The organism is Neobacillus driksii (assembly GCF_013409995.1).
GTDB classification, from domain to species: Bacteria; Bacillota; Bacilli; order Bacillales; family Cytobacillaceae; genus Neobacillus; species Neobacillus driksii.
Genome location: NZ_JACCBX010000001.1, coordinates 526,631 through 583,479, shown reverse-complemented (window position 1 = coordinate 583,479; position 56,849 = coordinate 526,631). Strand labels below are relative to the sequence as shown.

Here is a 56,849-nt window from a genome sequence, read left to right as displayed (position 1 = left end):
GCCATTTTTGGCGATAATTCAGCACTTTCTAGAATTATATATGGCTTAGTCGGAATAGCTGGACTTATTAACCTAGGACTACTGTTCAAGCCAAATGAGCAGCATGTAAGAGAACCACAAACAGATACAACACGATAATAAGAAAAGCGGAAGCGCCTTCGGAACAAGCACAGCTTGTTCCTGCGAAGATTAATCTAAGGAGCTTTCCTTAGTGCCCAGGGGCGACAGGCATAAGACGAGCCGGCGAGAAGGTTGGTCCTTACCTTCTCGGCGGATTGGCTTATGACCCCGAGCCCCTAGGCGCTGCAGCTAGACAATTCTCTAACAAAAAATCCTTGCATATTTATGCAAGGATTTTTTCATATCCATCCTCTAAACTCTGCGGCTTCTACCATTTTTCTTACACCAACCATATATGCCGCTGTACGCAGATTTACATGGTTGAGTTTTGAGATGTCATATATTTGGTGAAACGCACTAACCATTTTTTCACGTAACTTCATTGTGACTTCCTTGTCATCCCAATAATATCCCTGTTTGTTTTGAACCCATTCGAAATAAGAGACCGTGACTCCGCCAGCTCCTGCTAAGACATCAGGAACAAGCAGTACCCCTCGCTCAGATAGAATTCTGGTGGCCTCAATGGTTGTAGGACCATTGGCAGCCTCCACAATTATCTTTGCTCTAACATTTTGAGCATTCTTGGCAGTAATTTGATTTGAAGTTGCCGCAGGTACGAGAATATCACATTCCTGTTCAAGCAATTCTTCATTAGTGATTGTTCCATCAAAAAGGGAAGTAACGGTACCAAAACTGTCGCGGCGACTAAGTAAATAGTCAATATTTAAACCATCCGGATCATAAAGGGCGCCATATACATCTGAAATTCCAACGATTATGGCTTCCGATTTATGCATGAATTTTGCGATGTAACTCCCAGCATTCCCAAAGCCTTGAACAATGATACGAGCCCCCTTTAGGGGAAGTCCGCGTAATTTCGCAGCTTCTTCAATACAAATAGCTGCACCCAGTGCCCCCGCTTCTTCCCTCACTTCTGAACCCCCAAGGACAAGGGGCTTCCCTGTTATAAAACCAGGAGAGTCGAACTTCCTGAGACGACTATATTCATCCATCATCCAGGCCATAACTTGAGAATTGGTATACATATCCGGTGCCGGGATATCTTTGGTTGGTCCGACAATTTGACTAATGGAGCGGACATATCCGCGGCTTAAGCGCTCAAGTTCACCAAATGAAAGGGTCCGAGGATTACAAATAATACCGCCCTTTCCACCTCCAAATGGTAAATCAGCGATTCCACATTTCATGCTCATCCACATGGCTAAAGCCTTGATATCATTATCATTCACCTTTGGATGGAAGCGGACACCGCCAATCGTCGGCCCAAGGGAATCATTATGCTGTGCCCTGTATCCGCTAAAAATTTTAACTGAGCCATCATCCATCCGTACCGGAATCCGCACTTGAAGCATCCGTACAGGTTCTCTCAACAACTCAAATGCAGATACTGAAAGTCCTAGTCTTTGCAATGCATCTTGAATAACAGTCTGTGTTGATGTCAGTAGATTCAATGTTTCTTTACCATTGTCACCCACACTATTTGTTACGTCATTCTTCCCCATTTTGACACCTCAAATTTTTCAATTAACTAAGTACTTTTTTAATGCGTTCAATCGCCCAATCTAGTTCATCTTTACTTATAATCAGAGGAGGAGCGAAACGAATCACTGTATCATGTGTTTCCTTACATAACAGCCCTTCCTCCTTTAATTCTTCACAATATTTTCGTGCAGGCTCAGTTAACTCAACACCGATAAACAACCCTCGACCTCTTACGTCCTTTATTCGCGGATTCTTAATTTCTTTTAATTTACTTACAAAATATTGTCCTAACTCCAGTGATTTATCGGAGAGTTTCTCGTCAATCAGTACATCTAAAGCAGCGATTGATACTGCACATGCTAGTGGATTTCCTCCGAAGGTAGAACCATGTGACCCTGGATTAAATACACCTAAAATATCTTGATTTGCGACTACACAGGAAATTGGGAATACGCCGCCGCCTAGAGCCTTACCAAGAATATACATATCCGGCTCGATTCCCTCCCACTCACAGGCAAACATTTTTCCCGTACGGGCCAACCCAGCCTGAATTTCATCGGCGATAAATAGAACATTGTTTTGCTTACATAATTCAAAGGCATCTTTCATAAAGCCTTCAGGAGGAATTACAATACCAGCCTCATAGGCTCAATTAAAAAGGCTGCCGTATTAGCTGTAATCGCTGATTTTAAAGCGTCTAAATCTCCATAAGGGATTAGTTTTATACCTGAAAGCATTGGTCCAAAACCACGCTTATACTCTGCTTCAGATGACAAGGAAACGGCAGTCATCGTTCTGCCATGGAAGTTTCCTGTGCAGGCGATAATTTCTGCTTGGTCTCGAGCAACGCCTTTTACATCATAAGACCATCTGCGTGCGGCCTTAACCGCTGTTTCTACTGCCTCAGCACCTGTATTCATAGGAAGCGCCATTTCTTTTTTTGTCAATTTGCAAATCTTCTCATACCATGGACCTAATTGGTCATTATGAAAAGCGCGAGAAGTTAACGTTACTTTATCTGCTTGATCTTTTAATGCTTGAATAATTTTTGGGTGGCGATGACCTTGGTTTACTGCGGAATAAGCGCTTAACATATCCATATATTTATTTCCTTCAGGGTCTTCTACCCAAATTCCCTCAGCGCGTGAAATAACAATTGGAAGTGGATGATAGTTATTTGCCCCATATTTCTCGGTTTGTTCAATTAATTGCTCTGTTTTTATTTCTGCCGCCATTAAACCTTTTCCTCCGTTTCACCGGTGAATTATGTACGTACATACCTATTGTAGCCGAGCCTGCAAAAAGAATGAACCATTATGAAAAAATCTTTTCAAAAAAAGCCTAGTTCCCGCTGTAATAGCAAGGCACTAGGCTTTTTAATCATCGTATTATTTCTTAATTAAATCTTCACGCTGAGATTGGTCAATCCACTCTTGAAGCTTGTCTTTTAATGTGTTAAAACCTTGTTGGCCATCAACTTCTGGTACAATTGCAGCAGCTTGACGCTTACGAGGTTTCTTTGGTTTAGCAACAGCCTGTTGTACAGGCGCTTCTTCCGTTGCGCGGATAGATAAACCAATTTTGCCAGCATTTTCATCAATTGATAATACTTTTACCTTAACTTCATCTCCAACTTTCAAATGATCGTTAATATCTTTTACATAACCATGTGTAATTTCAGAAATATGCACAAGACCTTGTGTATTTTCATCTAATGCTATGAACGCTCCATAAGGTTGAATTCCTGTTACTTTACCTGTTAATACACTTCCAGTTTCGATCTTTTCTGTCATGAAAACACTCCTAAGAAATAATTATTTTTATCTTCTATATACGCAATAAGAAATTATAGCACATTGTAAACATTTAATCAAAAAAGGTTTTCCTCAAAGTCTGATGGAAACGTTAACAAAATGTTTGAATAGGATTTTTTCAGAAAAAAGAATTTTATGATAGAATAAAAATGGGATAATGTCTAAATAGGAGAGGTGATCATTTTGAACACAATTGGCAGTACGATCAAAAATTATCGTGAGCATTTGAAAATGACGAAAGAGGAATTAGCTCAAAAAATAAGAGTAGGAATTCAAACCATTGAAAAATATGAATCGGGCGAACAAATTCCTAGTACTCAAACCCTTCTTAAATTGTCTACTGTTCTTGATATTCCTGCTTCTGAATTATTATTAGACCAACTAGATCAACATATTTAAAATTTCAAAAACACTGTATAGAATACAAAAAAATAGGAAATCAATATTATATAAGCTTTCTAGTATTCCCCCCTTTTTTGAAGTGGACAACCACATTGGTTTGTCCTCTTTTTTTTGGAAAAAATGTATTTGTAAGTGTTAAATAGGATTCTACTGGAGAAATTATTATCACTGACATATTAGCAGAAGGTGGGTTGAACACATGGAAGAGAAGGTTTTTTATCGTAATCAGCTAGTCAATGATATAAATATTTATTATGAACTCTATCCAAACCCTGATTCCAAAAAGACACTTGTATTACTTCATGGATTTCTTTCTTCCACTTTTAGCTATCGACGATTAATCCCTTTTTTAAACAAAGAATTTCAAGTGGTTTCAATTGACCTTCCTCCCTTTGGAAAAAGTGAGAAGAGCAGCAATTTTGTTTATTCCTATCGTAATCTTGCACAAACCGTAATTCAGCTTATTTCGGCACTTGATTTAAAAGAGATTACGCTAATTGGTCATTCAATGGGAGGACAAATTGTCCTAAATATCCTGCATCAACAGCCCGATATAGCCGAAAAAGCAGTACTTCTTTGCAGTTCATCTTATTCCAAACGCTCTAAACTACCTTTGATTATTGGCAGTTATATTCCCTATTTTCATCTCTATGTTAAGTTTTTCCTAGCACGTTCAGGTATCATGCAAAATCTTCAAAATGTCGTTCATGATCATTCCTTAATTAGTGATGAAATGCTGTTTGGCTATTTACAGCCCTTTTTAAAGGATGAAATTTTCCTTGCCTTAACAAGAATGATTCGCGACCATGAAGGTGACCTCTCAACTGTATTGCTCAAGCAAATTGCCCATCCCTGTTTATTAATTTGGGGTGAGTATGATAAAGTTGTCCCGCTATCTGTGGGGAAGCGTTTGAAAAATGATTTAAAGGAATCTGAACTGGTTATTTTGAGGGAAACAGGTCATTTAGTTCCTGAAGAACGTCCTGAGGATGTTTTTCAGCATATTAAACAATTCTTAGCATGAAAAAAACGACAGCCTGTGCTGTCGTTTTATATCGTACAAGAGTCGTTATCCTTTATCTGCAGAAGTTGATTAGCAATTTTAATACACTGTTCAAGAGGTATGATTTCTTCAAAGGAAAATTCATATATACTTTGTATTCTTGCAGCTAATGCCTCTGGATTGTCTAACTCATGAATGGCTTGGATGGTGTCTGCTATCTCCGTGTCATAATCTCCATTCTTTAATTTGAAAGGATCCCATTCATTTAATACATCCACAAATTGCAGATTTGTTTTCATTTCACTTTCCATATCATTCTCTCCTGCTTTTTTCTGTTTGGCGGTGGTAAACTGGTCTGTTGATTTCCACTCCAGGTACTTCGCTTTCCGCGGGCGGTCCGGGGAGCCTCCTCGGCGCTTAAGCGCCTGCGGGGTCTCCCCAGCCCCGTCCTCCCGCAGGAGTCTTCGTGCCTTCCGTTCCAATCAACAGAGTGCCAAAATTACTCACACAGCCTTCTATTTTAGGACATACTCAGCAAGTACTGTTTGAAGTTCATAGATGTTCAGGTTTTTGTTAAATTGTTTTTGAAGTGGGAGTGCGTTACCTGAAATCCAGATTTTTAATTCTGCGTCCAAATCAAAGCTTCCTGCAGTCTCAATACTGAAATGGGTAATACTTTTATAGGGAATGGAATGATATTCCACCTTCTTACCTGTTAACCCCTGCTTATCCACTAAAATCAGCCTTTTATTCGTAAATATAAATAAGTCTCTAATTAATTTATAGGCTTTTTCAATTCTTTCTTCACTCGCAAGAATTCTAGCAAATTCCCTTTGTGCCTCTCCAGGGTTTACCTCAGATGCATTTCCCATCATCCCATCAAAAATTCCCATCAAACCCACACCTTTCCTAGCCTTTTACTTTATTATACTCATTTATTCTTGTAATAAAAAGATAGGTGTGACTTCAAGCCCCATAGGATATTATTTCACTTTATTGGATTAAATCAACTAAATGTTCAAGCATTTGTTCCCCGGAAATCAGTGCTTCTCCTCCCCCTTGTGCAAATGAATCACTGCCTCCACCCTTGCCATTAATGAATGGAAGTGCTTCACCTATAACCTTTTTCATACTTGCCTTATCTGTGGTTCCCCTTGCACATACAAGTTGCAATCTATTCTCATTATGAGAAACAAATAATACGATTTTATCTTCTTCTTTTGCTATGATGTTTCGGGCTAATTTTTGTAGCTCCTGAATACTTCTGTTTTGAAACACATGACTGACAATTTTACTCTCCACATTGTCTAATAAGTTTTTTGCTTCATAGTGAAGCATTGTTTCTTTTGCATGTTCTAACTCTTTTTCAGCAGTTTTTGCATGTTCTAACAGTCGAACAACCGCAGGTTGCATCTCTTTCTCAGGAGCATTCAGTAGTTTCGTTAACTCCATTAGCACTTTATGTTTTTGGCTAAGCTGCTTTAAAACACGATTTCCGCAAACAAATTGTACTCGTGTTTTTTTCTTTTGCCTCTCCCAGTCCAATATTTTTATTGCCTGCACTTCACCAGTGGCTTTCGGATGAGTTCCGCCGCAGCCGTTGTAATCGAAGTTCGGAATAATAACAAGTCGAATATCCTCTTTTACTTTGGTCTCTTTTCGAAGATTATAATTCACTAACTCCTCTTCCGTTACCCACTTTGTTTCAATCGGCCAATTTTCGATAATGATTTGATTGGAAAGTTCCTCTACTCTGAATGCTTCAGATTCCAAAAGTTTCTCTGTTTCCAAATCAATTGTCAGCGTTTCATTCCCTAAATGAAAGCCTACTGTCTTGTACCCAAAAAGTTGTTCAAATGCGGCGGAGAGAATATGCTGACCTGCATGCTGCTGCATATGATCGAATCGTCTCTCCCAATCGATAACACCGTGTACAGCTGCGTTTACATCCTCTAATTCCGTTTCGAGGTAGTGACGAACCTCTCCCTCAACTTCCTCTACATTTACGACTTTAATGTTTTCAATTGTTCCAACATCATGCGGTTGTCCCCCGCCTGTCGGATAAAATGCGGTTTGATCCAACACAATATAGTAATTTCCATGTTCATCTATACTTTGTGTTACAACTTTCGCTGAAAATGTTTTTATGTAAGGGTCTTGATAAAATAATTTATTTTCCATGATTGCATTCTCCTTGTCTTTATAATAAGAAAACCTGTCCTTCAATTATGAAGAAACAGGCTTAAAACGTCTAATTTTCGGACTTATTTATTTCGCTTACCGTTTGGCTTGTTCATTTTTGAATTTCTATATTGTTGAAAACTGCCCATTTGTGGATAACCTTGTTGATAGCCTCCCATTTGCGGATAACCTTGCTGGTAGCCTCCCATTTGTGGATAGCCTTGCTGGTAGCCTCCCATTTGCGGATAACCTTGCTGGTAGCCTCCCATTTGCGGATAACCTTGCTGGTAGCCTCCCATTTGCGGATAGCCTTGATGATGGCCTCCCATTTGCGGATAGCTTTGATGATGGCCTCCCATTTGCGGATAGCCTTGCTGGTGGCCTCCCATTTGCGGATAGCCTTGCTGGTGGCCTCCCATTTGCGGATAGCCTTGCTGGTAGCCTCCCATTTGCGGATAACCGGATTGTCCAAAAAAGCCGCCTAGATTTTGTCTTTTTACCATTTATAATCGCCCCCTTACAGTCTACATGCTAGTGTATGTCCGACTGTTTGATAAGCTTAGATAAATGGCCTATTATTGGAGTTATTTTTTTAAAAAAATTAGCTGTCTTATGAGTAACGAATACAATTATTGTTCCTTAGAGATTTCACCACATGCAATCCCATCCCCAGAATCTCCTTCTGGCTGGGTCATTCCATCATCCTTCTCTTTATGTATCACAATGGTAGTTCCATCTTTTCTAATTAACGTCGCCCTGCCCTCTTTTAGAGTTACATTCGGAGCCATTAATTCGGCTTTTACTGTTCCGTCATCCTCAACAATTAAATTAGGAAGGTCGCCTGCATGCGCGCCCTCTGGGTGCAAAAGACCATGCTTTTTATCATCAGGATTTAAATCCTTTCCAGCTGATTTAAAGTCTGGTTTTTTACATTCACCCTTATCATGAATGTGAACGGCGTGCTCACCAGAAGGAAGTCCCTTTAAATCAAAGGTCAATTTGACTCCACTGGACACTTCTTGGACGTTAACTTTCCCGACAGAATCTCCCTTATCATTTATCATTTTCACATCAAGTTTTGTGATATCCTTTTCTAAACAACCCGTGAGTAGAATAAGTGGGATGATGATCCAAACTCGTTTCATAAATATCCCCCCTAAGATAGACATTTTTGTCATAGTTTTAACTTCGAGTGGAAAATTTATGTAAAAAAAAAGAAACAGCGGCTTAACGTTCACTGTTTCCTTGACTATGCTGAGACATTAATTTTTCTTCGAGTTCTTTCGCTTTCAAAGCTTCCCGTTTAGAGACCTTGATAATAAACCGCATGGTTAATAGGGCTCCAATCATAAAAATCAAAAATGTAATTGCTGCTGGGCCGTATTCCGATTTATCTTCTGGAAAGTATAGAAATAACGATAATACAAATGACTGGATCATCTTTTTCTCCCTTTCTTTAAAGGAATGTCACTAAATATTTATTATAGCAACAAAAAGTGTATCCCGCCATTATTTGAAATTTAGAGATTTACTTCAAGACCTTAATAGATTTTATTATTACATCTTCTTCAGGTTTATCCTTAGCGTCCACCGGAGTCTCAGAAATTTTATCAACAATATCCATTCCCTCCACTACTTGTCCGAAGACTGTATGGCGATGGTCCAGCCAAGGTGTGCCTCCTCTTTCTTCATAAGCTTCAATAATTTCTTTTGGAAATCCCGCTTTTTCCATTTCCGTTTTCATTGACGGATCTACTGATTTTTTCGTTACAATAAAAAATTGGCTCCCATTTGTATTAGATCCTGAATTAGCCATAGATAATGCCCCGCGTATATTAAAAAGATTAGTTGAGAACTCATCCTCGAACGGCGCGCCGTAAATACTTTCTCCACCTGTTCCGTCTCCATTCGGGTCGCCGCCCTGAATCATGAAGTCATTGATGACCCGGTGAAAAATTAGGCCATCATAATACCCTTCCTCACCATGTGTGACAAAATTCTCTACCGCTTTTGGAGCATATTCAGGGAACAATTTAATTTTAACGCTACCCATTGTCGTTTCTATTTCAACCAATTTTTCATTCTCTGAAACCTCATTTGAAAGTTGAGGATAAACTGCATTTTCCACTTGTTTGTTCCCTTCCTTTTCCTCTGTTTTTGAAGCATTACTCTTAGGAGCTGCTTCCTCTGTCTCTTTGCTTGTCCCACATCCGGCCAAGATAAGCATACCAATCAGTAACACTAACCAAATTTGCATTTTCTTCATAACTATCATCCCTCCATTTTATTAATTTAACCGATATTTTTGTTTTTTGCACTTCGTTTTTTATATAATAGGATAAAGGCTAGAGAAGATTGAGGAGTGGTTTTTTTGTCAGAATTGCAGATTGGTGAAATTGTTACCGGAATTTATAAAACTGGAAAATATATTGGGGAAATAACCGAAGTTCGTCCGCAGCATTATTTAGTCAGAGTTTTAGCTGTTATCAAACATCCTATGCAAGGAGATTTACATAATCCAAAAGAAGTGGATGTATTGATTTTCCATGAAAGAAAGGCTCTGTCATATAGGGAGCAAGCTAACATTCCAAAGCAAATGGTCAAGATTTTCACAGAGGAAGTACCTGACTATCAAGAGTCATTAAAACAAGCTGTTGAAAAAATGAAAAACGAGTTAACTGAAAAGGCATCGGACTGGGCAGAAATGAGTCTAAAAAGTATCGCGTCTTTAGAAAAAGATTATTTCAAATAAATAACATAAGGCCAAATCAGATTGAATGATTTGGCCTTTTATGCGAATTCATTTAATAGTTTTGAAAAATCAATGCGGTCCCCAATTGTAGTTGGTTTTGGCTTTTCTAAATAACGTTTATCCTTTTCAACAAGACGGAATATATTGTAAGTAGTCAACGCGTCATCAAGCGCTCTATGGTGCTTTCCTGTTCCCTCTTTACCATACTCCTGTACAGCTTTCCATAATCCTGTTTGGTTTTGGTCTCCAAAGAACCGTTTATACTCCATGGATAAATCTAATTCCGTTGCTTTAAATGGAAATGCCACGCCTGCTTCTAAACAATTATGCCTTAGTACCTTCATATCCATATTTCCCCAAGTGACAATGGTAGTTTCATACTGATTATTGAATTCTCCTAATTTCCGGACGAGTTCATAAAATGACATTCCCTGGTCAACCTGCTGCTGTGAAATATGTAAGAATGATTTACAGCGTTCAGATAGAATTGGGAATTTTTGTGGTGTTACATAGGACGAGAATTGCTCTGTAATTTGATCATCAACAACTGCCACGAGTCCAACCTCAATAATCTCGGCGAAAAAGTCCTTCATCCGGACATTTCGTTCAGGCATTGTAAATTCAAAATCAATAAAGATAGTTTGTCTCTTTTCCTTCATTTTTTCACCACCTTTTTCAGGTTTCTTACTACCATTATATAAAGAAACCTGTACAAAGTATTGTACTAATTCTCTATATTTCTTACATTATATCACGAAATCAACATAAATTTTTTAAATATTTTATCAATTGAACCAAAAAAAAGATGGAAAAAATCCCATCTCCTTTACCATCACTTTTTCAATTTAATAACTGCGATTGTACATCTTGAAATACAAATGAGTCGATCCTTTTCATCTGTAATTTTAATATCCCAAACCATTGTTGTTTTTCCTTGGTGCAGAATCGTTCCTACCGCTGTGACGGTTCCTTCGGTAATAGGTCGAACATGGTTGGCGTTAATTTCTAAACCGGCTGCTCCTTCTGTTTCTTTATCAACCAATTCAAAAGCACCAATACTCGCGACGGTTTCGGCTAGTGCCACGGAGGCACCACCATGCAATAAACCAAATGGCTGGCGTGTTCTTTCATCCACTGGCATAGTGGCAATAACTTTTCCTGGCTCTAAATGTGTTATTTCAATGCCTAATGTTTCAATTAATGTGTTTTTGATCATTCCTCTCTCCCTTTCATGCATTTTTTCTTTAAAATTTATATATTCTCTTTAACACTGGAATTTCCCTTTTATGTAAGTACAAAGAAAAAACAGCCGCGAAAGCTGTTTTTTTAATCTTAATAATAAGGTGTTCCATATCCAGGGTAACCATATACTGGAGGACCATAACCAGGATAACCATAATATGGTTGAGGATATCCATAGAATGGACGAGGATAAATTAAGGCACTTCCTAACAATCCGCCAACTAACCCACCTAAAAATGGCAGCCCAAAACCAATAAATCTTTGATCGTGTTTAGGATATGGACTTCGATGATAATACATTCAGCCAAACCTCCCCTTCGCAATACTTGCCTACACTATTTCATATGCGAATAGAGAGTGGATGGGTTGGGCAAATGGTTATTTTTCGATTGGTTCAAATCGTTCTACGAATAGGGCGAGTGTACGAGTCATTACACCCGTCGCTCCTGCAGGACCAAGCTCGTGTTCCTTAGATGTCGTAGCAGTCCCAGCGATATCCAAATGAACCCAAGGAGTCCCCTCGGTAAATTCCCCTATAAAGGCACCTGCTACAATGGCATGACCCTCACTACCAGGAGAATTATTTAAATCTGCTACTTTACTGTTTCTAACTCGTTCTTTATCCTTCTCAAACAACGGTAATTGCCACATCGGCTCGCCAGCTTCCATTGAGGCTTCTAGTACTTGTTCATACAATGTTTCGTGATTCGTCATCGCACCCGTTGTATGTAATCCAAGTGCCGTAATAACACCACCTGTTAAGGTAGCCACATCAACCAAATATTCCGCACCGTGGTGCTTCGCATAGGTGACAGCATCTGCTAACACAAGACGGCCTTCAGCGTCAGTATTTAACACCTCGATTGTCTTCCCGCTCATCGAGGTGATGACATCATCCGGCTTGAAGGCATTACCTGAAATCATATTATCCGTTGAAGGAATAACAGCGACAACGTTTTGTTCCGGTTTTAATTCTCCAATGATTTCCATGGCACCTAGAACGGCTGCGGCGCCTCCCATATCCGATTTCATACCGACAATGCCAGCTTTCGTTTTAATAGAATAGCCGCCTGTATCAAAGGTGATTCCTTTCCCAACCAGACCAATAACGTCCTGCCATTGTTCTTTCCCTTGGTACTTGAGAACAATCATTTTAGGAGGCTCTGTAGATCCCTGGTTAACAGCAAGAAAAGCCCCCATACCCAATTTCTCAATTTCCTCTTTATCAAGAATTTCAACTTCAAAGTCATATTTAGCAGCTAGCTCTCGGGCATATTCCGCCATGTCCTTCGCTGTAAGCAGATTGCCTGGAATATTTACGAGTGTACGAGCAGAGTTGGTGCCTTTTCCAAAAGCAAGACCTACTGTTAGCGAAGCAGAGATTTCTTCCTTATCCGCACTTTTACTATAGACTGTGATATTTTCGATTCTCTTTTCTGGCTCATTCGATTTTTGCTTGTAACCATGGAATTGGTAGGTGGCAAGAGAAAACGCTTCACTTACAGCATGTGCTGCTTCTTGTTCGTTTACTGATCCCGCTGTAAAGGAATCCAAAAGAACCCCACATTCTTGGAGCTTGCTAGCTTTTAACGCTTTAAACGCCTTCCCTAAAGCCTCACTCAGCCTCTCAAAGTTGAAGTCCTTTTCTTTTCCAAGACCCACAAACCAAATTCTTTTTGCTCCGATTTTTCCGAAGCTATGTACTTTGCTAATATTTTTAAACTTTGCTGAAATATCACCTGCTCTGACAAGCTCTCTTAATTGACCTTCAAATTGTTCATCCAACTTCTCTAAGGTACCCGTAAACTTTTCGGGTTTATCAAAAATCCCAATAAGCAATCCTTCGTGACTCTCTGTGAGGTCAAATTCACTTTTAACACCAAACATGGTATTTCCCACCTCCGTATAAATTACCTGTTCATTATATCGGAAAAATGAATATATTTCGACTTTCTAAGTATTTTATTACATTACTTCAATAAAAATAGCAGGCTATATGCCTGCACTATTTTCTCTCTGAACCAATATACTGCTGACGGAATACCTGCATGGATTTGTCTTCATTTAAGGCTTGTAACTCCGTTTCAGTAAGTTTTCCATTTCCCTGCTCTATAATATATACTTCGATTTCCTTTTTACCCCACTTGTTATATACGTCCTCAACAGTTTCATAATAAAGATCGACTTTATTTCCTTTGATAGCTCCACCTTTGTCTGCTACAACCCCTAACCCATATCCCGGAATGAATAGAATCGTTCCAATCGGAAAAACCGATAGGTCTGCGGCTACAGTTGAATATAAATCTCGTTTTACTTTGACTCCTGAATAGGTGATTCCATACTCAGGATGGTTTTCATTTTTACCTGTGGACTCATAACCTGCTGTATATCCTGTTGCGATTACTGTTTTTTTCGGATATTTCGACCAATCAAAGGCATCCTCTAGTGCTTTCGGCGACTCTGAGGTTGTGGCGTTGGAAGCTGCATGGGCTTCGAGTTCTACCATTTGTTTAATGAAAAGTTTAAGATCAATACCTGTGATAGATTGAATAGTCACTAGAATTGCCATCAGGAAAAGAACGGCCATCGCAAAACGCTTTGTCCAATTTTTCAATTTATTCATTTAAAATTTTCACTCCTCCCAAAATATTCATTTCCCAACCTGCAAGGAAATATTCAAAAAGAAGTAAAAACCTATACATTAAAAAAGCTTTTTACCTAAGGTACTCCGAAATCGGAGTAACCCAGGCAAAAAGCTTAAAACATTTGATATCCATTTTTTCGTAACATTTTGATTGTAACACCAGCAGCAAGCGCACCGGCTAACCCGCTAAGTAATATCAGGACATCTGCTGTTGCCAATGACCCAAATTTTTGACCAAGTTCTTGAAACGCTATTTTACTATTTGTTATATATTCGATAAATTTTACTTTATCAACGATAAATATAGCAATAATTGGATAGATAATTGCCATAATCCAGGACATTCTTAAAAGCATATTCAGTATAAAACCAATTCCAAAAAACAACACAAAGAATAATAAAATCGATATAATTAAAACAACAATACTCATCTGCATGGAAATACCTCCTTTACACATCCATTTATTAGTTTACTTAATGTCCAAATAGGAGTCAATCCTTACATATCAGAATATCGTTACCTAATACGAGGAAAAATATACAAAAAAAATAGCTTCCCGAAGTATCTCGTGGAAGCAGCTCTATAAAATTATTCCTGTTTCTTGCCAGAGCCCTCGCAGCAGGTACACGTTTCAGAACCCCCAAGCAGCAATTGAAAATATCCCGTACCTGAACAATAATCACAATTTTTAGTATCTAAACCAGTCGATTGCATTCTAATCAGCCCCTTAAATTATTATTTAAATTTTCTGATAATATATCAAGAATCTAACAGAAAGGAAAGGACGAAATTCAATCAAATTCAGATGAGAAAACGGATACATCATAAGTTTTCTTTCATTTCCTCAGTGTGACTTAAATTATCTAAAAATTAGAAAAATAATTTATAGGCACTATAGTTAAACTGATCACCAGGGTTTAGCCCATCATATCCAGGCTTGGTAAATGTGAGACTTTGTTTGATAAGATAATGCAGCATAATCGAAGCCTCTTTTTCCTGAAGGAGATCTTCAGGTGCAATAAACCTTGCCTCATACAGTTCATTTTCCTGATGTTGGATTTTCCCTTCATCTAATGGTTCGAGTAAAAAGACGAGCATATTATCACTAATTTCTTCTGAAATGACCCCTGTTCTTAGCCCAATCAATCCTTTAACAACGCAATCTATACCAGTTTCTTCCTTTACCTCCCTAACTACTGCTTCATCTGCCGTTTCACCTTCGTCTACAAATCCTGCAGGCAGTGACCATTTTCCCTTTAGACCACCATAACGCTTTTTAACAACCAGCCAATGTCCCTGAGAAGATTTAACTAACCCGCCCACTGCTAACCAAACCTTTCCTCGCTTCGCTTTATTACTCATTGTAAAGCCTCCTCACCCTGCCTATTTATGTTTTATAGTATCAAAAAAAGGACAGATTTCTCTGTCCTTTTTTCAAATTCCTATTTAGAAAACATTAAATTTACCCTTTTTTAATACAAGCCCTGCGCCGCCAATCATGTATAGCGAACGATTATCGACCACTTTTTTCATAAAGGACGCCTTAGCACCAGTTACTTTTTTTCCAAACACAACTCCAATGGCATCGTCATGACCAAGTGAACAAACGGTTCCTTTATTATCAAACGTAAAGGTTTCAAGGTCCTGCTTTCCTCTTACCAATGCAGCTATGTTACGAGCAACGACTTCACCCTGCTGCATAGCAATTTGTGCTGTAGGAGGATATGGGCGATTGATTTCTTCATTGATTACAAGTGAGCTGTCCCCAATAATGAACACATCATCAAATCCTGGTACACGTAGGTCAGGCTGAACTTTCACACGACCTCTCATTGCTTCAAAACCTGATTTCTCAATGATTGAATTCCCACGTACACCAGCAGCCCATACTACGGTTTCTGCCTTAATTTCACGTGGTTCTTCCTCACCTTTTGCTACGATGATCCCATCTGGAGTACATTCTTTAATTGCGGTCCCGATTAAGAATTCTACCCCTTTACGCTCTAATTGTGATACAGCGTAGTTAACTAGTTCAGGATCAAACCCTGGCAAAACAGTTGGTGCTGCTTCTACACAGAGAATTTTTACTTTGTGAGAATCTACATCATATTCGTGACATAGCTCAGGTATACGATTTGTTAATTCACCTAAGAATTCAATACCTGTAAAGCCTGCTCCGCCAACAACGATAACCAAACGATTGTCATTCTTTTCTTCTTCCATGTTATAAGTGGCAAATTGATACTCAATATGCTCACGTAATTGACGTGATGAATTTACATTGGTAATTCCAAAAGCATATTCCTTTAATCCCTTAATTCCAAAGGTTTCAGGTTCTCCACCAAGAGCAATAACGAGATAGTCATACTCAACTTCACCTTTTTCTAAAATTACCTTTTTCTCTTCTTTCTTGATTTCTACAACTGTATCCTGTACAAAATCAACCTTACTTCTATCAATAACATCACGTATATCATAACGTACACGGTCATGATGCAGTGTTCCTGCAGAAGCCTCATGCAGCCAAGTCGTTTCATAATGGTAATCATTTTTATTAATTAACACGATATCTGCTTCATTCACACCAACAAGCTTTTGCAACCTTACAGTTGTCATTAGCCCGCCATAACCCGCACCAACAATAACAATTTTTGGCTTTTTCAAAGTGATCACTTCCACCTTTTTTATTTAGAGTATTATACTTGTTCTTATCTTCCTCAGCTTGCTACTTTTTTATTTTCTTTAGAGGAAAAAAGTTTGTGATATAATTCACGTACAACGACACAAAAGTTTCCCTTTTTTGTCACAAAAAATTAACATCTATCCTCAATCCATATTATGCTAAAGTCTTCACATTATCAAGTGATTTATATAATTATTTTTATAAAAATAGTTTTAAATTTCCCTTGATTAACTACTCTGAATATTCCCCAAAAGTTGTGAGGATTTTATGTTTTTGTGATATTATAAGGAATGGAGTCTGTTACTACATAAGTAAGGGGGATACAGCGTGCAAGAAAATCAAAAAGTTTATGATATTACCATTATCGGGGGCGGTCCTACCGGTCTTTTTACAGCCTTTTACGGCGGAATGAGACAAGCTTCTGTAAAAATTATTGAAAGCCTGCCACAATTAGGTGGTCAATTATCGGCACTATACCCTGAAAAATATATTTACGATGTTGCAGGGTTCCCAAAAGTCCGTGCACAAGAACTAATTAATAACCTAAAAGAGCAAATGGCTAAGTTTGAACCAGCTGTTGCCTTAGAGCAATCGGTCGAGAAATTGGAAAAACAAGAGGACGGTACTTTCAAATTAACAACCAATTCGGAAATTCACTATTCAAAAACAGTTATTATAACAGCAGGTAATGGTGCATTTCAACCACGCCGTTTAGAGCTTGAGAGCGCAGCACAATATGAGAAGAAAAATCTTCACTACTTTATTGATGATTTAAACAAGTTTGCAGGTCAAAAGGTTGTCGTTTTCGGCGGCGGCGATTCAGCTGTGGACTGGGCATTAATGTTAGAACCTATCGCAAAAGAAGTAACGATTGTTCACCGAAGAGATAAATTCAGAGCACACGAGCATAGTGTTGAGAACTTGCATAACTCTAAGGTAATCGTTAAAACTCCTTTTGTACCAGTGGAGTTAATCGGAGATGACAGTGGTATAAAACAAGTGGTTCTTACTGGGGTTAATGGTGATGGCAGAGAAGCAATTGATGTTGATGCTGTTATTTGTAACTATGGCTTCGTTTCCTCACTAGGTCCAATAAAAGAGTGGGGCTTGGCAATCGAGAAGAATTCCATTGTCGTAAATTCTAAAATGGAAACAAATGTACCAGGAATCTATGCTGCTGGAGATATTTGTACCTATGAAGGGAAAGTAAAATTGATTGCCTGTGGATTTGGTGAAGCGCCAACAGCTGTTAACAACGCGAAAGCATTTATCGATCCAAAAGCAAAAATCCAGCCTCTTCACAGTTCATCTATGTTTGGCAAATAAAAGCAAAAGGCGCCATTTACGGCGCCTTTTCTTATTTATTAACATTCTTCTGGTGTACCTGTTGCTGTTGCTGTTCTAAACGATGAACCACAGCCACAAGACGCGATTGCATTAGGATTTTCAATCGTAAATCCGCCGCCCATCATGGATTGCTTATAATCAATTTTTGTACCATTTAATATAGGGGCATCCTCTTTGGCCACCAGAATTTGAATTCCATGCTGAGCAAAATGAAGATCGTCTTCCTTCACTTCATGGTCAAACCCCATTCCGTATGATAAACCACTACAGCCGCCACCCTTTACACTAACGCGTAATAGCGCGCCTTCTTCTTCATTATGTTTCATCATTTCTTGTATATGAAGAGCCGCAGCTTCCGTTAAAATTACAACATCATTACTCATTCATTACTTCCTCCTTTATTTGAGGTCTTTCTTATAGTATATACACTGTTTCAACATGACTCAACTAATACGTTTCTAATGAGTATTATATGATTAGAATAAAAAAAGGAAGCAATTTACGCTTCCCTTAGTTGTGCTGCAATATATTAAAACATTGGATTTTCATCTAAGTAGTGGTAAATATTTTCCACAAGTTCTTCAGGGGTTTTGCCTGTTACAACCTCACCATTTACAAGTGCAAAAAGGGTGGAAGCACATTTTCCGCAATACCCAAGACATCCATATTCAATGATATCAAGATTCGGGTCTTTTTCTAACCTTTCCAGGGCTTTTTGAGCACCACTGGCGAGATTACTCATACAAAATTCAATAATTGGCATAAACATGGGTATCACCTCTCCATAACATATTATCCTACTATCTTTTTTGCGTTACGTCAAATACCATGTTTTATGTCGAAATGTCAATAAAATTGTCATATGTGTTGTTATTTTGTCATAATTCAGCTATACTTTTAATGGATTTAAAGACTATATTACTATCATTTTTAACTTAAAATATCGACATGATTACTGGTTTACAAAGGGGAAATAAAAATGAAAAACCTTGTAATTCTCGGTGGCGGTTACGGCGGAATGAAGATATTGAGTGAACTTCTTCCAAACCATTTACCTGAGAATGTAAGAATTACACTTGTTGACCGCGTACCATACCATTGCTTAAAAACTGAATATTATGCCTTGGCGGCAGGAACTGTTTCGGACAAGGAGCTGCGCGTTTCTTTTCCTGAGCATCCTCAATTAGAAATTAAATATGGTGAAGTTACAGGAATAGAAAAAGATAATAAAAAGGTCTTGCTAAAAGACTCCGAGCCGATTTCCTATGATGACCTAATTATTGGTCTGGGTTGTGAAGATAAGTATCACGGCGTCCCAGGCGCTGAACAATACACCTACAGCATTCAAAGCATTGAAAAATCCCGTCGTACGTACTCAGTTCTAAACAATTTAGGACCTGGGTCAGTAGTTGGCATCGTAGGAGCAGGTCTTAGTGGCGTAGAGCTTGCCAGTGAATTAAGCGAAAGCCGCGGCGACCTAAAGATTAAACTATTTGATCGTGGCAAACACATTCTTCCGGCATTTCCAGATCGTTTAAGTAAATATGTTGAAAATTGGTTTCAAAAAAATAATGTTGAAATCATCAACAACTCAAATATCACCAAAGTTGAAGAGAATTTACTCTATAATCATGATGAACCCATCCACTGCGATGTGATTGTTTGGACCGCTGGTATCCAGGCTAATAGGGTTGTTCGTGAATTAGGGGAAGAAATGGACCGTTCAGGAAGGCTCATCATTACGCCACGTCATCATTTACCGAATGATGAGCACGTTTTTGTGTTAGGTGATTGTGCTAGTCTTCCACATGCCCCTAGTGCTCAATTAGCAGAGGGACAGGCGGAACAAATCGTCGAAGTGTTGAAAAAGCGCTGGAATGGCGAGGAGCCGCCAGCTGAATTCCCAACGATTAAGTTAAAAGGTGTTCTTGGTTCACTTGGTAAGAAACATGGTTTCGGGATGATGGCCGACAGAGCGATAACCGGTCGAGTGGCACGCCTCCTAAAATCAGGTGTTCTTTGGCTCTACAAGTATCATAATGGATAATGAAAAAAGGCATTCCAGTTTACATGCTGGAATGCTTTTTATATGGATTTATAGCCACATCTTTCCAACTCAGTAAATATTGTTTTTAAGCGCGGGTTTCCTTCGCCCACAATTTTATTTTTAATCACAACCACTGGATAAAACAGATCTTCTTCAATAACTCTCTTTGCAAAAGCTTCTTTTTCGCTTTCTTGAGGCGGTTGATAAATATCAACATAAGTCATCTTGAATGGTTGATTAGGAAACTTTCTTGAAATTGCCGCCTCAAGCCATTCAAATGTTTCCTTTGAGGAGGGTAAATTTACACAGCTTGGACATAATTGTTCTGCACCATAAAGGATAATTTCAACTGTAAAATTAATCATTCCATCAATCCTGCCTTTTTCTTTTATTTTACATCATTTAAACTATTAAACATAAAAATATGGTTGTAAATGTGCTAATTCCCATTTCATGAGAATGGATTTTTCCCTTCAATGACATTATAATATAAGGTAGGAAGGAGACGATAAATATGGCAGAACAAGTACAAGAAATGTTTGAGCAGGTTCAGGAAGTATTAGATAAATTACGTCCATTTCTTCTTCGTGATGGAGGAGATTGTGAGTTAGTTGATGTTGAGGATGGTATTGTTAAACTTCGTTTACTAGGTGCATGCGGCAGCTGCCCAAGCTCAACAATTACCCTAAAAGCCGGAATCGAAAGAGCACTTTTAGAAGAAGTTCCTGGCGTTGTCGAAGTAGAACAAGTATTTTAATAAAGATAAGAAGCGATTGCTGCAATGAGCAATCGCTTTTTTTATTACTAGACTGTGGTAAAGAAGCAAATTTTGATTTGCACCTCTGTTGATTGGCGCGGAAGGCACGAAGACTCCTGCGGGAGGACGGGGCAGTGGAGACCCCACAGGCGCTTAAGCGCCGAGGAGGCTCCACGGACCGCCCGCGGAAAGCGTAGTGCCTGGAGCGCCAATCAACAGACTAATTTAACAAAGCGATTACCTAATCAGCAGCCAGTCTAGTTGAGGGATATTCAAAGGTTTTAATGGGGCACCTACAGTATGATAAAAATGACCCAAAAAGCGTTCGTACTCTGTGGATTGTTTTAACATCTTACTTAACCGTTCTTCTAAAAGCTTCTTTTCCTGCTCAGACCGAGTGATATAATAATTCTCAATACATTCAAAGTAATGAAGCGGAAACAATAAACGTGAAAATAATAACCTCCATGAAAAAGAGGATAAAGGGGCAATACTTTGATAATCAACGAAAAACTGTCTAACATCAATCTCGTAGGTTTGTGTGTTTCGGAAGTATCGTTCTCTCGTCCATTCTGCTAAATCACGGCTCCGATGATCAAATACCCAATCAAATGGGTCCTTAATGTAATAATTAGCTCCCCAAGAAGCATTTGAAAAACGTTCATGACACACCGTTCCGCTATCCGATTCTTTTGGCTCATCGTCTAGTTCTGTGTCCACTAAGTATTGAATCGCATTTTCAGTTAAACCAATATAGTATGGAAACGAATCGATAAACATCCTTTCAAAATCATCCTCAGGTGTTTGGAACATTAGTTCGCTCCAAACCTTTTCAATTTGATCAAGACGCTTTTCCCATAATTGCTTCCATTGTCCAATTCTGCTTGATCTATCAATTTTGAATGGGACCGTTTTACCTCGCTCATGGAATTTAGCTAACTTTCTTCCTAGTTTCACTTTTGCGTGTTGTTCTGTTTGGCGATTTGCCAGGACACAATATTGGTGATCTTCCCAGGATGTAATAAATCCACCCTCTTTGGATTGTAGAAATGCTGGCACATGGGAATCCCCCGTATTCCTTAAATGTTCAGCAATTTTCTCTAGTTCATTAATATCCTCAGCGTCCCTTCCATCAGCCTTTGCAACCAAATAAAGCCAGCCATTTCCTCTAAGCGCGTCGTAGGAGTCTAGTTTTACATATTCATCGACTTGTATTCCATATTTATTTTCAAGTAATTTTTGTAGCACTCTTCCACCTCTTCTCTTTTCCACTCTTATGTCATATATATGTAGTAGCCCAAAAAACTTGTTGTCTTCTTGCGTAAAAAAGTATAAGAAAAACGTTATAGGAGAAATCTGTAAGAAGGGTGATGGTTCATTCGTTCCTTTTCAAAAAAACGAGCATATTGTAAAAATTAAGAATAGTAAAAAATTCCAAAGAAAAGGTGATAAATGGATGGCAGAAGATAAAAAAATGGATTTAACAGAAGAAACTGCAAGAAGATGGATCAAAGAAAGAGGCGTAGAAATTCAGGATATCGCTGATTTAGTCTATTTTTTGCAGGAAAAATACCACGAAAACTTAAAAATGGAAGACTGTATTGCAAATGTTGAACGCGTCATATCAAAACGTGAGGTCCAAAATGCCATCATAACGGGAATTCAACTTGATATGTTAGCTGAGAAAAACATGCTCGAAGAACCTATCCAATCTATTATTAAAACAGATGAAAGTCTTTACGGTGTTGATGAGATTCTTGCACTATCCATCGTGAATGTGTACGGATCTATTGGCTTTACAAATTATGGTTATATAGATAAGCAAAAGCCTGGAATATTAGCCCGTTTAAATGATAAATCAACCGGAGAATGCCACACATTTTTGGATGACATTGTGGGAGCCATTGCCGCTGCAGCCTCTAGTCGTCTTGCTCACCGAGCAGCTCATGTAGAATAAAGCATATTTAGAAAAGGATGGAGAGCTCCATCCTTTTCTTACGGCTCCCATTGGTCTAATGAATCAATGGTATATGTAGGTTTTTTGTCATAGCCTGCAAGTAATTCCTTCGTTGTGACACCCGTGTGCACTAATAGTGTATCAAGCCCTGCATTCATCCCCGCTAGAATATCGGTATCATAATAATCACCCACCATAAGTGTTTCTTCTTTAGGTGTGCCCAATACCTTTAATGCCTGCTCCATTATAATCGATTCCGGCTTTCCAATAAACGTCGGCTTAGTTTGTGTTGAAACAGAAATTACAGAGGTTAATGATCCATTTCCAGGGACTAAGCCTCTTTCCGTTGGTATCGCTATGTCTCCGTTTGTAGAGATAAACGAAGCACCATTGCGGACAGCAAGACAGGCTACGGCTAACTTTTCATAGCTAATCTCGCGGTCAATACCAATGACAACATATTCTGCATCCTCAGCGGCAAATAAGAATTTCTTTTCCTCCATAGCGATTCGAAGACCTTCCTCACCTATAACAAAAACGGACGCATCCTGCTTTTGGCTATAGATATAATTCGCTGTCGCTTGACTGGTTGTAAAAACAAGGGCCTCTTCGGCAGGAATATCAAAATCTCTGAGCTTTTGAGCAACCTGAGCGGGAGTGCGGGATGAATTATTGGTAACGAATAAATATGGAATCCCCTTTGCCCTTAATTTTTTGACAAAGTCTCCTGCTGCTTCGATCTTTTCGGAACCTTTATACATTGTTCCGTCGAGATCAATTAAATAACCTTTATACTTTTTCATGCTAATCACCCCTACATGTATCATATCCGATAATTAAAAAGGACCGCAAACGCGGTCAGTGATATATTATATAAATGCCGATACAGGACCGAGTTCATTCTCAAGATAGTCTCGGACGTTTTTTGGAAATAAAGCCACATCTTCAATAAGGCTAGAGAACTGATTAAGAAGTTCTGTATGGTCAATCTCCGTGTAGAGCTGGACGAGTACCTTACGATATTGGACAAGCGTTTTTAAGCTTGTACCTGTTTCCTTGGTAACAACCTTTTCATCAATTAATATTTCAATGATATCTTCATAACTGCCAGGGTCTCTCATAATAAACCCATCAATTATTGCATTACCTGCATCTAACACTGATTCAATTATAAGATGTGTAATCCGTTCTAATGCAGCTTTTTCTATCGGTGTGGACCAGTCTACCTGGCTAGAAAATAGGCTGATTTGTTTTTCTAGAAACACCAATGTGGTCTCCAACTTTCCGCGGTCTACAAAATACATTTCATCCACTTCCTTATTTGTTATCACTCATGTTGCAATTTCATCAAAAAACATTGCTTGACCGGCTTAAAAAATTACCCTGTGCTAAGTTGCATTACACTCTTAACTTTTTTCATGTAACGGCAATCCATTGATTCCATCCCTCTCAGAAACACATCCGACAATAATAAGTATATTGTAACACAATTTGCCAAAAACCGTTTTTGTTTGAGTTAATTTTTAGCAATATTCTATTATCGCCAAATATTCCCCCATTTCCTGATTATTTGGTAATATAAAGAGGTTGAATAAACTAACTAAAGGAGAACTTTACATGGCAGAACGTTATTTTTTATATGATGATACAGAAGATACAAAGACACGATTTGTAAGCTTTGTTGGTGACAACCAGCGATTTGATTTGGCGATTGTTAAAACGGATCGTCATTATGGAAAGCATCTTGTACTTGATTTACAAGGGAGTCGCTTTGCAATTATTGGTGAGGATGACTTGAATGAGGAAGGCTATTTAGAATACGCTTTCCAGTTAAATGAAGAGGATGCCGAAGAATTACGTTCCTTTTTATTAGAACTACTATAATTTTTTATCACTCCTTACAACATAATAAAACAAAAGGAGTGATAGTATGGCGGAAAAAGAATCTAGAAGCTATTTTGACCTTTCGAATGTTGAGAAACAAAAGAACTTTCTGACCGCAGAGGAATTTCCCGATGGTCCTTTTGGATCTCCCATTCGTAATGATGAGCCTGTTCAAAATAAAAGCACCCCTTGGCAAGAAGGTCAGCGATATTATAGCAACTTTAATTACGAAAATAAAACCTTTCATCAGGATATCCCTCGTCAAATGGAAGGGGCACACCCGACACATGACGACCCCGATAAAGAGGAACAACCACCTTATACGCACTAAAGCCTCAGCACGTTAACCCGCACTGAGGCTTGGAGATACCACATTAAAGGCTTGCCGTTTTGGCCAGCCTTTTTTTATTACTTTTTGACTTTTTTCAAAACAAAATAGGCACAGCCAAAATTACAGTATTCATACAAATATTCACTTAATGTACTGATTTTGGTGTCAAATGTTGCTTTTTGATTCTGATCCTCAAAAAAGCCTTTCAGCCGGAGCTGTCCATATCCCCAATCCCCAACAATATAATCATATCTGGATAATATATCACTGTATCTTGCCTTTAGAGCCTCCTCATTAAAGGCATCTCTATGTTCCTGCACGATTTCATACGTGGCACCGTTTAAACTGATCATGTTATCACCTCAAATTTACCAGTAAATCTTTCTTTCATTATAACCGATTCACCATCAATTACTAAGAAAAAAAATGAGTTATTTGGCTATTCTATAAAAAGGAGGTGCTTAAAGTGAAAAAATGGTCGATAATGATTGTTTTTTGTTTATTCCTAACAGCAGCAGGATGCTCAAGGGATATGGCCAATCGTGATGTGTATAAAGAAAGCGGAGATACCATAAATGTCAATAACAAACGTGAAGAGCTTTATAATGAAGGCGGCGGTCAGGGTGCTCGCAATGTGAGCGATGATTATGGCTTTGTCCGTCATCAAAGAAGCCCGATCCAGGGGGACAGGGGCGGAACTGCACACTACGCAGCTATAGATCGTGAACAAGTCGCTAATATTATTAGTCAGTTAAGTACTGACATACCGAATGTAGATGATGTTGCCACTCTTGTAACCGATCAAGAAGTTCTCGTTTCATACGATACAGATTCTAAAGACCGTAATCAGACAGCCGACCAAGTAAAGAGAACGGCTATGTCTGTTGTCCCTAGGTACTATCATGTTTATGTATCAGACAATACAAAATTAATGCGTGATGTGGAAAATCTGGCAAATTTAGATTCAACTAGTCACAATGCCAGAAATTTAGTGAATGGTTTAATTACCCAAATGAAGAAGTCACCACAAGGCAATCGTATGAGCGATAGTGAAGACGAAAACGGTGCTACCGCTGATGATACTATGAATACAAACAATCGCTAACAAAAAGAGTTCAGCCCAAGTGGACTGAACTCTTTTTATTGTCTAGCTGCAGCACATAGGGGCTGCAGCTTTTTCATTCTACGCTTCTTTTGCTTCTGCTTCGCCAAGCAATTGTTTGTGTTTTGCAGCAGCATTTACTTGTTCATCTGCATGGTAGGATGAACGGACCAATGGACCCGCTTCACAATGACTAAAGCCTTTTGTGAGGGCTATTTCACGTAATTCAGCGAATTCCTCCGGGCGGTAATATTTTTCAACCTTTAGATGGCTTTTAGATGGCTGTAAATATTGTCCTATCGTCATGATATCGACATTATTCGCTCTTAAGTCATCCATTACTTCAATAATTTCTTCTTTTGTTTCGCCAAGTCCAACCATTAAACTTGATTTTGTTGGTATCGCAGGCTGCATTACTTTCGCTCTTCGTAAAAATTCTAATGAACGTTCATATTTTGCACGCGCTCTTACTCTTGGCGTTAGTCGTCTTACGGTTTCGATATTATGATTTAAGATGTCGGGTTTTGCATCCATTAACAAAGCTAAATTTTCTTCTTTACCACCCATATCTGAAGGAAGAACTTCAATACTTGTAAAAGGATTTTTTCTTCTAATCGCCCTAACGGTTTCTGCAAAAACAGCTGCCCCGCCATCTTTTAAATCATCCCGGGCTACCGCAGTAACGACGACATGTTTTAAGTTCATTAATTGAACTGAATCTGCCACTCGTTCTGGTTCTGCCAAATCTAATTCTGTTGGCAGTCCTGTTTTCACTGCACAAAAACGACAGGCACGTGTACATGTATCACCGAGGATCATGAAGGTAGCTGTTCTTCTCTCAGCCCAACATTCGTGAATATTAGGGCAGCGCGCTTCTTCACATACCGTATGTAGATTTTTTTCACGCATCATTTGTTTTAAGCCTGTATAATGTTCATTCGTATTTAATTTTATTTTCAACCATTCTGGTTTTCTTAAGTATTCACTATTTCTGCTCACTTTTTCCACCCCTATAAATGAGTTTGCACCTTGTCACTTTACCATACTTTTTGTCACAACAACAAGCAGACCAACTTCGAAAAACTTTTTCCAATTATTGTCCATAATGAAATCTCCTAGAATTCATAAACTAAAAGCGTACAATAATCGGAAGGAGGATTCCTGTGCGGGCATTTCTGATAATTGGAACAATCCTCTTATTTATGAGCTTTTCTCTCAGGGATGCTCATGCTAAAGGTCCTGATGAATATCAGGAAAGAATGAAGCTATACAAAAAGGTTGAAACCGTTACACTTATTCCTTGGTATTACTTAGCCGCCGTGGACCAGTATGAAAGGACTATTCGGCAGGTTCGCAAAGATTTGCCTAAGGCGGAAAGTGTAATTGGCATTTATTTTACTCCTGAGAAATGGGCTGGACCAACTAATCCTAATCCCCAAGAAGAAAACCCAGCAATTATCCAATTTTTCAATGGTATGGGCGTCGATGGGGATGGAGATGGAAAAGCCAGTTTAAAGAGCGATGAAGATGTTTTATATACTTTCGCCAATTATCTTCTCTCATATGGAGTAGACGACGATAACATTAAAATTGGGTTATGGAATTATTATCACCGCGACAAAACTGTTGGCATTATAGCCGGAAAGGCGAAGATTTACCGCCATTTTGGCCGGATAGATTTAGATACCCATGTATTCCCACTGCCATTACGCAGCAATCATAGTTATCGCAGTACGTGGGGCGATGCAAGGGGCTGGGGCGGCAGAAGAATGCATGAGGGTACCGATATTTTTGCAGGTTACGGTGTTCCAGTTCGTGCTACAAACTATGGCATAGTGGAAATGAAGGGCTGGAATAAGTTCGGCGGCTGGAGAGTTGGAATTCGTGATATTAATAATACGTATCATTATTTTGCTCATCTTAGCGGTTTTGCTAAAGATTTAAAAGTAGGTCAAATTGTTCAACCCGGGACCTTAATTGGCGGTGTCGGCAGTTCAGGGTATGGACCTCCGGGGACATCGGGAAAATTTCCGCCGCACTTGCACTATGGTATGTATAAAGATAATGGTTACACTGAATGGTCCTTTGACCCAACCCCACATTTACGACTGTGGAAACAGCAAGAAAGACAGGCATTAAAATCGAAAAAATAGGACTGTCATTTTGACAGTCCTTTTAATTCTGAGGAGAGGGTATTTCAATGGATGGTGTAACACCATTTCCCCCATTATTATAAAATTGTGGTACATCGCCCTGTATTAATCTTCCGCCTACTGGAATATTTTGCTCTAATTTGGTGATTTCCGTTGCAAACGGGGTAATAATTTGCACTGAAACCTCAAGATGGATTGCCACATCAATCCATGTATTATTAATCCCCATGGGTTTTGGGTTAATTTTCACATCTGGACGTACTTCACCAATTGCATGAAACCTAACAGGTATTTTAGGACCTAAATTTCCCAACAAAGCCATATTGGTTGCTTGACCAAGCGGGACATTCCACACTATCCCATCCTGTTGCTCTGTATTTACCTCAATATCGACATCCGTTAATTTCTCTAGTGAATCAAGATCTCCTTTTTCTGCTGCATTTAAGTTTTTCTGTATTTCATTGGTGATTTCAGATAATTTCTGATTTATGATTTCCGTTTTTAAACTGGCACTCGGCTGCGCACCATTTTGACCAGCTTCAACGGCAATAACATCTCCCACTTCTACCGTTTTTTTATTAATTGCCTTATTGATAACCTGTGATGCAATTTGCTTGGTTTTTGATTCCGCATATCTCATTAAGGATGGTTCAATTCCCTTGTTGACCAGCCATATTCCCATTGCAGTAGACAATATAAAAAAGACAAACGATAATAACAAAACGTATCGGAAAGGTAACGGTCCCCGTTTACGGTGACGCACACGAAACTTAGCCAAAAATCATCCCCCCTTACATGTTATATGTATGCGGGAAAGGGATGAACTAGCCTATAAATTTATACTAGCTGGCCTGGCCGAAGAAAACGGCAGCGCCTTGCCCAAAGGCGGCAGGCATCGAGTGAGCCGGTGCATAAGAAAAAGCCTGCACGAATGCAAGCTTTTCATACCATTTTCAACAGAGCGTCTTTTCCGAGCATTCCTTTTGTAATACCAATTGCTTCTGCCTCGTCTGTGACTGACTCCATTGGTGCGTTAAGTAGCTGTTCAATCGTTCTTACCCCCACTGCTCTAGCTGCAATGATTTTACGATCCTTTAACTTTTCATTTAATAACCCCACATCTAAAGCACCGCACATAATATATCCCTTATCATTGCTTATGGAGAGCAGTGTAGTTTTCGGCAGTAAGACAGTAACAGCCAAGAACGTGTGACCATTAATCTCTACCGGTGATAACTCTATCAATTTACACACTCCCTTCCTCACTATCAACGTATGAAAGCGAGAGAAAAAGCGTGTATACATTCTAGGACTACTTTTCTAATTTCCATTTCAGTAAGTCCCGTAAAAATTCAGGAAGAAAATATTCCTTTTTCTTTTGTGGAAAAATTTCTTTGAAAAAGTGTCCGAAGGTAAACATATCTGGTACCGCAATGGTATAGGTTTGGTTTAAGTCTAATTCTTGCCCATTGATAAAGATGTCACTGTTTTCATTAAAGCTAATCCTGTCATATATACTTTCTCCCATCACTGTTCCCCTAAAACCAAGCCCGACTACCTGCTGGTCTGCCCAGTCTTCACCCCTTGTTTCAAGCAATACCTTCTTTAATTCACTGCCTGTAAGTTCAATTTTACAAGGATTAATTGGATGTGGACAAATGGAGAGCACATCATATAATGTCACTTTACTTGGTAAGGGACCTAAAATAAGACCTCCATTAATAAATGCACAATCTGCCTTGCACCATTCTCTAAGTGCTTGGCAAAGGAGCTGGGCAAGCTCAGCTTTCTGAAACGGTTCATGTGGGTGGTATTCCTTTGGAGATTTGGTGATTTTTTGATTTAACAATTTCTTTCCTTTTCGGTAAAGTTCTTTAGAAATAGCTTTCTCATCTGGTACTGAAGGAAGTTCCATCACATTATATAATAGTGCTTGTTTGCCAATGGGTTTTCTCTCATCAACTTGAATGCAAACATACCCGACATATCTTCCATGCTTACCAGCCCCGGCAAGCAATGTCTGTCCCACCAACTTGCCCTCAGGAAGTGTATGGTGAGTATGACCTCCTAGAATAATATCGACCTCTGGAAATTCTCTTGCAATTTGTTCATCATGGTTAAGTCCGAGATGAGAAAGCAGGACAATGATATCTGATTGATTCCTCAGCGTCTGAATCCAGCTTTTCAATTCTTCAATCGGTTCTGTAAGGTGCCATCCTAATAGCTCATAAAGAAGCGAAAAATTGGCTGTTAATCCAATCACACCAATCCGCGTACCCTTTTCGGTTTTATAAATCTTGTATGGTTTTAGCCACTCTGGATATTGCTTGTTACTGTTATAGAGGTTAGCCAGGACAACATCAAATTTCCTGTTGTCATACAAATGATTCAGACCTTCATAAGGGAAATTAACTCCCTCATTGTTACCAATCGTAACTGCAGTATAGCCGCTTTCATTTAACAACTCAATATTCCCTTGCCCCTGGGTTCCTTCTGAAAGCGGGTGCCACCTGTCAATAAAATCACCTATATCAAAAAGTAAAAATTCTTCCCCCGCAGCTTCTTGATATGTTCTTCGGCTAGTTAAGAAATGCTGAATTCGCGGCCATCGTTTTAAATGGCTATGAAGATCATTTGTATGATATATGTGAATGTATTCCATGCATGATTCGCATCCTTTTTAACCCATAATACCTTCATAAATTAATCGTATGCCGACGATTATTAATATGGTTCGTAGTAATAAAACAATTGTTTTGCTCTTTAGCCTTGTGTTTAAATAGACACCTACCCTGGCACCAATCCATGCCCCAGGAACTAATGCCAATGCAAGCAGCCAATCAACATTCCCCAGAGTAATATGGGTAATGGAGCTAAGGATGGATGTTGGCAAAATCATAAACATCGAAGTGGCTGTTGCTACATGGGGAGGAAAGAAAAAGAATAGGATCATGGTCGGCACCATTAACGATCCACCGCCAACACCTAGAATCCCGGATAAAAAGCCGACAATTAGCGAAATAATAACTCCCATTACAGGGTTAAATCCATATTCAAAGATTTTTCCTGTGTTATCTGTAAAGCTTCGAACAATTCCTTTATCCTTACGATATGGGATCGGCTTTAATTTATCTTTTAATAACAGCACAAATGAAACAAAAATGATAAAAATACCGAAAAATAAATTGAATGATTTTAAATCTAATATCTCTGTTACCCACGCTCCTAAGATACTCCCAGGACCACTTCCAATCAAAAAAATCAATCCACTTTTATAATCCACCGTTTTATGCTTCATATAAGCTAACGTGGAAGAAAGTCCGGTAAAAATCATCGTAAAAAGAGAGGTCCCCACTGCTGTCTGAGGAGAAATGTAACCAAATGTAGCCAGAGAGCTTAAAAAGAGCAAGGAAGGAACAATCACGATCCCTCCGCCCAATCCAATTAAACTGCCTAAAGAACTGCCCGCGATTCCTATCAAAACTAAAATAATCCACTCCATAATCTTTCTCCTTTTTATTAGCTGTGTTAATGGAAAACTGTTGATTTAATAACCTGTTGATTGGAGCGGAAGGCGCTCGACTCCTGCGGGATGTACGAGCTGAGTGAGACCCCGCAGGTGCGAAGCTGTAAGGAGGCTCACGGGCGAGCCCGCGGAAAGCGTAGCGCCTCGGACAGGCAGAGACCGCCTGTCCCTGCGATGATTATTCTAAGAAGTATTCCTTATTGGAGCGCAAATCAACAGCCTAGTTTAACACAGCTTTTTTTAAAATAAATCCAGTTGTCTGGGAGCAAGGTCCTCATATTTTATATTTAAAAGGTCAATCATCTCTTTCGCGTTACCGGCTGCATCGCCGCCGGAATTGTTGTTAAAAAGAACATAGACATTAGCAGATTCATTCGCTAATTGCCTAATAATATTCGCCCATTCTTCGAGTTCTTGTTGATTATAACGATAGAGGTAGCGCACCTCACGCCAATTTTCAGCCTGACGTTTTTGCCAGCCATGCACGTTTCGTCCATGGAATCGAATCAGAAGTTTTTCAGAATCAATTGCTTCTAATATGGCTGGTATGGAACCCTCGCCTGATTGGGGTTCATCGCAAATACTATGTATCCATCTTTCCTCTTTCATAAAATCTAGTGTATGCTGGCGATATCGGGTTGTAAACCAAGATTGGTGCCTGAACTCAAGTGCACAAGGTAAATCACCCATTGCATTTTTACACCAACGTAAATATTCCACGTTTTCCCGCTTACAATCGAACCAGGGCGGAAACTGAAATAAGACCATTGCTAATTTGTTTGCTACTATGTATGGTTCTAGAGACTCTTTAAAAGCCTGGAACATTTCTTGTTTGGTTGCGAATGGTGTTTCACCACGCTGATGACCTGTCATCCCCTGGTACGCTTTTATTATGAACTGGAATGAGTCTGTTGTGTCGTTTACCCACTTAACTGCATTTCTTCTTGGTTGAACGGCATAGAAAGCGGTGTCGACTTCTACGGTAGGAAAATGACCTGCATATTCTTTTAGTTTGTCTCGAGGTAAGGTGTGGTCCGGATATAGGCTATCATGATCCCCCCACCCTGTTACACCAATGTAAATCATCCTAAATCACCCCCACCTAATAATAATAGCATAACCTCATTTTCAAGCGTATTTCTGGCGACTAGTTTTATATTTCTTATCGACCTTATGAGTGACCGTTTTTCCTTTACTAACTGATTCTTGGGCTCTCATTGACCACATGAAGGACCGTTTCTCCTTTTTCAACAGGTTCGCGGGCTCTCGTTGTTTTAATACTAAAAAATCCGCCTGCCAAAACGGCAAGCGGACCAAAACTTATTATCCGATTGAACCTTCCATTTCGAACTTGATCAGGCGGTTCATTTCGACTGCATATTCCATTGGTAATTCTTTTGTAAATGGTTCAATAAAGCCCATTACGATCATTTCAGTTGCTTCCTGTTCTGAAATACCACGGCTCATCAAGTAGAAAAGCTGTTCTTCAGATACTTTTGAAACTTTCGCTTCGTGCTCAAGTGAAATATTATCGTTAAGGATCTCATTGTATGGAATGGTATCTGAAGTAGACTGATTATCCATAATCAATGTATCACATTCAATATTTGCACGAGCGCCATCTGCTTTACGTCCAAAGTGTACAACACCACGGTATGTTACTTTACCGCCATGTTTAGAAATCGACTTAGAAACAATCGTTGAAGATGTGTTAGGAGCTAAGTGAATCATTTTTGCTCCAGCATCCTGATGTTGACCTTTACCGGCAATCGCGATTGATAATGTCATACCACGTGCGCCTTCACCTTTTAAAATAACGGCTGGGTATTTCATCGTTAATTTAGATCCGATGTTACCATCAATCCATTCCATCGTTGCATTCGCTTCACAAACTGCACGCTTGGTTACTAGGTTGAATACATTGTTCGCCCAGTTTTGAATTGTTGTGTAACGGCAGTAAGCGTCTTTTTTAATAACAATCTCTACAACTGCACTGTGAAGTGAGTTAGTAGTATAAACTGGTGCTGTACATCCTTCTACATAATGAACATGCGCGCCTTCATCAACAACAATTAAAGTACGCTCAAATTGTCCCATATTTTCAGAGTTAATTCGGAAATACGCTTGTAAAGGTGTATCGACTTTAACACCTGGTGGTACATAGATGAAGGACCCACCTGACCATACAGCAGAGTTTAATGCTGCAAATTTGTTATCTGTAGGCGGAATCGTTTTTCCGAAGTGCTCCCGGAAGATATCCTCATTCTCTCTTAAAGCAGAGTCAGTATCTTTAAATACGATACCTAAATCTTCAAGTTCTACCTTCATGTTATGGTAAACAACTTCTGATTCATATTGAGCAGATACACCAGCAAGGTACTTTTGCTCTGCTTCGGGAATTCCAAGTTTGTCAAATGTTGCTTTAATTTCTTCAGGGACTTCATCCCATGATTTTTCCGATTTCTCAGATGGTTTTACATAATAAGTGATTTCGTCAAAGTTTAAAGAGCCTAAATCTCCGCCCCATTGAGGCATCGGCATTTTGTAGAAATGCTCGAGTGATTTCAAACGGAAGTCAAGCATCCACTGTGGTTCGTTTTTTAACTTTGAAATTTCTTCTACAATTTCACTTGTCAAACCACGCTTTGATCGAAATATGGAAACATCCTTATCGGCAAAACCGTATTTATAATCACCGATTTCCGGCATTTTTTTCGCCATCGACCTGTTCCTCCATTCATAAACAAAAAGGGAAAACTCCCTTGTTTGTTCTATTATTGTTCCTCTTCAGTTAACCCTTTTTCCATTGCCTTCCACGCAAGCGTAGCACATTTGATTCTGGCCGGAAATTTGGAGACCCCTTGAAGTGCTTCAATATCACCAAGGTCAACATCTTCGTCATAATCTTTTCCTTGAATCATATCCGAGAAAATCTTTGAAAGCCGGATAGCTTCCTCTACTTTTTTCCCTTTTATGGCTTGTGTCATCATTGAAGCAGATGACATAGATATGGAGCAGCCTTCCCCTTCAAATCGTACATCCTTTACGATTCCATCCTCAACTTTAAAGGTTAGTTGAATCCGGTCTCCGCAAGTAGGATTGTTCATATTGATGGTATGACTTCCATCCTCTAATAGACCGCGGTTACGCGGTTTTTTATAATGATCCATAATAACTTGACGGTAAAGTGCATCTAAATTAGAAGACATCGCTGAAATACTCCTTTGTTTTAACAAGTCCTTCAACTAGCTTATCAATATCGTCTTCTGTGTTGTATAAATAAAAGCTTGCACGAGCAGTCGCTGACGCCCTCAGCCACTTCATTAACGGCTGGGCACAGTGATGTCCAGCACGGACAGCAATGCCCTCTGCATCAAGAACTGTAGCAACATCATGCGGATGTACATCACTAATATTAAAGGTAACCAGACCTGCACGTTTTGCAGCGTCTAATGGTCCGTAAATCGTCATTCCAGGTACAGATGACATTTTTTCTAATGCATAGGCCGCAAGCTTATGCTCGTGTTCGGCAATATTATCTAAGCCAATTTCATTTAAAAAGTCGATTGCAGCTCCAAGACCAATGGCACCTGCAATGATGGGTGTTCCCGCTTCAAACTTCCAGGGAAGCTCTTTCCATGTTGATTCTTGTAAGTGAACAAAATCAATCATTTCTCCGCCGAACTCGATTGGTTCCATTTTTTCTAACAAATGCTTTTTGCCGTATAGTACCCCTATTCCAGTAGGAGCACACATCTTATGTCCGGAAAAAGCTAAAAAATCACAGTCTAAATCTTGAACATCAATTTTCATATGAGGCGCACTTTGCGCCCCATCGACTACCATAATCGCTCCATTTTCATGAGCAATTTTAGCAATTTCCTTAACAGGATTAATGACGCCAAGTACGTTTGAAACCTGCATTACAGAAACAATGCGGGTATTAGGTGTAACTGTTGCTTTAACATCTTCAAGTGATATGGTTCCATCTTCCTGAAGCGGGATGTACTTTAATACTGCTCCCGTCCGTTTTGCAACCTGCTGCCAAGGAATGATATTACTATGGTGCTCCATATACGTAATAACAATCTCGTCACCAGCGTTTAAGTTCGCATCTGCATAACTGGCCGCAACTGTATTTAAAGATGTCGTTGTCCCTCTGGTAAAAATAACCTCTTGGGTCGACTTTGCATTAATAAACTTACGTACTTTTTCCCTTGCTCCCTCGTAGGCATCTGTTGCACGTGTTCCGAGTGTGTGAACACCACGGTGAACATTGGAATTGATTTCTTTATAATATCTTTCCACTGTCTCAATGACCTGGATTGGTTTCTGAGAAGTAGCTGAACTATCAAGATAAACAAGTGGGTTTCCATTTACTTCTTGATCTAAAATAGGGAATTGACGACGAATATCAAGGACATTCATTATCGTACTTTCCTTTCAATTACTGCAGTTAACTGCTTTTTAACTCCTTCGATTGGAAGCTGGTTTACTACAGGTGCAAGGAATCCATGAATGACCAAGCGTTCTGCTTCTTTTTTCGGAATTCCACGGCTCATTAGATAGTAAAGCTGAACAGGATCTACACGCCCAACTGATGCAGCATGACCCGCTGTTACATCATCTTCATCGATAAGAAGAATTGGGTTGGCATCTCCACGTGCTTTTTCACTAAGCATAAGCACACGGGATTCCTGTTCTGCATTCGATTTTGATGCGCCATGTAAAATATGACCAATTCCATTAAAAATAGAAGAGGCACTATCCTTCATAACTCCATGCTTTAAAATATAACCTTCAGTGTTTCTACCATAATGAACAACCTTTGTTGTAAAGTTTTGTGTTTGTTCGCCACGTCCTACAACAACTGTTTTGGTGTCACCATAGGCACCATCACCCATAAGGTTTGTTGTATTTTCTGAGATGGTATTTCCTTCATTCATTAATCCAAGGGCCCATTCAATTCGAGCGTCTCTGCCTGCAGATCCACGACGATTCACGTAGGTTGTAATGCCCTTCGCAAGAGTATCAACAGCACCATACTGAACTTTGGCACCTGCTTTTGCGATGACTTCTGTCACAATATTAAAAACACCATTTGCTGATTCAAGTGTTGACAAATAGTTTTCTACATATGTTACAGAACTATTATCATCTGCAACCACAATGACATGATTGAAAAGGTTCGTATCAGCATCATCATGTAAGTAAATAGAATGGATAGGCTCTTTTATTTCAACATTTTTAGGAATGTATAAGAATGCTCCACCATTAACAAGCGCTGCATGTAAAGCAATCAAGCGATGTTCATCAATCTTAACTGCTTCTGTTAGAAAGTATTTTTGTACCAGTTCGCTATGTTCACGAATGGCCGTAAAGATATCTGTGAAAATAACCCCTTGCCCTTTTAATTCCTCTGCTAAAGAAATATAGGCAGGTGTCATATTCCGCTGAATATATAAATTTTTAGCCGCAGCTTCTTCACCGATTAACGCTTGTACTTCTTCTGGAAGTTCAGCAAGTAATGTATAGCTGCTACTTTTTACAGTATGAGTTTCAAATTGAGTGAAATTCCACTTATCGATTTTTGTTTTATCAGGTCTTGGCATTGGCAGAGTTTCGCTCAATTCAAAAGCTTTTAGACGAAATTCTTCCATCCACGCAGGCTCGTTCATTTCTGTTGAAAAAGAACGAACAAAATCTTTATCAAATGATAAATTCGTTTCTGTTGTCATGATTATCCTCCTAACGCTAACTTCTACGCTTCTTGCCCAACTGTTTCATCTTCAATTCCAAGCTCTTGCTTGATCCAGTCATATCCTTCTGCTTCTAAGCGTTGTGCAAGTTCTGGTCCGCCTGATTTTACAACACGGCCCTGCATCATAACGTGCACATAGTCAGGAGTGATATAATTTAAAAGTCGTTGATAGTGAGTAATGACTAAACAGCCAAAGTCTTCTCCACGCATTTGGTTAATACCTTTTGAAACAACCTTTAGCGCATCAATATCCAATCCAGAGTCAATTTCATCTAAAATTGCGATTTTAGGTTCAAGCATCATTAATTGTAGGATTTCATTACGTTTTTTCTCTCCGCCAGAAAATCCTTCATTTAAATAACGCTGTGCCATATCAAGGTCCATCTCAAGGAATTCCATTTGCTTATCCATTTTACGAATGAATTTCATTAATGAAATTTCATTGCCTTCTCCAAGACGGCTATTTAATGCTGAACGTAAGAAATCAGCATTTGTTACACCATTAATTTCACTCGGATATTGCATCGCTAAGAATAGTCCAGCACGTGCGCGCTCATCTACTTCCATTTCAAGTACGTTTTGATCATCTAACATAATCGAACCGCTTGTTACTTCATATTTTGGATGACCCATGATAGCAGATGATAAAGTGGATTTACCTGTACCATTTGGACCCATGATTGCGTGAATTTCTCCACCTTTTATTTCAAGGTTTACACCTTTTAAAATTTCTTTTCCATCAATTTCTACATGTAAATCTTTGATCGTTAATGTTGACCCCGCCATATATATACCTCCGCAAAGATAATTTTTATCTTGTAGCCTAAAAACACTTGGCCGCAAAATTCATTCTCACTTTATTCTCATTACAATCTTATAACAAATAGTATCTGTTAGCAACTCATAAACAGTATTAACAATTAAGAACAGCGAAAGAATTTATATTTTCACTGAATACAAACCAAATGAGAATGAATAGTCGACAACATGTGCTTGTACTATAATAAATTCGGAATTTTGTAACTTGTGAACGCTTTATGTATTCACATACGAATAAAATCATAACGTATTTATCTCTATTTTGCCAAGATATGAGCATTATTATTTCCTGCCTAATTTTACCTAATCTCTATTTTCATGTGAAATTTAAATGGACGAAAAGCCAGTGAGTTTACTTCACTGGCTTTTCGTTTTTCTTCCATATAATATTTCTTATTCAGAAACTGGAACAACTGCACCTTTGTATTTTTCTAGGATGAAGTCTTGAATTTCTTTCGAACGTAGAACTTCTACTAGTGTTTTGATTGCTTCTTTGTTTTCATCACCTTTACGAACAGCGATTACGTTAACATATGGTGACTCACTGTTTTCAATCGCAATGGAATCTTCTAATGGATTAAGACCAGCGTCGATAGCATAGTTTGAGTTGATTAACACGGCGTCGCCTTCACCATTGTTGTAAATCTGTGGTAATAATGCAGCTTCATAATTTGTATCAAACTTAAGATTCTTTTTATTTTCAACTACATCTTCAGTAGTTGCAGTTGTTTTATCAATACCTTCTTTTAATTTAATTAATCCTTCTGCCTCTAAAAGGGAAAGAAGACGTCCGTGATCCGCTACAGAGTTACTCATGATTAATTGTGCACCATCAGGTAATTCACTTAAATCCTTGTATTTCTTAGAGTAAACTCCGATTGGCTCAATGTGGATACCACCCGCATTTACAAAGTCATAACCATTTTCTTTAATTTGAGATGTTAAATAAGGAATGTGTTGGAAATAGTTAGCGTCAAGTTCTTTAGATTCTAATGCCTTGTTTGGCAGTACATAATCTTGGAAAGTTTCAATCTTTAATTCAATACCCTTTTCTTCTAAAAGTGGACTTGCTTCTTCTAAGATTTCTGCGTGTGGAACGTTAGAAGCCCCTACCACTAATTCTGTGGTTTCTGCTTTTTCGCTGCCTCCATCAGACTTTTCCTCTGATGTACCGCATGCTGCTAATAATAGTACGAATGATAATGCTAAAACTAAACTGAATAATTTTTTCATGTTGACCTCTCCTTTATCTTTTATCTAATTTTGAAGTGATAATATCACCGATAAACTGAATAACAAATACAATGATTAGAATAATGATCGTCGCGATTAATGTTACATCATTTTGGTTTCGCTGGAAGCCTTCTAGGTATGCTAGGTTTCCTAAACCTCCCGCACCAATAACACCTGCCATCGCCGTATAACCTACTAGGGCAATCGCTGTAACTGTAATACCTGATACTAAGGCTGGCATCGATTCAGGAAGTAAAACCTTCCAGATAATCGTGCCCGTTGTAGCCCCCATGGATTTAGCTGCTTCGATTACACCTTTATCTATTTCCCTAAGACCAATTTCAACCATTCTTGCATAAAATGGTGCAGCACCAATGATTAATGCCGGAAGAGCTGCATTTTCACCAATCATGGATTTAACAAGGAACATAGTAAATGGTATTAGTAACACAATTAAAATAATAAAGGGAATCGAGCGAAAAATATTAACAATTGCACTGATTACGATGTTCACTGGCCGGTTTTCCCAGATGTTCCCTTTAGAAGTTAAGAAGAGTAACATTCCAAGTAAAATACCTAAAATAAATGTTGCGACTACAGAAATCCCTGTCATATATAAAGTTTGAAGAGTAGCCTCCCACATTTCTTCCCAATCAATATCCTGAAAGTAACGTTCTTCATTCATTCGTAACCACCTCCACTCCAACCTGTTGAGAACGGATGTAGTCTATTGCTTTATCGACTTCCGTATCATGACCATCTAAATGAATAAACAGTGACCCATAGGATCCACTTTGAGTCTGCGAAATTTTCCCCTGTAGGATATTAACAGTGACGTTATTATTTCGAATTAAATTCGTAATAATTGGCTGCTCTGCTGCTTCACCAATAAACGTTAATTGAACAACCCGTCCAGTCTTACAGTGCTCTAATAAATGCTCAGCGGTTTCTTTTGTTTCTTCTGGTTCAGTAACCTGTTTAACAAAACGCTTCGTAATCTTCTGCTGAGGGTTTTTAAATACATCTAACACCTGTCCAAGCTCAACAATTCTTCCACTTTCCATGACCGCTACCCGATGACAGATCTTACGAATAACATGCATTTCATGTGTAATCAATACAATCGTTAATCCTAGCCTTTTATTGATATCGACTAATAAATCTAAGATAGAATCGGTCGTTTGTGGATCTAGGGCTGAAGTTGCTTCATCACATAGAAGTACTTTTGGATTGTTTGCCAAGGCCCGTGCAATTCCGACACGTTGTTTTTGACCGCCGCTAAGCTGAGATGGGTATGCATTTTCTCGACCTTCAAGCCCAACTAATTTAATTAATTCATTTACTCTTTTTTGTCTTTCTGCTGCACCTACGCCAGCTATCTCCAAAGGAAACGAGATATTCTCGCTAACTGTTCTTGACCAAAGCAGATTAAAATGCTGGAAGATCATACTTATTTCTTGGCGCGCTTTTCGAAGCTCACTGCCTCTAATTTTTGAAATAACACGACCAGCAACAGTAACAGATCCTTCTGTCGGAAGCTCTAGTCCATTAAGCATTCGAATTAGGGTACTTTTACCCGCACCACTATATCCGATTACCCCAAAGATTTCCCCTTCTTTTATTTCTAAATTAACATCATCGACTGCCTTCAACTGCCCCTGCTTAGAAGGGAAAACCTTGCGTACATCTTTTATAGAAATCATCTCATCACCTTCTTTTTATCCAATAAAATTCGTGTTTTAAATATGACTATTCAAATATAGGGTTTGACTGTGTTTAACAAAACATTCTTATATTAGAAAAATTAAAAAGCCTTTCTGCATAGGGCAGAAAGGCATCATAAATAAAGACCTTTCTCCCATCTTCCAAAGCATCCGCTTTGTGTGAATTGGCACCATTTCAATATTACTATTGACGGTTGCCGGGCTTCATCGGGCACATCCCTCCACCACTCTTGATAAGAGTTACAGCAAGCTATATTCTATTTTCGTTCATAAATTTAATAAATTATTTTGGTACAAAAGTTATCTTAACATGGATGAAAAGTGGTGTCAACGAAATTATCTACAAATTTCGAATAAACTCTTATTATGCTTTTACTTTTAAAGAAGTAACACCAGTGGCAGTCTCAATCGCTGCTTCTAGGTCCTCAATTAGATCCTCTACATTCTCAATTCCAACCGAGAGTCGAATTAAATCCTCAGAAACCCCAGCTGCCTTTAGTCCTTCCGCATCAAGCTGCTGATGAGTAGTGCTGGCAGGGTGAATAATTAAGCTTTTTGCATCTCCAACATTCGCTACATGGGCGAAAAGTGTAATCGAATCAATTAATTTTGCTCCTGCTTCTCTCCCGCCTTTGATACCAAAAACAATCATCGAACCGGCACCTTTAGGCAAATACTTGCTGGCAAGTTCATAATCAGGATGAGAAGAGTGACCAGGATAGGAAACCCACTCTACGGCCGGATGCTTTACTAAATACTCAACTACTTCCTTCGTATTGGCAATATGCTCTTTCATCCGAACATGAAGTGTTTCTAGTCCGAGTGTAAATTGAAAAGCGTTTTGCGGACTGAGTGAAGGTCCTAAATCACGTAAAAGCTGTACACGTGCTTTAACAATATAGGCAGCAGCACCTAGTGCTTCTGCATAAACAAGGTCATGATAGCTTGGATCGGGAGTTGTAAAACCAGGGAATTTTGGTGAATTCCAGTCAAACTTACCGCCGTCTACAATAATTCCTCCTGTTGTTGTACCATTACCTAAAAGCCATTTCGTTGCTGAATGAATAACAATATCAGCACCATATTCTATTGGTCTGCAAAGGTACGGAGTAGCAAATGTATTGTCAATAATTAATGGAACTCCTGCCGCGTGTGCGATATCCGCAACTTTTTCAATATCAAGGATTCTTAAAGACGGATTCCCAATCGTTTCAGCAAACACGGCTTTTGTTTTTTCATTGATAGCCGCACGGAAATTTTCTGGATCTTCAGGATCTACAAACCTAACTTTAATTCCATATTTCGGTAGCGTAACAGCAAATAAATTGTAGGTACCACCATATAATGTTGACGCTGAAACGATTTCATCACCAGCTTCAGCAATATTTAAGATTGCAAGGGTAATGGCAGCCATACCGCTTGCTACTGCTAAGGCTCCGCCTCCACCTTCCAGCAATGCCACTCTTTCTTCGAAAACGGTAGTTGTTGGGTTATGGATACGCGTATATATGTATCCCGGCTCTTTTAAGGCAAAAAGATTTGCGGCATGTTCGGTGTCTTTAAATTGATAGGCATTGTTTTGGTAAATAGGGACGGCTCGTGCACCTGTTACTGGATCGGGTGCTAACCCGCCATGAACACTCAATGTTTCGAAACGATATTTTTTTTGATTTTCCCCCATAACTAACACTCCTCCACCACTATGGATAATATTTTTTATAATTTTTCGATATTTACAAAAATACTACACCAAATTTTATAAATCTTCAAAGCATTTAAACAAAATTCTTCGAATACGATCTATCTATCTTAGTTAAATAAAAAATAGACTCGATAAGTAAAAGTGTACGAAAAGTAGCATACACCTCAATTTTACATTTTTTAATGAGATCTCTTAATTTCTCTTTACCCTCTAGTAATAAATAAAGCGAATCTCGATTTCCATTAATCACACAAGCTTCCGTATCATTATCATTGTTATTTACGAGAAACCTTTCACCATAATTAAGGACCAGGAAATCCTGAGAGTCTTCGCACACAAGTTTTATCTTGAGTCCACCTGAATTTTCTAGAAGCTTTTGCACATGATTGCGTTTCTTAATGGTCGAAAGAAACAGTTCTATTAACTCTTGCATTTCTCATCACTCCGATTTACTTTCCTTATCTGTAAAAAGTTCAGTAAATCCCCCAAAAAATCCTTTATTAACTTCTCGACAATTACCAACAACAACTGCATAACTCTAGTAAAAAAACGAGAGTGAAATTCACTCTCGTTTTTCTCCTGCTTTTATTTTTGTGAAGGACTAATCTTAGAGACTAGAGATGCTGAAACAACATTTTCTCCACCTAGTACATTTACTTGAACTAGGTTCAATGAAGCCAAGTAAGCTTTAGTAGCTTCTGGTAATGCTTCTGTCACTAGGACAATTCCTGTTTTGTCTTTAGCAGCTAAAGCAGCTCCTGCTAAGCTATCAGGGAAGTTATCACCAGTTGCAACATAAACAAAGTTAGCATCTAGGTCAAAATGTTTGGCAACTGCCACATTTGTTTCATATCTTGTTTCTCCACCAACACGTGTAACACTTGGTAACTTCTTGGCAACTTCATTATTAACAACTCCATTACCGCCAATTACTAATGTTTTAGTTGCGCCTAAGTCTTTAACCGCTGTTTTTGTTTCAGCTGGTAGAGTCTTAGAATCGTTTACTAATAGAATTGGTAATCCTTGTGCCCCAGCAAAAGAAGCAACTGATAAAGCGTCAGGGAAGTTAAATCCATTAACAACTACAACCTCTTTAGAACCTTCTGGAGCAACCACTTTCGCTACAGTTGCAGCAGTTTCATAACGATTTTCACCAGATAGTCTTACAACTTCAACACCAAGTCCTTTTAATTGCTTTTCTACTGATGAAGAAATTGCACCAGTTCCACCAAGGATGTATACCTTTTTCGCGCCAAGTCTTTCAATCTCAGCTTGAGTGGATTTGTTTAAATCGTTGCTAGCAGTTAAAAGAAGTGGAGCATCATACTTAGCTGCTAAAGGAACACCAGCTAAAGCATCCGCATACACATCGCCACGAGCAAGAACAACAACATCAGACTGTTCCCAGCCCTTTTTACTAACTTCTACAGAAGTTTCATAACGAGTTGGACCAGCAAGACGTTCAACTGCAGATTCACGGTAAATACTTACCTCTTTAGTTGTTGTGTTACCTGCAACGTCCACAAGCTCAAGGGTAAATGTATTGTTACCTGGCTTTAATGTAAGTTCTGTTGATACTTCTTTTTCAATGCTCTTCATTACGAAGTTCTCAAACGCAAATTGGTGGTTAAATTCTTCATCTCCATCCACTTTGTATTGAAGCTCTTCGAAATTATCAGAGATAGTAGCTTTTAATGTTACTTTGTCTACATTTGGTTTTACACTTGTAGGAACATCAACTTTAAGTTCAGGTGCAGTTGTATCAACAACAAGATCTCGAACAAGGTAATCAATTGCATTACCAGCTGCATCCTTACCAGTGATTCTAACTTCTTGTACACCATCTTCTTCAAAAGTAACAGTCGTACTGAACTCATAACGAGATGTTTCATCGTTCCAAACTAGTTCTACTGGCTGACCAGCTACTTTGAAATCAGTGATCTTTGAATCATCTGTCACGTAACCAGCAACAGGCAATTCAAGTGATGTGTACACATTTGTTGCTCCAATAGAAGTTACATGAATATATGGAATAGTGTCGTCATTAGCACCTTCTACAACTACTTTCTTAGTGTTTCCAGCATAGTCGTATGCAATAACTTCTACAGTCCCACCTACAGGGGCCTTAGCAAATGTATATTCGGTTGCAGTACCAGCTAATGGAAGATCCTCTTCACCATAGACTGATTTACCGTTTACAAGGATATCATAATAAGCTACACCTAAACCATTTTCATCAGTTGAGCTTAATGATAGCTTATTACCGGTAACACTTGCAGTCACTTCTGGTGCTACAGTATCAACAACAACTGGGAAAGTAACCTTTTGTGGTTCTTTACCTTCAAAATCAATAGTAGATGAGATTTCGTAGAAATATTCACCATCAGGAACTAATTTGTTCTTTACTTTTCCATCCCAAGCAGCTTCAGTCACAATATTGTATTGTGGTGCTGTACCGCCATCATTGAAATTCTTACGAACATTTTCTGCAGAATTTAGTTTACGAAGTACATTTCCGTCTTTATCTACAATCTTGTATTCTACTGATTTAGCATTTCTCAAGAATGATAGAATTGGCATTGCATCATCACTTGCACCGTCACCATTTGGAGAGAAAGCAATGTTAGTTGCTGATGCCGATTCATCAGCTGGGTTAGTTCCTAAGTAGTTGTAATTGTCATCACCAGCAGATGTAACCATTCCAGTCCAGCCATAGAAAGAAGCATTGATGTTTTCATCATAAATACTTGGATCTACGATAGGAGCTTGATTCCAATCACCATTAAACCCAACGTATGGTACATTTACAGCTGGGTTTTTGTCATTAACATCTGTTAATGTAACAAATCCTTCTACAAAGTAACCATTTTCAAAGATCTCATCTAGTGGTGCATTGTAACCCCACTCAACAGTATCATTTAAGTCCACAGTAACGATTACTGATGCACTTCCATTTGCAGGAACAGTCAGTTGATTTGTACTAAAGGAAATTGGGAATTCACCTTCCCAAGGAGCCGACGCTGAAATTGTGCCTGCTTTATAGATACCTTGAGATTCTAATTGATCTACGCCATCAATAACTAAATCTGTTAATACATTTCCACTTACATTATAAGTGACAGCTTCACTTGAGAAGTTTTGAGCCTTCAATGTAAATGTTGCTTTATTATCTTTGATTTCCTTTAATGCTATTTTAGCTTCATTTGTAGCTTCATTCGTCACCACAACCGGTGTGCTTAGAGCTGAATGAAGTTGCATTAAGCCGCCACCTTGACGGCGAGGAGAATACGGATTATGCATATATGCGTTATTATATACGCCTTTATCCTCAACAACCTTACTTGTGTTCATTAGAATATTTTTTGCCATATTTACTTTTGCTGCACCTGTGAGACTAGGGAAATCTTTTTCTACACGTTCAAGAACTAGAGCAGAGCCGCCGGATACGTGTGGTGCTGCCATTGACGTACCACTCATAACACCGTACTGGTCTTTATTTAAAGTAGATAAAATATTTCCACCTGGTGCAGTGATTTCTGGCTTGAAGTCAAGATTTGGAGTTACACCCCATGATGTAAAGCCAGACATTTGATCTGCAGTTGGATTAGCAGCAGTCACCTGATCACCTTGGAATTCAATGGTTACAGGAGTACCACTATCTAATTGCGCTTTTAATAATTCCCCATCTGTTTTTAGCATAAATAGTTGCGGAATCTTAATTTCTGGAGAAGTTGCCATGCTTACGTAACCATCAGAATGGTTGTAAACAATAACACCAGCAGCTCCTGCAGCTTGTGCATTTAGTGCTTTAACAACGAAATCAAGCTCTCCACGTTTTACTAATGCAATTTTGCCAGTGAAATCCTTACCTGCGAATTCTTCTGGTTTTCCAAGTCCTGCGTCAAGAATTTCAAAAGATTTCTGTTCTAATGAATTAGGATCAACAGAGCTTGCAGATAAAAATGGTGCTTTACCTACAGTTTCGCCATATGAATAAGTGGCTGCAAATAAGTCAATAAAGCTATTTTCTAGTGAAGCTACCTGTAAAGATTCTGTAGATAAACCAGGTGAACCAACAACCCCTTTATCTGGATTTGCAGAAAGCGGGTTAAAGTATCCATCTCCAAAATGATTAGAGTTACCTGCAGAAATAGACATTAACACCCCATTGTCAACAGCTCTTTTGACTGCCATTTGCTCTGGGTCATCTGGAAGCACAAATGCACCTGTTGAGCCCAAGCTCATGTTGACTACATCTGCGTCCATTTGGATTGCATCATCGATTGCTTTAATGATGATATCACTCCATGTTGACGGCATCTCTGGGTCATTACCAAACACTTTTAGAGCAAGTAATTGCGCTTCAGGAGCAACTCCTTTAAGACCGCCTTCTTCCTCATTACCATTTGCTCCTACAGTACCCGCAACATGCATTCCGTGCATGGAAGCATCTGGGCCGATGTCAAGAATTTCGTTATTTTCATCATAATAGTTATAACCATAAGGTACTTTGTCGGTAAAGTATTGACCTTGAACGCCTTTTTCTGCGATCGCAGCTTCAACCTCTGCTTTTGTTAAATCAGCTTTAGTGGCATCCGTTAAGACCATATCTTTATGGCTAGGATCGATTCCGGTATCAATAATACCAACAACCATTCCTTCACCTTTTACTCCGTAATCATCCCAAGTGTTTTGTGCTTGGACAATTTCCTTACTATATTTCATTTCCGGAGTCGTTTCCGGACGCTGATATTCGTTTGCAATTGTTACTTTTGTTACTCCATCAACACTTTTAATTGCTTCAATTTGGCCGTATTCGACGATACCACTGAAACCATTAACAGCTGTAGTAAAACTTTCCTTGAATTGCATTTTTACAGATTTTGAAGTTATTTTTGATTTAACTGCATTTTGTTCTTTTAAAATATCATTTTGAAGCTGTTCTTTAACAGACTTTGATAGTTCATTATATTTCTTTCCTTGCTTGGTTGCATATGTAATCGCAGGTTCACCTTCGACTTCAACAATTACACGAACCTTATCACTCTTTTTATACGCTGCATTATTTAGACCATTTTTAAAGTTAATGGACTTTGCGAAATCTCTTTGAGGTTTCACTGCTTCAGGCTTTAATAATGGTTTGCTAGCAGCCATTGCGGTGTTTGAGAACACTAGTAATGATGCAAGAGCTAGCGACATGCTAGTTTTGAATTTCAAATTCTTTCCCCCCTAAATATATATATATAAGTCACCACAGAAAATTAAGGAACATCCCTCCTATTAATCTTCAAAATTATCACACTATTCTAGTTTAGTTAAAATTTTACAAATAGTCAAATAATATTTCGCAAAAATATGCTTATTTAACCATTTTTTCTAATACTTAATACCCATTATTAATCTAAGTATTAGAACCATTTTCATTTAAAAGTTCCCAAAAGGATTTACTACTTTTTTAACACAAAAAAACAGATGATAGGACATCTGTTTTAGTCAAAAAAGTATTTTATTTTTTCAAATAAGAAAGGAACAGAGTTGAATGCATAAATCATCTCAACTATTTCTCCATCCTTTATAAGAAGCAAGCAGGGAACACTTTCAATTTGAAATTTTTCTGCAAGCTCAGGGTAAAAATTCAGATTCATTTTCCCTATTTTCACATCAACCATATTTTCAATGACCTGGAGCATCCTTGATGCTACCTGACAAGTTCCGCATAAAGGTGTATAGAAGTAAATGAGTCCGGATGAATGACTATTTAAGAATGATGATACCTCATCTAGGTTCCATTCGTTCATTTTTTTAACCCATTTCTAAAAATTCAGAATGAACATCGATGTTTGCACCCAAAAGGACAGTGGCAAGATGGTACACTGGTGCAGTGGCTACTTCACGGTACATCCGGTCTATATAAATATGTTCCGCTTGTGGAAATTCCCTTTTCAATTGTTTGCGAAGTTTCTCACCTGCATCATCAGCATCGACGAGGATATAGACCTCTTTATCTTCAAGGGTATCAATTAATTCATCCAATTTGGCCATGCTGATTGTTCCATTTGTACAGACAATCTCCATTGGCTCCTTGAGGATACTTTTTACCTTTTTCTTATCTGATTTTCCTTCAACAATCAGAACTTTATCACCATACGTAGTCATTCATCATTCATCACCTATACGAAAGAGAGTTATTTGTTTGATGTTAACATATTCCACAAATTTAATAATGTGTGAATATGTTAACTATACCACGATTTTCTTTTTTAATAATAGGTGTTTGCTTTGATTGCCTAACACCAGCCACCATTATCACAATCTGTATATTTTGCATCAGGCTGTTCCGTAACTGTTACATTTTGAAAAATCTTTCGCTGTTCTACCTCAAATCGTTGATCTAACTGAAAAGTCATGTCCCCTGGTAACTGTATTTTTCCTATGGAAGTGTTATCAAGAAATAATTCCATTTCACCATTTTTCATTTTTCCAATTACTCGATCTGTCACATCAACTTTTTGCTGCTTCAATGTCATACCAAGAGCTCCTTTTAAGTAAAGTTTATTCTAGTATCCCCTGGATTCAGCATATACAAGGTGCGAATTTTTCCCATATAAAAAACACCTTGTAAAACAAGGTGTTTACGAAAAATTAGTCTTCTTTAATCATTTCTTCATATTGTTCTGCAGTCATTAGCTTGTCCATTTCACTGCTATTAGTAGGCTCGATGACAATCATCCATGCTTTTTCATATGGAGATTCGTTTACGAATTCAGGGCTGTCACTTAAATCTTCGTTGACAGCAACAACCTTGCCGCTTAATGGCGCATATAATTCTGAAACAGTTTTTACGGATTCAACGCTGCCAAAAGGCTCATCTGCAGTCACTTCGTCACCAACTTCAGGAAGTTCAACGAAAACGATATCACCTAGCTCAGATTGAGCAAAGTGAGTGATTCCTACGCGAACTGTTTCTCCTTCAACCTTTACCCACTCATGTTCTTCAGAATAACGCAATTCCTTTGGTGTAGTCATTACAAAATCCCTCCATTATTTTCTAGAATTGTTTAATAACATTGATTGGTACCGATAACTTTTTGAAAAGTAATGATAATGGTTACAGCCACATTTTCTCATACTCTTCTTCTTTAAAGCCAACAGTCACTTTTACTCCATCCGTTACTAATGGTCTTTTGATTAACATCCCATCTGAGGCTAACAGATCTAGCAGCTCATCTTCAGAAGCAGTGGATATTTTATCCTTAATACCCAGTTCACGATACTTTTGCCCGCTTGTATTAAAGAACTTCTTTAACTCAAGATTGCTCTTTTCGTAGATATCCTGAAGTTCAGCGCGAGTTGGTGGAGTTTCAACAATATGTATTGCATTGTAGGAAAGATGATGATCATCTAGCCATTTCTTTGCATTTCGGCATGTCCCGCATTTAGGATACCAGTAAAAAGTAAGCGACATCTGTCCACCCTCCTCTAAAACATTCATGACATTTCTCGTCACTTTGATAGTAACATAACGGGATTAAAAGTAAAAACGCATCCGTTTAAAATTTCGACTAATTCTGCAAAAATCCTGCTAACATATAGAAAAAACTTCAGGCTCCTGCAAAATCGTCGGGAACCTGAAGTTGATAAATTAAACGATATAGCGTTCAGCTTCAATCAGAACGTCAGCAGCTTCACGTTTCTTACCAATTACATTGATTGGTGTATGACGAGTTAATTTACGCAGTGCTGATACGAGCATACGGAGAGTATCACCTTGTTCGGTTGCAACTAGTGTTTCTTTTGCATGCTGCTCGATTTCGTTGAAAGCTTCTTGACAGAATATTTGTGTATAAAGAAGTTTTTGTTTGTTTTTGTCAAGACCTGTCTTGGCGATTGCTTTTTCAGTTCTTAACAGTGCAGATTCCATTGCATAAGCATTAGAAACAATATCTGCAATATTAGATAAGATTTCTTGTTCTTTCTCTAGTGCCTTACCAAATTTTTGTGCAGCTAACCCAGCAGCCAGCAAGCCAATTTTCTTCGCATTGCTTACTAAATGTTTCTCTTGAGCAAGCGGCTCATCACCTGGCTCATCAGGCATTAACATCATGATTTCTTCTTGGAGTGCCATGGCTTTTTGGAATAATGGAAGTTCTCCTTTGAATGCCTTTTTAATATAAGTTCCTGGTACTAGGAGTCGGTTAATTTCATTTGTACCTTCAAAAATACGATTTATACGAGAGTCACGGTATGCTCTTTCAATCGTATACTCTTGCATAAAGCCGTATCCACCATGAATTTGAACACCTTCATCTACCACATAATCTAATACTTCACTACAGAAAAATTTATTAACTGAGCATTCAATTGCGTACTCAGCAATTGAATTTGCCACCAATTTTATATCCTTTTGCTCTTCAGTTGTAAGTTTTCCTTGATTTTCTTCGTACAATCCAATCGTACGATAGACAGAGCTTTCAGCTGCGTAGATTTTGGAAGCCATAGTACCGAATTTTTCTTTTGTTAAATTGAACTGGGATATCGGTGTATTAAATTGCTTACGGCCATTTGCATATTTAACTGCTAACTCAAATGCATTTTTAGATCCGCCTACACCGCCGACAGCTAACTTATAACGTCCAATGTTTAAGATATTAAACGCAATTACGTGCCCTTTTCCATATTCCCCTAATAGATTTTCAACAGGAACAGGTACATCTTCTAGGATTAGAGTACGAGTTGAGGAACTCTTAATTCCCATTTTCTTCTCTTCGGCACCTGTAGAAACGCCTGGGAGGTCTCTCTCAACGATGAACGCCGTAAAGTGTTCACCATCAATTTTTGTATACACGACGAATACATCGGCAAAACCTGCGTTGGTAATCCACTGCTTTTCACCGTTAAGAATATAATGGGTACCTTCTGCATTTAATTTTGCTGTTGTTCTTGCCCCAAGAGCGTCAGATCCTGAACCTGGTTCTGTTAAAGCGTAGGCAGCGATTTTTTCACCAGAAGCAAGTGCAGGTAAATATTTTTTCTTTTGCTCTTCGTTTCCGAATAAAACGATTGGAAGTGAGCCGATACCAACATGCGCTCCATAGGATAATGAGAAACCGCCGGCCTTTGACATTTTTTCAGTTACAAGCGACGAAGTTACTTTATCTAAACCTAACCCTTCGTATTCTTCAGGAACATCTGCTGCTAATAGACCTAGATCACCCGCTTGTTTCAATAATTTTACAGTACGATCAAATTCATGGTTCTCAAGATGTTCTAACTGTGGAAGTACTTCTTTTTCTATGAAGTCTTCTGCTGTTTTAGCAATCATAAGCTGTTCTTCGTTAAAATCTTCTGGTGTTAGAATTCGGTCATAGGAAATATCATCGATTAAAAAGCTTCCGCCTTTAATAATTTTTTCAGTTTGTTGTGTCATTTATAATTCCTCCTATTCTTTTTATAAAAGCTCAAATACTCCAGCCGCGCCCATTCCGCCGCCAATACACATGGTTACTACGCCGAATTGCTGTTGACGACGCTTTAGTTCATGAATAAGGGTTAAGGTGAGTTTTGCGCCTGTACATCCTAGTGGATGTCCTAGTGCGATGGCGCCTCCATTTACGTTTACTTTTTCTTCATCCAACCCGAGCTCACGAATGACTTGAAGGGACTGTGATGCAAATGCTTCGTTCAATTCAAACAGGTTAATATCGGACATTTCTAATCCAGCTAATCTCACTGCCTTTGGTACGGCCACTACAGGACCAACTCCCATTATTTCCGGCGGTACCCCCCCAACTGCAAATGATCGGAACTTAGCTAATGGCTTTAATCCAAGTGATTCCGCCTTTTCACGATCCATAATCATTAAGGCTGCCGCCCCATCACTTGTTTGCGAGGCGTTACCTGCAGTAACTGAACCAGTCACCGAAAATGCTGGTCGAAGTTTTGAAAGTGACTGTACGTTTGTATCTGGTCGAACTCCCTCATCTTGAGAAAATTGTATTGTTTTTTCGACAAGCTTGTTGTCTTTTCCCACTGAACGGGAGATAGTATTAACGGGAACAATTTCGTCAACAAATTTCCCTTCCTGGATCGCTTTTGCCGCTTTCTGATGACTGCGAACGGCAAATGCGTCCTGGTCTTCACGACTAATACCATATTTTTTTGCTACTTCTTCTGCGGTATGCCCCATGCCCATATAATATTCGGGAGCTGTTTCAGCTAATTTGATATTTGGACGAACAACATGGCCCATCATAGGAATCAGACTCATCGACTCCGATCCACCAGCAATGGCTGTGTCGGTATGTCCGAGCATGATTCCCTGCGCTGCATAAGCGATCGCCTGAAGTCCAGATGAACAAAAGCGATTAATGGTGATGGCAGGTACTGTATGCGGCAGGCCAGCTAAGGCACCAATATTACGAGCCATGTTATTTCCCTGCTCTGCTTCTGGCATTGCACACCCAAAAACTAAATCATCAATATTTCCTTCATAATTTCCGGCACGCTTTAATGTTTCTTTTACGACCAATGCTCCCAAATCATCAGGGCGAACATGTGCAAGCGTTCCTTTTTTCGCTTTCCCTACCGGGGTCCGAGCTCCCGCTACGATTACCGCTTCTCTCATTTCGTTCCCTCACTTTCCTCATATAATAGCAATCTATTTGTCTAGCTTCACTTAGGAAAAATTGAACTGCATTTTTCCCTGGACAAAGCGCATATGCTTTTCTGTTTAATTTCTAAGTGGCTTTCCTTTAACAAGCATGTGCTGCATACGTTGTTGCGTCTTACCTTCTCTTATTAAGTTTAAGAATGCTTCTCTTTCTAAATCCAATAAGTATTGCTCATCTACTTCCGTACCAAATGGCACCTTTCCACCAGCAATAACAAAAGCTACTTTTTTGGCGATTTTTAAATCATGCTCTGAAATATATCCAGATAAGAACATGGATTGTGCACCAAGTAATAGTGTAGCGTAACCTGTTTCACCCACTACCGGCACCTTTTTCCGGGCTTTTTGCACATAACCCTGCTCATGTAATGCTAGAACAGCCTGCTTTGCATCGTATAATTGGTGGTCTCCGTTAATACTAATTCCATCCGCTAATCCTAAGAAGTTATTCTCACGTGCTTCCTCACCAGAAGTTGAAACTTTTGCCATAGCGATGGTTTCAAAGACTTTATTGGCAACAGCTTGAAGGTCAAATGGAACACCATTTGGCATGCCTTCTAAATGTTTTATATATAGTTCTTTGTTTCCGCCGCCGCCTGGAAGCAATCCGACACCTACTTCGACAAGACCCATATAGGTTTCAGCAGACGCTTGAATGTGCGCTGCAGGTAAACAAACCTCGGCGCCACCTCCAAGCGTCATTGCAAATGGTGCTGCCACCACTGGTTTTGCGCTATATTTTACTTTCATCATTGCATTTTGGAACTGATGGACTACCATTTCAAGCTCATAAATATTATCATCCTGTGCTTCCATTAGCATCATGGCTAGGTTGGCACCAACACAGAAGTTCTTGCCTTGGTTTCCGATTACTAAACCTTTGTAATTTTTCTCTACCTCGTCAATTGCAAAATTAAGCATCTGAATAATATCAAGACCGATAGCATTGTTCGGAGAATGGAATTCTAAGAGAGCGACCCCATCACCTAAATCAATTAAACTGGCACCTGCATTCTTTTTAATAACACCTTTTTGTTTTTTTATTTTTTTCAAGTCAATTGCTTTTGGATTACTTTCAACTAAGCGGTATTCACCATTTTTATAAAAGAATTTTTCGCCATTTTCCTCTAGATAGAAAGATGTATGCCCCTTCGCAAGCATTTCTGATATCCAAATAGGGATTTCAAGCCCATTTTCCCTCATCTTCGCGACTGACTTTTCTAAACCAATTGCATCCCAGGTTTCAAATGGACCCATTTCCCAGCCAAAGCCCCATTTCATGGCCCGGTCAATGTCGACCACTGTGTCAGCAATTTCACCCAAAAGCTGTGCAGAGTATACAAGTACAGGACTGAAGATGTTCCACAGCAACTCACCTGCGCGGTCATTTGCATATACAAGCGCTTTCAATTTACTCGAAGTGCCTTTTTCCTGCTTGCTCATTTCTGTTGCGGCAGTTGAAAGCTTCTTACGAGGAATATATTCTAAAGTACCTGGGTCAAGTTCAAGGATTTCTTTCCCTTTCTTCAAGTAGAAGCCTTGAGCAGATTTACTACCGAGCCAGCCTTTTTCAAGCATGGTTTTCATAAATGAAGGGACTTCAAATACTTCCTTTTCCTTTCCGGTTACTTTTTCATTTACATTGCCTGCGACATGTGCGAAGGTATCTAACCCAACTACATCTAACGTGCGGAAAGTTGCACTTGAAGGGCGACCGACTAATGGACCAGTAACAGAATCAACTTCCCCAACACTATAACCGCCCTTTAGCATTTCTTGAACTGTAATAAGGAGACCATAGGTTCCAATCCGGTTAGCGATAAAGTTCGGTGTATCCTTTGCAAGAACAACACCTTTTCCTAAAACATCCTCACCAAACGTTTTCATGAATGAAACAACTTCTTGGCTCGTATACTGTGTAGGAATCACTTCAAGTAATTTTAAGTATCTTGGCGGGTTAAAGAAGTGGGTACCAAGAAAATGCTTCTTAAAATCCTCTGATCTTCCTTCTGCCATCGCTTCAACAGATATCCCGGATGTATTGGAACTGATAATGCTTCCAGGTTTTCTATATTGGTCAACTTTCTCAAATACTTGTTTCTTCACATTGAGATTCTCAACAACAACCTCGATTACCCAATCCACATCTTTTAATTTCACTAGGTCGTCTTCTAAATTCCCCGATTCGATTAATGCCAAGTTCTTTTTGACCGCTAAAGGAGCTGGTTTTTGTTTTAATAATTTTTGGATTGATTGGCTGCTGATGCGATTACGGACCTGCTTATCTCCCAATGTTAGTCCTTTTGCCTTTTCGTCGTCGGTTAACTCCCGAGGTACAATATCCAATAATAATGTCGGTATCCCGATGTTTGCTAGATGGGCGGCAATCCCCGACCCCATGACTCCTGATCCTAGAACAGCTGCTTTTTTAATAAGTTGGTTCAACATTGTCTCCCCCTTTACACACTTTGAATGAATACTCATTCATTTTTTTGTCAAAAAAAATTCACTAACGAATGAGTTCTGCTATCTATTACTATAGAATATTTCAAAAATTTGCGCAATAAATAAAAGCGGAAAATAAAAAAAATTTTTAAAAGGCATTTTCCCTATCAACTTTACATAAAAAAATCAAATTGGGCATCCTATTAACGAGGTGATGAGGCATGGGTAAAATGAAGAAAAACCCATCTAAAAGTGGCGTAAGCGCCGCTAGCGTTCAAGGAAACGCAGGTCCTGGCGGAGAACAGTCACAAAAAGACAAAGTGAACAGTCAAAATAATCAATTCAAAAGATAAAAACACCTTGAATGAATAACTGAGGAAATTGTAAAGCAGGCTGTATGACAGCCTGCTTGACTTGGTTATATTAAAACTTTGCTTGATAATTTTCAATTTCCCAAGCATGAACAGCTGTACGATAACTATCCCATTCTGCTTTTTTCGCAGCTACAAACTCATCATAAACATGGTTGCCTAATGTTTTACGGACAATCTCTCCATCTTCTAGTTCCTTTACCGCAGCGGCTAGACTGCCAGGAAGGCTTTCAATACCTAGTTCACCGCGACGCTCTTCAGTCATATGGAAAATATCTTCATTGATTGGAAATGGTACTTGTAATTCTTGTTCGATGCCATCTAAACCAGCAGCTGCAATCACTGCAAAGGTTAAGTAAGGATTCGCTGATGGATCAGGACAGCGCAATTCAACACGGGTGGCCATCCCTTTTTTTGCCGGGATTCGAATCAACGCGGAACGGTTTGATGCGCTCCATGCGATATAACATGGTGCTTCATATCCAGGTACTAAACGCTTATAAGAGTTTACAAGCGGATTGGTTACAGCGGTAAAACTTTTGACATTCTCCAGTAGTCCTGCAATAAATTGATACGCTTGATTCGATAGTTGTAAATCATCAGCCGGATCAAAAAATGCATTTTCATTTCCTTTGAAGAAAGACATGTTGACATGCATTCCAGAACCATTTATCCC

64 protein-coding genes, 1 pseudogene and 1 riboswitch (2 of these 66 running past the window's edge) are annotated in these 56,849 nt (G+C 38.9%); of the genes and pseudogenes, 13 read left to right on the top strand and 52 right to left on the bottom strand.

Features of this window, described 5'->3' with window-relative positions; genetic code table 11:
* A protein-coding gene (locus tag F4694_RS02660; protein WP_034674139.1) for a DUF378 domain-containing protein crosses the window boundary here: on the top strand, nt 1-138 show its 3' portion. 93 nt of this gene lie to the left of the window's left edge; the window shows 138 of its 231 coding nt (coding positions 94-231); the start codon falls outside the window, past its left edge; its stop codon occupies nt 136-138.
* Nucleotides 139-359: 221 nt separating this feature from the next.
* Here F4694_RS02660 and F4694_RS02655 read toward each other — a convergent pair whose 3' ends face one another.
* The 3 genes and pseudogenes from F4694_RS02655 to yugI form a co-directional block, all read right to left on the bottom strand.
* Nucleotides 360-1,643 (bottom strand): Glu/Leu/Phe/Val family dehydrogenase, encoded by a 1,284-nt coding sequence (locus F4694_RS02655; protein WP_179595342.1) that lies wholly within the window; start codon nt 1,641-1,643, stop codon nt 360-362.
* Between the two features lie 22 nt (nt 1,644-1,665).
* Nucleotides 1,666-2,858: pseudogene (locus tag F4694_RS02650) on the bottom strand (ornithine--oxo-acid transaminase).
* A 153-nt stretch (nt 2,859-3,011) separates the two neighbouring features.
* Nucleotides 3,012-3,416 (bottom strand): S1 domain-containing post-transcriptional regulator GSP13, encoded by a 405-nt coding sequence (yugI, locus tag F4694_RS02645; protein WP_179595341.1) that lies wholly within the window; start codon nt 3,414-3,416, stop codon nt 3,012-3,014.
* Nucleotides 3,417-3,620: 204 nt separating this feature from the next.
* On the opposite strand from yugI, the gene F4694_RS02640 reads away from it, so the two are divergent.
* Both F4694_RS02640 and F4694_RS02635 read left to right on the top strand, forming a co-directional pair.
* Nucleotides 3,621-3,836 carry a helix-turn-helix domain-containing protein gene (locus F4694_RS02640; protein ID WP_179595340.1) on the top strand — a complete coding sequence of 72 codons (216 nt, stop codon included), beginning with the start codon at nt 3,621-3,623 and terminating at the stop codon, nt 3,834-3,836.
* A 202-nt stretch (nt 3,837-4,038) separates the two neighbouring features.
* Nucleotides 4,039-4,863 (top strand): alpha/beta fold hydrolase, encoded by an 825-nt coding sequence (locus F4694_RS02635; RefSeq protein WP_179595339.1) that lies wholly within the window; start codon nt 4,039-4,041, stop codon nt 4,861-4,863.
* A gap of 26 nt (nt 4,864-4,889) precedes the next feature.
* Here the strand turns inward: F4694_RS02635 and F4694_RS32605 are convergent, their stop codons facing one another.
* The 7 genes from F4694_RS32605 to F4694_RS02600 form a co-directional block, all read right to left on the bottom strand.
* Entirely contained in the window at nt 4,890-5,324 is a 435-nt protein-coding gene (locus F4694_RS32605; protein WP_306458357.1) for a DUF1871 family protein, read from the bottom strand.
* Between the two features lie 33 nt (nt 5,325-5,357).
* Nucleotides 5,358-5,735, bottom strand: a complete 378-nt coding sequence (locus tag F4694_RS02625; protein ID WP_179595337.1) for a PH domain-containing protein — start codon at nt 5,733-5,735, stop codon at nt 5,358-5,360.
* A gap of 100 nt (nt 5,736-5,835) precedes the next feature.
* Entirely contained in the window at nt 5,836-7,068 is a 1,233-nt protein-coding gene (locus tag F4694_RS02620) for an alanyl-tRNA editing protein (RefSeq protein WP_257029083.1), read from the bottom strand.
* Between the two features lie 38 nt (nt 7,069-7,106).
* Complete coding sequence (locus tag F4694_RS02615; RefSeq protein WP_179595336.1) at nt 7,107-7,526, bottom strand: proline-rich domain-containing protein; 420 nt, start codon at nt 7,524-7,526, stop codon at nt 7,107-7,109.
* A gap of 126 nt (nt 7,527-7,652) precedes the next feature.
* On the bottom strand, nt 7,653-8,168 hold the full coding sequence (locus F4694_RS02610) for a superoxide dismutase family protein (protein WP_179595335.1): 516 nt from the start codon (nt 8,166-8,168) through the stop codon (nt 7,653-7,655).
* A gap of 82 nt (nt 8,169-8,250) precedes the next feature.
* Nucleotides 8,251-8,463, bottom strand: coding sequence for a hypothetical protein (locus F4694_RS02605; protein ID WP_179595334.1), 213 nt, complete (start codon nt 8,461-8,463; stop codon nt 8,251-8,253).
* A gap of 88 nt (nt 8,464-8,551) precedes the next feature.
* Entirely contained in the window at nt 8,552-9,289 is a 738-nt protein-coding gene (locus F4694_RS02600; protein WP_179595333.1) for a peptidylprolyl isomerase, read from the bottom strand.
* Nucleotides 9,290-9,394: 105 nt separating this feature from the next.
* Between F4694_RS02600 and F4694_RS02595 the strand changes: the two genes are divergently transcribed.
* Complete coding sequence (locus tag F4694_RS02595; protein WP_179595332.1) at nt 9,395-9,775, top strand: kinase-associated lipoprotein B; 381 nt, start codon at nt 9,395-9,397, stop codon at nt 9,773-9,775.
* A gap of 38 nt (nt 9,776-9,813) precedes the next feature.
* On the opposite strand, the gene kapD is transcribed toward F4694_RS02595, so the two are convergent.
* From kapD to F4694_RS02550, 9 genes are all read right to left on the bottom strand, one after another.
* Nucleotides 9,814-10,434 (bottom strand): 3'-5' exonuclease KapD, encoded by a 621-nt coding sequence (gene kapD, locus F4694_RS02590; protein ID WP_179595331.1) that lies wholly within the window; start codon nt 10,432-10,434, stop codon nt 9,814-9,816.
* A 173-nt stretch (nt 10,435-10,607) separates the two neighbouring features.
* On the bottom strand, nt 10,608-10,991 hold the full coding sequence (locus F4694_RS02585) for a hotdog fold thioesterase (RefSeq protein ID WP_179595330.1): 384 nt from the start codon (nt 10,989-10,991) through the stop codon (nt 10,608-10,610).
* Between the two features lie 116 nt (nt 10,992-11,107).
* Nucleotides 11,108-11,317 (bottom strand): hypothetical protein, encoded by a 210-nt coding sequence (locus F4694_RS02580; RefSeq protein WP_179595329.1) that lies wholly within the window; start codon nt 11,315-11,317, stop codon nt 11,108-11,110.
* Between the two features lie 78 nt (nt 11,318-11,395).
* Nucleotides 11,396-12,904: a leucyl aminopeptidase gene (locus tag F4694_RS02575; protein WP_179595328.1), complete on the bottom strand. Its 1,509-nt coding sequence runs from the start codon at nt 12,902-12,904 to the stop codon at nt 11,396-11,398.
* A gap of 118 nt (nt 12,905-13,022) precedes the next feature.
* Nucleotides 13,023-13,640: a 3D domain-containing protein gene (locus tag F4694_RS02570; protein ID WP_179595327.1), complete on the bottom strand. Its 618-nt coding sequence runs from the start codon at nt 13,638-13,640 to the stop codon at nt 13,023-13,025.
* Between the two features lie 134 nt (nt 13,641-13,774).
* A complete protein-coding gene (locus F4694_RS02565; protein ID WP_179595326.1) occupies nt 13,775-14,098 on the bottom strand; it encodes a YuiB family protein in 324 nt (107 codons plus the stop codon).
* A 152-nt stretch (nt 14,099-14,250) separates the two neighbouring features.
* Complete coding sequence (locus tag F4694_RS02560; protein ID WP_179595325.1) at nt 14,251-14,376, bottom strand: YuiA family protein; 126 nt, start codon at nt 14,374-14,376, stop codon at nt 14,251-14,253.
* 156 nt (nt 14,377-14,532) lie between these two features.
* Nucleotides 14,533-15,024: an NUDIX hydrolase gene (locus tag F4694_RS02555; protein ID WP_179595324.1), complete on the bottom strand. Its 492-nt coding sequence runs from the start codon at nt 15,022-15,024 to the stop codon at nt 14,533-14,535.
* An 84-nt stretch (nt 15,025-15,108) separates the two neighbouring features.
* On the bottom strand, nt 15,109-16,326 hold the full coding sequence (locus F4694_RS02550) for an NAD(P)/FAD-dependent oxidoreductase (protein WP_179595323.1): 1,218 nt from the start codon (nt 16,324-16,326) through the stop codon (nt 15,109-15,111).
* Nucleotides 16,327-16,672: 346 nt separating this feature from the next.
* Here F4694_RS02550 and F4694_RS02545 point away from each other — a divergent pair, with 346 nt between their 5' ends.
* Nucleotides 16,673-17,671, top strand: a complete 999-nt coding sequence (locus F4694_RS02545) for an NAD(P)/FAD-dependent oxidoreductase (RefSeq protein WP_179595322.1) — start codon at nt 16,673-16,675, stop codon at nt 17,669-17,671.
* Between the two features lie 38 nt (nt 17,672-17,709).
* Here the strand turns inward: F4694_RS02545 and F4694_RS02540 are convergent, their stop codons facing one another.
* Both F4694_RS02540 and F4694_RS02535 read right to left on the bottom strand, forming a co-directional pair.
* On the bottom strand, nt 17,710-18,075 hold the full coding sequence (locus F4694_RS02540) for a HesB/IscA family protein (protein WP_179595321.1): 366 nt from the start codon (nt 18,073-18,075) through the stop codon (nt 17,710-17,712).
* 146 nt (nt 18,076-18,221) lie between these two features.
* Entirely contained in the window at nt 18,222-18,461 is a 240-nt protein-coding gene (locus F4694_RS02535; protein ID WP_179595320.1) for a YuzB family protein, read from the bottom strand.
* 210 nt (nt 18,462-18,671) lie between these two features.
* On the opposite strand from F4694_RS02535, the gene F4694_RS02530 reads away from it, so the two are divergent.
* On the top strand, nt 18,672-19,739 hold the full coding sequence (locus F4694_RS02530; protein WP_179595319.1) for an NAD(P)/FAD-dependent oxidoreductase: 1,068 nt from the start codon (nt 18,672-18,674) through the stop codon (nt 19,737-19,739).
* A gap of 38 nt (nt 19,740-19,777) precedes the next feature.
* Here the strand turns inward: F4694_RS02530 and F4694_RS02525 are convergent, their stop codons facing one another.
* Nucleotides 19,778-20,104, bottom strand: coding sequence for a YuzD family protein (locus F4694_RS02525; protein ID WP_179595318.1), 327 nt, complete (start codon nt 20,102-20,104; stop codon nt 19,778-19,780).
* A gap of 149 nt (nt 20,105-20,253) precedes the next feature.
* On the opposite strand from F4694_RS02525, the gene F4694_RS02520 reads away from it, so the two are divergent.
* Complete coding sequence (locus tag F4694_RS02520; protein ID WP_034674824.1) at nt 20,254-20,496, top strand: NifU family protein; 243 nt, start codon at nt 20,254-20,256, stop codon at nt 20,494-20,496.
* Between the two features lie 237 nt (nt 20,497-20,733).
* Here the strand turns inward: F4694_RS02520 and yutH are convergent, their stop codons facing one another.
* Nucleotides 20,734-21,744: a spore coat putative kinase YutH gene (gene yutH / locus F4694_RS02515; protein ID WP_179595317.1), complete on the bottom strand. Its 1,011-nt coding sequence runs from the start codon at nt 21,742-21,744 to the stop codon at nt 20,734-20,736.
* 208 nt (nt 21,745-21,952) lie between these two features.
* On the opposite strand from yutH, the gene F4694_RS02510 reads away from it, so the two are divergent.
* On the top strand, nt 21,953-22,453 hold the full coding sequence (locus tag F4694_RS02510; RefSeq protein WP_179595316.1) for a phosphatidylglycerophosphatase A family protein: 501 nt from the start codon (nt 21,953-21,955) through the stop codon (nt 22,451-22,453).
* 38 nt (nt 22,454-22,491) lie between these two features.
* On the opposite strand, the gene F4694_RS02505 is transcribed toward F4694_RS02510, so the two are convergent.
* Together F4694_RS02505 and F4694_RS02500 are read right to left on the bottom strand one after the other, a co-directional pair.
* Nucleotides 22,492-23,256 carry a TIGR01457 family HAD-type hydrolase gene (locus tag F4694_RS02505; RefSeq protein ID WP_179595315.1) on the bottom strand — a complete coding sequence of 255 codons (765 nt, stop codon included), beginning with the start codon at nt 23,254-23,256 and terminating at the stop codon, nt 22,492-22,494.
* Nucleotides 23,257-23,322: 66 nt separating this feature from the next.
* A complete protein-coding gene (locus tag F4694_RS02500) occupies nt 23,323-23,757 on the bottom strand; it encodes a DUF86 domain-containing protein (protein ID WP_179595314.1) in 435 nt (144 codons plus the stop codon).
* A 313-nt stretch (nt 23,758-24,070) separates the two neighbouring features.
* On the opposite strand from F4694_RS02500, the gene F4694_RS02495 reads away from it, so the two are divergent.
* A complete protein-coding gene (locus F4694_RS02495) occupies nt 24,071-24,337 on the top strand; it encodes a DUF3055 domain-containing protein (RefSeq protein WP_179595313.1) in 267 nt (88 codons plus the stop codon).
* Nucleotides 24,338-24,383: 46 nt separating this feature from the next.
* Nucleotides 24,384-24,668 (top strand): cytosolic protein, encoded by a 285-nt coding sequence (locus tag F4694_RS02490; RefSeq protein WP_179595312.1) that lies wholly within the window; start codon nt 24,384-24,386, stop codon nt 24,666-24,668.
* A 77-nt stretch (nt 24,669-24,745) separates the two neighbouring features.
* Here the strand turns inward: F4694_RS02490 and F4694_RS02485 are convergent, their stop codons facing one another.
* Nucleotides 24,746-25,021, bottom strand: a complete 276-nt coding sequence (locus F4694_RS02485; protein ID WP_179595311.1) for a YutD family protein — start codon at nt 25,019-25,021, stop codon at nt 24,746-24,748.
* 113 nt (nt 25,022-25,134) lie between these two features.
* On the opposite strand from F4694_RS02485, the gene F4694_RS02480 reads away from it, so the two are divergent.
* Nucleotides 25,135-25,773: a YhcN/YlaJ family sporulation lipoprotein gene (locus F4694_RS02480; protein ID WP_308806246.1), complete on the top strand. Its 639-nt coding sequence runs from the start codon at nt 25,135-25,137 to the stop codon at nt 25,771-25,773.
* 78 nt (nt 25,774-25,851) lie between these two features.
* Here F4694_RS02480 and lipA read toward each other — a convergent pair whose 3' ends face one another.
* On the bottom strand, nt 25,852-26,769 hold the full coding sequence (gene lipA / locus F4694_RS02475) for a lipoyl synthase (RefSeq protein ID WP_179595310.1): 918 nt from the start codon (nt 26,767-26,769) through the stop codon (nt 25,852-25,854).
* Between the two features lie 203 nt (nt 26,770-26,972).
* On the opposite strand from lipA, the gene F4694_RS02470 reads away from it, so the two are divergent.
* Nucleotides 26,973-27,923, top strand: a complete 951-nt coding sequence (locus F4694_RS02470) for a M23 family metallopeptidase (RefSeq protein ID WP_179595466.1) — start codon at nt 26,973-26,975, stop codon at nt 27,921-27,923.
* A gap of 22 nt (nt 27,924-27,945) precedes the next feature.
* Here F4694_RS02470 and yunB read toward each other — a convergent pair whose 3' ends face one another.
* The 24 genes from yunB to F4694_RS02350 all read right to left on the bottom strand — a co-directional run bounded on the left by yunB (nt 27,946) and on the right by F4694_RS02350 (nt 55,805).
* Entirely contained in the window at nt 27,946-28,701 is a 756-nt protein-coding gene (yunB, locus tag F4694_RS02465) for a sporulation protein YunB (RefSeq protein ID WP_179595309.1), read from the bottom strand.
* Nucleotides 28,702-28,865: 164 nt separating this feature from the next.
* On the bottom strand, nt 28,866-29,168 hold the full coding sequence (locus F4694_RS02460) for a YunC family protein (RefSeq protein WP_179595308.1): 303 nt from the start codon (nt 29,166-29,168) through the stop codon (nt 28,866-28,868).
* 67 nt (nt 29,169-29,235) lie between these two features.
* Complete coding sequence (locus F4694_RS02455) at nt 29,236-30,585, bottom strand: bifunctional metallophosphatase/5'-nucleotidase (protein WP_179595307.1); 1,350 nt, start codon at nt 30,583-30,585, stop codon at nt 29,236-29,238.
* A gap of 18 nt (nt 30,586-30,603) precedes the next feature.
* Nucleotides 30,604-31,425, bottom strand: coding sequence for a sulfite exporter TauE/SafE family protein (locus F4694_RS02450; protein ID WP_179595306.1), 822 nt, complete (start codon nt 31,423-31,425; stop codon nt 30,604-30,606).
* Between the two features lie 264 nt (nt 31,426-31,689).
* The gene (locus F4694_RS02445) at nt 31,690-32,535 is read right to left on the bottom strand and encodes a DUF72 domain-containing protein (RefSeq protein WP_179595305.1); all 846 of its coding nucleotides are present in this window, start codon (nt 32,533-32,535) and stop codon (nt 31,690-31,692) included.
* 237 nt (nt 32,536-32,772) lie between these two features.
* Entirely contained in the window at nt 32,773-34,170 is a 1,398-nt protein-coding gene (gene sufB, locus F4694_RS02440) for a Fe-S cluster assembly protein SufB (RefSeq protein WP_179595304.1), read from the bottom strand.
* Nucleotides 34,171-34,223: 53 nt separating this feature from the next.
* Entirely contained in the window at nt 34,224-34,658 is a 435-nt protein-coding gene (sufU, locus tag F4694_RS02435; protein WP_179595303.1) for a Fe-S cluster assembly sulfur transfer protein SufU, read from the bottom strand.
* Nucleotides 34,648-35,877, bottom strand: a complete 1,230-nt coding sequence (locus F4694_RS02430) for a cysteine desulfurase (protein WP_179595302.1) — start codon at nt 35,875-35,877, stop codon at nt 34,648-34,650. Before F4694_RS02430 ends, sufU begins: the two co-directional genes overlap by 11 nt.
* On the bottom strand, nt 35,877-37,187 hold the full coding sequence (sufD, locus tag F4694_RS02425) for a Fe-S cluster assembly protein SufD (protein ID WP_179595301.1): 1,311 nt from the start codon (nt 37,185-37,187) through the stop codon (nt 35,877-35,879). The genes F4694_RS02430 and sufD overlap by 1 nt, the downstream gene beginning before the upstream one ends.
* Nucleotides 37,188-37,210: 23 nt before the next feature.
* Nucleotides 37,211-37,996, bottom strand: a complete 786-nt coding sequence (sufC, locus tag F4694_RS02420; RefSeq protein WP_034673664.1) for a Fe-S cluster assembly ATPase SufC — start codon at nt 37,994-37,996, stop codon at nt 37,211-37,213.
* Between the two features lie 426 nt (nt 37,997-38,422).
* Nucleotides 38,423-39,262 carry a MetQ/NlpA family ABC transporter substrate-binding protein gene (locus F4694_RS02415; protein ID WP_179595300.1) on the bottom strand — a complete coding sequence of 280 codons (840 nt, stop codon included), beginning with the start codon at nt 39,260-39,262 and terminating at the stop codon, nt 38,423-38,425.
* 13 nt (nt 39,263-39,275) lie between these two features.
* Complete coding sequence (locus tag F4694_RS02410; protein ID WP_179595299.1) at nt 39,276-39,947, bottom strand: methionine ABC transporter permease; 672 nt, start codon at nt 39,945-39,947, stop codon at nt 39,276-39,278.
* The gene (locus F4694_RS02405; RefSeq protein ID WP_179595298.1) at nt 39,940-40,965 is read right to left on the bottom strand and encodes a methionine ABC transporter ATP-binding protein; all 1,026 of its coding nucleotides are present in this window, start codon (nt 40,963-40,965) and stop codon (nt 39,940-39,942) included. The genes F4694_RS02410 and F4694_RS02405 overlap by 8 nt, the downstream gene beginning before the upstream one ends.
* Nucleotides 40,966-41,117: 152 nt before the next feature.
* A riboswitch (SAM riboswitch) is annotated at nt 41,118-41,226 on the bottom strand.
* A 124-nt stretch (nt 41,227-41,350) separates the two neighbouring features.
* Nucleotides 41,351-42,667: an O-acetylhomoserine aminocarboxypropyltransferase/cysteine synthase family protein gene (locus tag F4694_RS02400; protein ID WP_179595297.1), complete on the bottom strand. Its 1,317-nt coding sequence runs from the start codon at nt 42,665-42,667 to the stop codon at nt 41,351-41,353.
* Between the two features lie 94 nt (nt 42,668-42,761).
* Entirely contained in the window at nt 42,762-43,121 is a 360-nt protein-coding gene (locus tag F4694_RS02395; RefSeq protein ID WP_179595296.1) for a hypothetical protein, read from the bottom strand.
* A 152-nt stretch (nt 43,122-43,273) separates the two neighbouring features.
* A complete protein-coding gene (locus tag F4694_RS02390; protein ID WP_257029082.1) occupies nt 43,274-47,905 on the bottom strand; it encodes a cell wall-binding repeat-containing protein in 4,632 nt (1,543 codons plus the stop codon).
* A 272-nt stretch (nt 47,906-48,177) separates the two neighbouring features.
* The gene (locus F4694_RS02385; protein WP_179595295.1) at nt 48,178-48,486 is read right to left on the bottom strand and encodes a thioredoxin family protein; all 309 of its coding nucleotides are present in this window, start codon (nt 48,484-48,486) and stop codon (nt 48,178-48,180) included.
* 4 nt (nt 48,487-48,490) lie between these two features.
* Nucleotides 48,491-48,844: a toprim domain-containing protein gene (locus tag F4694_RS02380; protein ID WP_179595294.1), complete on the bottom strand. Its 354-nt coding sequence runs from the start codon at nt 48,842-48,844 to the stop codon at nt 48,491-48,493.
* Between the two features lie 131 nt (nt 48,845-48,975).
* Nucleotides 48,976-49,215 carry a YusG family protein gene (locus F4694_RS02375; RefSeq protein ID WP_179595293.1) on the bottom strand — a complete coding sequence of 80 codons (240 nt, stop codon included), beginning with the start codon at nt 49,213-49,215 and terminating at the stop codon, nt 48,976-48,978.
* 115 nt (nt 49,216-49,330) lie between these two features.
* Complete coding sequence (gcvH, locus tag F4694_RS02370) at nt 49,331-49,714, bottom strand: glycine cleavage system protein GcvH (RefSeq protein ID WP_179595292.1); 384 nt, start codon at nt 49,712-49,714, stop codon at nt 49,331-49,333.
* Between the two features lie 82 nt (nt 49,715-49,796).
* Entirely contained in the window at nt 49,797-50,153 is a 357-nt protein-coding gene (locus F4694_RS02365; RefSeq protein ID WP_179595291.1) for an arsenate reductase family protein, read from the bottom strand.
* Between the two features lie 177 nt (nt 50,154-50,330).
* Nucleotides 50,331-52,115 (bottom strand): acyl-CoA dehydrogenase family protein, encoded by a 1,785-nt coding sequence (locus F4694_RS02360; RefSeq protein WP_179595290.1) that lies wholly within the window; start codon nt 52,113-52,115, stop codon nt 50,331-50,333.
* A 21-nt stretch (nt 52,116-52,136) separates the two neighbouring features.
* Entirely contained in the window at nt 52,137-53,312 is a 1,176-nt protein-coding gene (locus F4694_RS02355) for an acetyl-CoA C-acetyltransferase (RefSeq protein WP_179595289.1), read from the bottom strand.
* 105 nt (nt 53,313-53,417) lie between these two features.
* The gene (locus F4694_RS02350; protein WP_179595288.1) at nt 53,418-55,805 is read right to left on the bottom strand and encodes a 3-hydroxyacyl-CoA dehydrogenase/enoyl-CoA hydratase family protein; all 2,388 of its coding nucleotides are present in this window, start codon (nt 55,803-55,805) and stop codon (nt 53,418-53,420) included.
* 218 nt (nt 55,806-56,023) lie between these two features.
* On the opposite strand from F4694_RS02350, the gene F4694_RS02345 reads away from it, so the two are divergent.
* Entirely contained in the window at nt 56,024-56,155 is a 132-nt protein-coding gene (locus F4694_RS02345; RefSeq protein WP_179595287.1) for a YuzL family protein, read from the top strand.
* Between the two features lie 70 nt (nt 56,156-56,225).
* On the opposite strand, the gene glnA is transcribed toward F4694_RS02345, so the two are convergent.
* On the bottom strand, nt 56,226-56,849 hold the 3' end of the coding sequence (gene glnA, locus F4694_RS02340; protein ID WP_179595286.1) for a type I glutamate--ammonia ligase. It continues 741 nt past the right edge of the window; 624 of the gene's 1,365 nt are visible here — the last part of the coding sequence; the start codon falls outside the window, past its right edge — the gene reads right to left on this strand; it ends in the stop codon at nt 56,226-56,228.

What these genes read in the sequence shown, in the direction of transcription:
- F4694_RS02535 (WP_179595320.1), bottom strand. Translation starts at nt 18,461, where the DNA reads ATGTTTATGCCAATTATTGAATTTTGTATGAGTAATCTCGCCAGTGGT.
- sufU (WP_179595303.1), bottom strand. Translation starts at nt 34,658, where the DNA reads ATGTCTTCTAATTTAGATGCACTTTACCGTCAAGTTATTATGGATCAT.
- F4694_RS02445 (WP_179595305.1), bottom strand. Translation starts at nt 32,535, where the DNA reads ATGATTTACATTGGTGTAACAGGGTGGGGGGATCATGATAGCCTATAT.
- F4694_RS02365 (WP_179595291.1), bottom strand. Translation starts at nt 50,153, where the DNA reads ATGTCGCTTACTTTTTACTGGTATCCTAAATGCGGGACATGCCGAAAT.
- F4694_RS02430 (WP_179595302.1), bottom strand. Translation starts at nt 35,877, where the DNA reads ATGAATGTCCTTGATATTCGTCGTCAATTCCCTATTTTAGATCAAGAA.
- yugI (WP_179595341.1), bottom strand. Translation starts at nt 3,416, where the DNA reads ATGACAGAAAAGATCGAAACTGGAAGTGTATTAACAGGTAAAGTAACA.
- F4694_RS02655 (WP_179595342.1), bottom strand. Translation starts at nt 1,643, where the DNA reads ATGGGGAAGAATGACGTAACAAATAGTGTGGGTGACAATGGTAAAGAA.
- F4694_RS02525 (WP_179595318.1), bottom strand. Translation starts at nt 20,104, where the DNA reads ATGATTAATTTTACAGTTGAAATTATCCTTTATGGTGCAGAACAATTA.
- F4694_RS02580 (WP_179595329.1), bottom strand. Translation starts at nt 11,317, where the DNA reads ATGTATTATCATCGAAGTCCATATCCTAAACACGATCAAAGATTTATT.
- F4694_RS02610 (WP_179595335.1), bottom strand. Translation starts at nt 8,168, where the DNA reads ATGAAACGAGTTTGGATCATCATCCCACTTATTCTACTCACGGGTTGT.
- F4694_RS02600 (WP_179595333.1), bottom strand. Translation starts at nt 9,289, where the DNA reads ATGAAGAAAATGCAAATTTGGTTAGTGTTACTGATTGGTATGCTTATC.
- sufD (WP_179595301.1), bottom strand. Translation starts at nt 37,187, where the DNA reads ATGACAACAGAAACGAATTTATCATTTGATAAAGATTTTGTTCGTTCT.
- F4694_RS02570 (WP_179595327.1), bottom strand. Translation starts at nt 13,640, where the DNA reads ATGAATAAATTGAAAAATTGGACAAAGCGTTTTGCGATGGCCGTTCTT.
- sufC (WP_034673664.1), bottom strand. Translation starts at nt 37,996, where the DNA reads ATGGCGGGGTCAACATTAACGATCAAAGATTTACATGTAGAAATTGAT.
- F4694_RS02540 (WP_179595321.1), bottom strand. Translation starts at nt 18,075, where the DNA reads ATGAGTAATGATGTTGTAATTTTAACGGAAGCTGCGGCTCTTCATATA.
- F4694_RS02575 (WP_179595328.1), bottom strand. Translation starts at nt 12,904, where the DNA reads ATGTTTGGTGTTAAAAGTGAATTTGACCTCACAGAGAGTCACGAAGGA.
- F4694_RS02450 (WP_179595306.1), bottom strand. Translation starts at nt 31,425, where the DNA reads ATGGAGTGGATTATTTTAGTTTTGATAGGAATCGCGGGCAGTTCTTTA.
- F4694_RS02530 (WP_179595319.1), top strand. Translation starts at nt 18,672, where the DNA reads ATGAAAAACCTTGTAATTCTCGGTGGCGGTTACGGCGGAATGAAGATA.
- F4694_RS02505 (WP_179595315.1), bottom strand. Translation starts at nt 23,256, where the DNA reads ATGAAAAAGTATAAAGGTTATTTAATTGATCTCGACGGAACAATGTAT.
- F4694_RS02490 (WP_179595312.1), top strand. Translation starts at nt 24,384, where the DNA reads ATGGCGGAAAAAGAATCTAGAAGCTATTTTGACCTTTCGAATGTTGAG.
- F4694_RS02560 (WP_179595325.1), bottom strand. Translation starts at nt 14,376, where the DNA reads ATGCAATCGACTGGTTTAGATACTAAAAATTGTGATTATTGTTCAGGT.
- F4694_RS02585 (WP_179595330.1), bottom strand. Translation starts at nt 10,991, where the DNA reads ATGATCAAAAACACATTAATTGAAACATTAGGCATTGAAATAACACAT.
- F4694_RS02385 (WP_179595295.1), bottom strand. Translation starts at nt 48,486, where the DNA reads ATGAACGAATGGAACCTAGATGAGGTATCATCATTCTTAAATAGTCAT.
- F4694_RS02635 (WP_179595339.1), top strand. Translation starts at nt 4,039, where the DNA reads ATGGAAGAGAAGGTTTTTTATCGTAATCAGCTAGTCAATGATATAAAT.
- F4694_RS02605 (WP_179595334.1), bottom strand. Translation starts at nt 8,463, where the DNA reads ATGATCCAGTCATTTGTATTATCGTTATTTCTATACTTTCCAGAAGAT.
- F4694_RS02410 (WP_179595299.1), bottom strand. Translation starts at nt 39,947, where the DNA reads ATGAATGAAGAACGTTACTTTCAGGATATTGATTGGGAAGAAATGTGG.
- F4694_RS02470 (WP_179595466.1), top strand. Translation starts at nt 26,973, where the DNA reads ATGAGCTTTTCTCTCAGGGATGCTCATGCTAAAGGTCCTGATGAATAT.
- F4694_RS02555 (WP_179595324.1), bottom strand. Translation starts at nt 15,024, where the DNA reads ATGAGTAATAAAGCGAAGCGAGGAAAGGTTTGGTTAGCAGTGGGCGGG.
- F4694_RS02360 (WP_179595290.1), bottom strand. Translation starts at nt 52,115, where the DNA reads ATGACACAACAAACTGAAAAAATTATTAAAGGCGGAAGCTTTTTAATC.
- F4694_RS02485 (WP_179595311.1), bottom strand. Translation starts at nt 25,021, where the DNA reads ATGATCAGTTTAAACGGTGCCACGTATGAAATCGTGCAGGAACATAGA.
- F4694_RS02415 (WP_179595300.1), bottom strand. Translation starts at nt 39,262, where the DNA reads ATGAAAAAATTATTCAGTTTAGTTTTAGCATTATCATTCGTACTATTA.
- F4694_RS02520 (WP_034674824.1), top strand. Translation starts at nt 20,254, where the DNA reads ATGGCAGAACAAGTACAAGAAATGTTTGAGCAGGTTCAGGAAGTATTA.
- F4694_RS02380 (WP_179595294.1), bottom strand. Translation starts at nt 48,844, where the DNA reads ATGACTACGTATGGTGATAAAGTTCTGATTGTTGAAGGAAAATCAGAT.
- F4694_RS02375 (WP_179595293.1), bottom strand. Translation starts at nt 49,215, where the DNA reads ATGACATTGAAGCAGCAAAAAGTTGATGTGACAGATCGAGTAATTGGA.
- F4694_RS02405 (WP_179595298.1), bottom strand. Translation starts at nt 40,965, where the DNA reads ATGATTTCTATAAAAGATGTACGCAAGGTTTTCCCTTCTAAGCAGGGG.
- gcvH (WP_179595292.1), bottom strand. Translation starts at nt 49,714, where the DNA reads ATGACTACACCAAAGGAATTGCGTTATTCTGAAGAACATGAGTGGGTA.
- F4694_RS02625 (WP_179595337.1), bottom strand. Translation starts at nt 5,735, where the DNA reads ATGGGAATTTTTGATGGGATGATGGGAAATGCATCTGAGGTAAACCCT.
- sufB (WP_179595304.1), bottom strand. Translation starts at nt 34,170, where the DNA reads ATGGCGAAAAAAATGCCGGAAATCGGTGATTATAAATACGGTTTTGCC.
- F4694_RS02500 (WP_179595314.1), bottom strand. Translation starts at nt 23,757, where the DNA reads ATGTATTTTGTAGACCGCGGAAAGTTGGAGACCACATTGGTGTTTCTA.
- F4694_RS02455 (WP_179595307.1), bottom strand. Translation starts at nt 30,585, where the DNA reads ATGGAATACATTCACATATATCATACAAATGATCTTCATAGCCATTTA.
- F4694_RS02615 (WP_179595336.1), bottom strand. Translation starts at nt 7,526, where the DNA reads ATGGTAAAAAGACAAAATCTAGGCGGCTTTTTTGGACAATCCGGTTAT.
- F4694_RS02495 (WP_179595313.1), top strand. Translation starts at nt 24,071, where the DNA reads ATGGCAGAACGTTATTTTTTATATGATGATACAGAAGATACAAAGACA.
- F4694_RS02355 (WP_179595289.1), bottom strand. Translation starts at nt 53,312, where the DNA reads ATGAGAGAAGCGGTAATCGTAGCGGGAGCTCGGACCCCGGTAGGGAAA.
- kapD (WP_179595331.1), bottom strand. Translation starts at nt 10,434, where the DNA reads ATGAAGGAAAAGAGACAAACTATCTTTATTGATTTTGAATTTACAATG.
- F4694_RS02565 (WP_179595326.1), bottom strand. Translation starts at nt 14,098, where the DNA reads ATGCAGATGAGTATTGTTGTTTTAATTATATCGATTTTATTATTCTTT.
- F4694_RS02510 (WP_179595316.1), top strand. Translation starts at nt 21,953, where the DNA reads ATGGCAGAAGATAAAAAAATGGATTTAACAGAAGAAACTGCAAGAAGA.
- F4694_RS02400 (WP_179595297.1), bottom strand. Translation starts at nt 42,667, where the DNA reads ATGGGGGAAAATCAAAAAAAATATCGTTTCGAAACATTGAGTGTTCAT.
- F4694_RS02350 (WP_179595288.1), bottom strand. Translation starts at nt 55,805, where the DNA reads ATGTTGAACCAACTTATTAAAAAAGCAGCTGTTCTAGGATCAGGAGTC.
- F4694_RS02345 (WP_179595287.1), top strand. Translation starts at nt 56,024, where the DNA reads ATGGGTAAAATGAAGAAAAACCCATCTAAAAGTGGCGTAAGCGCCGCT.
- F4694_RS02395 (WP_179595296.1), bottom strand. Translation starts at nt 43,121, where the DNA reads ATGCAAGAGTTAATAGAACTGTTTCTTTCGACCATTAAGAAACGCAAT.